Annotated in this window: 54 protein-coding genes, 1 pseudogene and 1 riboswitch (2 of these 56 cut by a window edge); of the genes and pseudogenes, 15 read left to right on the forward strand and 40 right to left on the reverse strand. The window is 40.3% G+C overall.

Annotated features, from left to right (window positions below):
- From ACNQGS_RS04100 to ACNQGS_RS04115, 4 genes are all read right to left on the reverse strand, one after another.
- Positions 1-723, reverse strand: the 5' portion of a protein-coding gene (locus ACNQGS_RS04100) for an MFS transporter (protein ID WP_491486250.1). It extends 495 nt beyond the left edge of the window; 723 of the gene's 1,218 nt are visible here — the first part of the coding sequence; the start codon lies at positions 721-723; its stop codon lies off the left edge, out of view.
- Positions 724-871: 148 nt separating this feature from the next.
- Positions 872-2,710 (reverse strand): PAS domain S-box protein, encoded by a 1,839-nt coding sequence (locus ACNQGS_RS04105; protein WP_491486251.1) that lies wholly within the window; start codon positions 2,708-2,710, stop codon positions 872-874.
- 113 nt (positions 2,711-2,823) lie between these two features.
- Positions 2,824-3,513, reverse strand: a complete 690-nt coding sequence (locus tag ACNQGS_RS04110; RefSeq protein WP_491486252.1) for a Na-translocating system protein MpsC family protein — start codon at positions 3,511-3,513, stop codon at positions 2,824-2,826.
- 164 nt (positions 3,514-3,677) lie between these two features.
- Complete coding sequence (locus ACNQGS_RS04115; RefSeq protein WP_491486253.1) at positions 3,678-3,821, reverse strand: hypothetical protein; 144 nt, start codon at positions 3,819-3,821, stop codon at positions 3,678-3,680.
- A 93-nt stretch (positions 3,822-3,914) separates the two neighbouring features.
- Here ACNQGS_RS04115 and ACNQGS_RS04120 point away from each other — a divergent pair, with 93 nt between their 5' ends.
- The gene (locus ACNQGS_RS04120; RefSeq protein ID WP_464494106.1) at positions 3,915-4,091 is read left to right on the forward strand and encodes a hypothetical protein; all 177 of its coding nucleotides are present in this window, start codon (positions 3,915-3,917) and stop codon (positions 4,089-4,091) included.
- Between the two features lie 57 nt (positions 4,092-4,148).
- Here the strand turns inward: ACNQGS_RS04120 and ACNQGS_RS04125 are convergent, their stop codons facing one another.
- Complete coding sequence (locus tag ACNQGS_RS04125; RefSeq protein ID WP_491486254.1) at positions 4,149-5,975, reverse strand: APC family permease; 1,827 nt, start codon at positions 5,973-5,975, stop codon at positions 4,149-4,151.
- Between the two features lie 128 nt (positions 5,976-6,103).
- Positions 6,104-6,246: riboswitch (cyclic di-AMP (ydaO/yuaA leader) on the reverse strand.
- Between the two features lie 124 nt (positions 6,247-6,370).
- Here ACNQGS_RS04125 and ACNQGS_RS04130 point away from each other — a divergent pair.
- A complete protein-coding gene (locus tag ACNQGS_RS04130; RefSeq protein ID WP_464494104.1) occupies positions 6,371-6,505 on the forward strand; it encodes a hypothetical protein in 135 nt (44 codons plus the stop codon).
- Positions 6,506-6,595: 90 nt separating this feature from the next.
- Here ACNQGS_RS04130 and ACNQGS_RS04135 read toward each other — a convergent pair whose 3' ends face one another.
- Positions 6,596-7,573, reverse strand: a complete 978-nt coding sequence (locus tag ACNQGS_RS04135) for an aldo/keto reductase (RefSeq protein ID WP_491486255.1) — start codon at positions 7,571-7,573, stop codon at positions 6,596-6,598.
- A gap of 117 nt (positions 7,574-7,690) precedes the next feature.
- Here ACNQGS_RS04135 and ACNQGS_RS04140 point away from each other — a divergent pair, with 117 nt between their 5' ends.
- A complete protein-coding gene (locus tag ACNQGS_RS04140; protein WP_491486256.1) occupies positions 7,691-8,464 on the forward strand; it encodes an arylamine N-acetyltransferase family protein in 774 nt (257 codons plus the stop codon).
- A 214-nt stretch (positions 8,465-8,678) separates the two neighbouring features.
- A pseudogene (locus ACNQGS_RS04145) lies at positions 8,679-9,905 on the forward strand (MFS transporter).
- 24 nt (positions 9,906-9,929) lie between these two features.
- Here ACNQGS_RS04145 and ACNQGS_RS04150 read toward each other — a convergent pair.
- The 4 genes from ACNQGS_RS04150 to ACNQGS_RS04165 form a co-directional block, all read right to left on the reverse strand.
- Positions 9,930-10,766 (reverse strand): hypothetical protein, encoded by an 837-nt coding sequence (locus ACNQGS_RS04150; RefSeq protein WP_491486257.1) that lies wholly within the window; start codon positions 10,764-10,766, stop codon positions 9,930-9,932.
- A 120-nt stretch (positions 10,767-10,886) separates the two neighbouring features.
- Positions 10,887-12,101, reverse strand: a complete 1,215-nt coding sequence (locus ACNQGS_RS04155) for an AAA family ATPase (protein WP_491486258.1) — start codon at positions 12,099-12,101, stop codon at positions 10,887-10,889.
- Complete coding sequence (locus tag ACNQGS_RS04160) at positions 12,102-12,977, reverse strand: tetratricopeptide repeat protein (RefSeq protein ID WP_491486259.1); 876 nt, start codon at positions 12,975-12,977, stop codon at positions 12,102-12,104.
- Between the two features lie 6 nt (positions 12,978-12,983).
- Positions 12,984-13,457, reverse strand: coding sequence for a hypothetical protein (locus ACNQGS_RS04165; protein ID WP_423802244.1), 474 nt, complete (start codon positions 13,455-13,457; stop codon positions 12,984-12,986).
- Positions 13,458-13,638: 181 nt separating this feature from the next.
- Between ACNQGS_RS04165 and ACNQGS_RS04170 the strand changes: the two genes are divergently transcribed.
- Positions 13,639-15,333 (forward strand): hypothetical protein, encoded by a 1,695-nt coding sequence (locus ACNQGS_RS04170; protein ID WP_491486260.1) that lies wholly within the window; start codon positions 13,639-13,641, stop codon positions 15,331-15,333.
- Positions 15,334-15,409: 76 nt separating this feature from the next.
- Here ACNQGS_RS04170 and ACNQGS_RS04175 read toward each other — a convergent pair whose 3' ends face one another.
- The 3 genes from ACNQGS_RS04175 to ACNQGS_RS04185 form a co-directional block, all read right to left on the reverse strand.
- Positions 15,410-15,871, reverse strand: coding sequence for a hypothetical protein (locus tag ACNQGS_RS04175; protein WP_491486334.1), 462 nt, complete (start codon positions 15,869-15,871; stop codon positions 15,410-15,412).
- Positions 15,872-16,017: 146 nt separating this feature from the next.
- Positions 16,018-17,328, reverse strand: a complete 1,311-nt coding sequence (locus ACNQGS_RS04180; protein WP_491486261.1) for a hemolysin family protein — start codon at positions 17,326-17,328, stop codon at positions 16,018-16,020.
- A gap of 58 nt (positions 17,329-17,386) precedes the next feature.
- Positions 17,387-17,800 carry a MerR family transcriptional regulator gene (locus ACNQGS_RS04185; protein ID WP_491486262.1) on the reverse strand — a complete coding sequence of 138 codons (414 nt, stop codon included), beginning with the start codon at positions 17,798-17,800 and terminating at the stop codon, positions 17,387-17,389.
- A gap of 180 nt (positions 17,801-17,980) precedes the next feature.
- Here ACNQGS_RS04185 and ACNQGS_RS04190 point away from each other — a divergent pair, with 180 nt between their 5' ends.
- Positions 17,981-18,775: an EcsC family protein gene (locus ACNQGS_RS04190; RefSeq protein WP_491486335.1), complete on the forward strand. Its 795-nt coding sequence runs from the start codon at positions 17,981-17,983 to the stop codon at positions 18,773-18,775.
- A 75-nt stretch (positions 18,776-18,850) separates the two neighbouring features.
- The gene (locus ACNQGS_RS04195; RefSeq protein ID WP_213140186.1) at positions 18,851-19,234 is read left to right on the forward strand and encodes a VOC family protein; all 384 of its coding nucleotides are present in this window, start codon (positions 18,851-18,853) and stop codon (positions 19,232-19,234) included.
- A gap of 67 nt (positions 19,235-19,301) precedes the next feature.
- Here ACNQGS_RS04195 and ACNQGS_RS04200 read toward each other — a convergent pair whose 3' ends face one another.
- Positions 19,302-20,417, reverse strand: a complete 1,116-nt coding sequence (locus tag ACNQGS_RS04200; protein WP_491486263.1) for a UDP-N-acetylmuramoyl-tripeptide--D-alanyl-D-alanine ligase — start codon at positions 20,415-20,417, stop codon at positions 19,302-19,304.
- A gap of 210 nt (positions 20,418-20,627) precedes the next feature.
- On the opposite strand from ACNQGS_RS04200, the gene ACNQGS_RS04205 reads away from it, so the two are divergent.
- Positions 20,628-22,004, forward strand: a complete 1,377-nt coding sequence (locus tag ACNQGS_RS04205) for a YheC/YheD family endospore coat-associated protein (protein WP_491486264.1) — start codon at positions 20,628-20,630, stop codon at positions 22,002-22,004.
- 167 nt (positions 22,005-22,171) lie between these two features.
- On the opposite strand, the gene ACNQGS_RS04210 is transcribed toward ACNQGS_RS04205, so the two are convergent.
- Positions 22,172-23,083 carry a DMT family transporter gene (locus ACNQGS_RS04210; RefSeq protein WP_491486265.1) on the reverse strand — a complete coding sequence of 304 codons (912 nt, stop codon included), beginning with the start codon at positions 23,081-23,083 and terminating at the stop codon, positions 22,172-22,174.
- Between the two features lie 223 nt (positions 23,084-23,306).
- Between ACNQGS_RS04210 and ACNQGS_RS04215 the strand changes: the two genes are divergently transcribed.
- A complete protein-coding gene (locus ACNQGS_RS04215) occupies positions 23,307-23,930 on the forward strand; it encodes a TetR/AcrR family transcriptional regulator (RefSeq protein ID WP_423802237.1) in 624 nt (207 codons plus the stop codon).
- Positions 23,931-23,964: 34 nt separating this feature from the next.
- Positions 23,965-25,476 (forward strand): DHA2 family efflux MFS transporter permease subunit, encoded by a 1,512-nt coding sequence (locus ACNQGS_RS04220; RefSeq protein WP_464494093.1) that lies wholly within the window; start codon positions 23,965-23,967, stop codon positions 25,474-25,476.
- A gap of 53 nt (positions 25,477-25,529) precedes the next feature.
- On the opposite strand, the gene yeiL is transcribed toward ACNQGS_RS04220, so the two are convergent.
- Positions 25,530-26,201, reverse strand: coding sequence for a transcriptional regulator YeiL (yeiL, locus tag ACNQGS_RS04225; RefSeq protein WP_491486266.1), 672 nt, complete (start codon positions 26,199-26,201; stop codon positions 25,530-25,532).
- Positions 26,202-26,280: 79 nt separating this feature from the next.
- Here yeiL and ACNQGS_RS04230 point away from each other — a divergent pair, with 79 nt between their 5' ends.
- Positions 26,281-27,429, forward strand: coding sequence for an MFS transporter (locus ACNQGS_RS04230; RefSeq protein WP_491486267.1), 1,149 nt, complete (start codon positions 26,281-26,283; stop codon positions 27,427-27,429).
- A gap of 59 nt (positions 27,430-27,488) precedes the next feature.
- Here ACNQGS_RS04230 and hprK read toward each other — a convergent pair whose 3' ends face one another.
- The 7 genes from hprK to ACNQGS_RS04265 form a co-directional block, all read right to left on the reverse strand.
- Positions 27,489-28,424: an HPr(Ser) kinase/phosphatase gene (gene hprK, locus ACNQGS_RS04235; RefSeq protein WP_491486268.1), complete on the reverse strand. Its 936-nt coding sequence runs from the start codon at positions 28,422-28,424 to the stop codon at positions 27,489-27,491.
- Between the two features lie 168 nt (positions 28,425-28,592).
- On the reverse strand, positions 28,593-29,237 hold the full coding sequence (locus tag ACNQGS_RS04240; RefSeq protein ID WP_491486336.1) for a response regulator: 645 nt from the start codon (positions 29,235-29,237) through the stop codon (positions 28,593-28,595).
- 9 nt (positions 29,238-29,246) lie between these two features.
- On the reverse strand, positions 29,247-30,386 hold the full coding sequence (locus ACNQGS_RS04245) for a sensor histidine kinase (RefSeq protein WP_491486269.1): 1,140 nt from the start codon (positions 30,384-30,386) through the stop codon (positions 29,247-29,249).
- A gap of 160 nt (positions 30,387-30,546) precedes the next feature.
- A complete protein-coding gene (locus tag ACNQGS_RS04250) occupies positions 30,547-32,106 on the reverse strand; it encodes a malate:quinone oxidoreductase (RefSeq protein ID WP_491486270.1) in 1,560 nt (519 codons plus the stop codon).
- 331 nt (positions 32,107-32,437) lie between these two features.
- A complete protein-coding gene (locus ACNQGS_RS04255) occupies positions 32,438-33,784 on the reverse strand; it encodes a TrkH family potassium uptake protein (RefSeq protein ID WP_491486271.1) in 1,347 nt (448 codons plus the stop codon).
- Between the two features lie 123 nt (positions 33,785-33,907).
- Positions 33,908-34,567, reverse strand: coding sequence for a response regulator transcription factor (locus ACNQGS_RS04260; protein ID WP_491486272.1), 660 nt, complete (start codon positions 34,565-34,567; stop codon positions 33,908-33,910).
- Positions 34,548-36,701 carry an ATP-binding protein gene (locus tag ACNQGS_RS04265; RefSeq protein ID WP_491486273.1) on the reverse strand — a complete coding sequence of 718 codons (2,154 nt, stop codon included), beginning with the start codon at positions 36,699-36,701 and terminating at the stop codon, positions 34,548-34,550. The genes ACNQGS_RS04260 and ACNQGS_RS04265 overlap by 20 nt, the downstream gene beginning before the upstream one ends.
- A 199-nt stretch (positions 36,702-36,900) precedes the next feature.
- Between ACNQGS_RS04265 and ACNQGS_RS04270 the strand changes: the two genes are divergently transcribed.
- Positions 36,901-37,464 carry a hypothetical protein gene (locus ACNQGS_RS04270; protein WP_464494086.1) on the forward strand — a complete coding sequence of 188 codons (564 nt, stop codon included), beginning with the start codon at positions 36,901-36,903 and terminating at the stop codon, positions 37,462-37,464.
- A gap of 208 nt (positions 37,465-37,672) precedes the next feature.
- Here the strand turns inward: ACNQGS_RS04270 and pepF are convergent, their stop codons facing one another.
- Complete coding sequence (gene pepF, locus ACNQGS_RS04275; RefSeq protein WP_491486274.1) at positions 37,673-39,463, reverse strand: oligoendopeptidase F; 1,791 nt, start codon at positions 39,461-39,463, stop codon at positions 37,673-37,675.
- Between the two features lie 92 nt (positions 39,464-39,555).
- On the opposite strand from pepF, the gene ACNQGS_RS04280 reads away from it, so the two are divergent.
- Positions 39,556-40,476: an MBL fold metallo-hydrolase gene (locus ACNQGS_RS04280; protein ID WP_491486275.1), complete on the forward strand. Its 921-nt coding sequence runs from the start codon at positions 39,556-39,558 to the stop codon at positions 40,474-40,476.
- Positions 40,477-40,588: 112 nt separating this feature from the next.
- Here ACNQGS_RS04280 and ACNQGS_RS04285 read toward each other — a convergent pair whose 3' ends face one another.
- Positions 40,589-41,158 (reverse strand): DUF421 domain-containing protein, encoded by a 570-nt coding sequence (locus tag ACNQGS_RS04285; RefSeq protein ID WP_491486276.1) that lies wholly within the window; start codon positions 41,156-41,158, stop codon positions 40,589-40,591.
- Positions 41,159-41,259: 101 nt separating this feature from the next.
- Between ACNQGS_RS04285 and ACNQGS_RS04290 the strand changes: the two genes are divergently transcribed.
- A complete protein-coding gene (locus ACNQGS_RS04290) occupies positions 41,260-42,078 on the forward strand; it encodes a GDSL-type esterase/lipase family protein (protein WP_491486277.1) in 819 nt (272 codons plus the stop codon).
- Between the two features lie 33 nt (positions 42,079-42,111).
- On the opposite strand, the gene ACNQGS_RS04295 is transcribed toward ACNQGS_RS04290, so the two are convergent.
- The 7 genes from ACNQGS_RS04295 to uraD all read right to left on the reverse strand — a co-directional run bounded on the left by ACNQGS_RS04295 (position 42,112) and on the right by uraD (position 46,799).
- The gene (locus ACNQGS_RS04295; protein WP_464572853.1) at positions 42,112-42,252 is read right to left on the reverse strand and encodes a hypothetical protein; all 141 of its coding nucleotides are present in this window, start codon (positions 42,250-42,252) and stop codon (positions 42,112-42,114) included.
- A gap of 77 nt (positions 42,253-42,329) precedes the next feature.
- The gene (locus ACNQGS_RS04300) at positions 42,330-42,506 is read right to left on the reverse strand and encodes a Fur-regulated basic protein FbpA (protein WP_423802222.1); all 177 of its coding nucleotides are present in this window, start codon (positions 42,504-42,506) and stop codon (positions 42,330-42,332) included.
- Between the two features lie 244 nt (positions 42,507-42,750).
- Positions 42,751-44,118 (reverse strand): MFS transporter, encoded by a 1,368-nt coding sequence (locus ACNQGS_RS04305; protein WP_491486278.1) that lies wholly within the window; start codon positions 44,116-44,118, stop codon positions 42,751-42,753.
- Between the two features lie 175 nt (positions 44,119-44,293).
- Complete coding sequence (gene tpx / locus ACNQGS_RS04310; protein WP_423802220.1) at positions 44,294-44,815, reverse strand: thiol peroxidase; 522 nt, start codon at positions 44,813-44,815, stop codon at positions 44,294-44,296.
- 43 nt (positions 44,816-44,858) lie between these two features.
- Entirely contained in the window at positions 44,859-45,212 is a 354-nt protein-coding gene (gene uraH, locus ACNQGS_RS04315; RefSeq protein ID WP_491486279.1) for a hydroxyisourate hydrolase, read from the reverse strand.
- Positions 45,209-46,180: a factor-independent urate hydroxylase gene (pucL, locus tag ACNQGS_RS04320; protein ID WP_213140208.1), complete on the reverse strand. Its 972-nt coding sequence runs from the start codon at positions 46,178-46,180 to the stop codon at positions 45,209-45,211. The genes uraH and pucL overlap by 4 nt, the downstream gene beginning before the upstream one ends.
- A gap of 118 nt (positions 46,181-46,298) precedes the next feature.
- The gene (gene uraD / locus ACNQGS_RS04325) at positions 46,299-46,799 is read right to left on the reverse strand and encodes a 2-oxo-4-hydroxy-4-carboxy-5-ureidoimidazoline decarboxylase (RefSeq protein ID WP_491486280.1); all 501 of its coding nucleotides are present in this window, start codon (positions 46,797-46,799) and stop codon (positions 46,299-46,301) included.
- Between the two features lie 275 nt (positions 46,800-47,074).
- On the opposite strand from uraD, the gene ACNQGS_RS04330 reads away from it, so the two are divergent.
- Positions 47,075-47,815: a PucR family transcriptional regulator gene (locus ACNQGS_RS04330; RefSeq protein WP_491486281.1), complete on the forward strand. Its 741-nt coding sequence runs from the start codon at positions 47,075-47,077 to the stop codon at positions 47,813-47,815.
- Positions 47,816-47,847: 32 nt separating this feature from the next.
- On the opposite strand, the gene ACNQGS_RS04335 is transcribed toward ACNQGS_RS04330, so the two are convergent.
- The 8 genes from ACNQGS_RS04335 to ACNQGS_RS04370 all read right to left on the reverse strand — a co-directional run.
- A complete protein-coding gene (locus tag ACNQGS_RS04335; protein ID WP_491486282.1) occupies positions 47,848-49,071 on the reverse strand; it encodes a PucR family transcriptional regulator in 1,224 nt (407 codons plus the stop codon).
- Positions 49,072-49,101: 30 nt separating this feature from the next.
- Positions 49,102-50,433, reverse strand: a complete 1,332-nt coding sequence (locus tag ACNQGS_RS04340) for a nucleobase:cation symporter-2 family protein (RefSeq protein WP_423802214.1) — start codon at positions 50,431-50,433, stop codon at positions 49,102-49,104.
- Positions 50,434-50,597: 164 nt separating this feature from the next.
- Positions 50,598-51,959 carry an allantoinase gene (locus tag ACNQGS_RS04345; RefSeq protein WP_491486283.1) on the reverse strand — a complete coding sequence of 454 codons (1,362 nt, stop codon included), beginning with the start codon at positions 51,957-51,959 and terminating at the stop codon, positions 50,598-50,600.
- A 205-nt stretch (positions 51,960-52,164) separates the two neighbouring features.
- The gene (locus ACNQGS_RS04350; RefSeq protein ID WP_491486284.1) at positions 52,165-53,076 is read right to left on the reverse strand and encodes a sugar phosphate isomerase/epimerase family protein; all 912 of its coding nucleotides are present in this window, start codon (positions 53,074-53,076) and stop codon (positions 52,165-52,167) included.
- Between the two features lie 87 nt (positions 53,077-53,163).
- Positions 53,164-54,894, reverse strand: a complete 1,731-nt coding sequence (locus tag ACNQGS_RS04355; protein ID WP_491486285.1) for a thiamine pyrophosphate-binding protein — start codon at positions 54,892-54,894, stop codon at positions 53,164-53,166.
- A 1-nt stretch (position 54,895) separates the two neighbouring features.
- Complete coding sequence (locus tag ACNQGS_RS04360) at positions 54,896-56,347, reverse strand: four-carbon acid sugar kinase family protein (RefSeq protein ID WP_491486286.1); 1,452 nt, start codon at positions 56,345-56,347, stop codon at positions 54,896-54,898.
- A 21-nt stretch (positions 56,348-56,368) separates the two neighbouring features.
- A complete protein-coding gene (locus ACNQGS_RS04365; RefSeq protein WP_491486287.1) occupies positions 56,369-57,316 on the reverse strand; it encodes a transketolase family protein in 948 nt (315 codons plus the stop codon).
- Positions 57,317-57,671 carry the final stretch of a transketolase gene (locus ACNQGS_RS04370; RefSeq protein WP_464494071.1) on the reverse strand. 470 nt of this gene lie beyond the right edge of the window, so the window shows 355 of its 825 coding nt (coding positions 471-825); its start codon lies beyond the right edge, outside the window; its stop codon occupies positions 57,317-57,319. It abuts the gene before it with no gap.

The following is a 57,671-nucleotide window of genomic DNA, read 5'->3' on the forward strand; positions in this document are numbered from 1 at the left end:
CCCGCCCAACTTTACAACATATAAAGGAAGCACCGGTTCGATTGTCATAATGGAACAACTTGTTACAACTGTTAAAATGAGCACAAGAAATAACGGCCGGTTGGTCATCGCTGTCTTAAAATCATTTCTAACAGAGCCCCCGCGCTCTTTGTTAGGCTTGAAATTTTCTTCTTTTACCCAAAAAATAATCAGCAGCGTGGCGAGGAATACAAATACTCCACCACTGGCAAAGGCAAGCCGGTTACCAACAAGATGTGCAATACCCCCTCCTAATAGTGGACCAAGGATGCCCCCTGATGCCGATGCTGAGGAGATCATGGACAAGGCATACCCAACTTTTTCATTCGGAGTATTGGTTCCAATCAAAGCAATTGCACCTGGAATAAACCCACTGAGTAACCCCTGTAAAATCCTTAATGCTAAGATTTGATATGGATTGGTGACAAATGCCATTAACGTATAAATAACAAAAAGGGCAATACCAGCCCTTATAATCATTGGTTTTCTTCCATATTTATCGGCCACACGCCCCCAAAACGGTGAAGCGAAAGCACCAGCAAAGAAAGCAGCACTAAAGAGCACACCTGACCACATTTCAGCGTGATCATGCACCCCTAATTGCAACAGAAATATCGGTAAAAAAGGAATTACCATGGAAAAACTGGCTGATGTAAAGAACACGCCAACCCAAAGCACCCATAAATTTCGTTTCCACATTAGCACGTTTTCCATCTCCTAAATTGTACTTTTTTCCAAAAATTTTAATTTAATACTGTCATAATATCATATACTAAAATTATTTTCACTCCCGAAATATCCGATTGTTGAAATATAAAGATCCCAAGTATTTTTACTTGGGATACTTTTATCGTTATTGTAACGGAAGAATGACCTCAATAATGGTGCCCTTCTTGTCACTCCAAAAATGAACGGTGCCGTGATGGTTTTCAATGATTTGTTTTGAAATCATAATTCCGAGCCCTGTGCCATTTTCTTTGGTCGTAAAGAATGGTTCGCCAATTCGTTTCAAAATGTGCGGCGGAATGCCGTCACCCGTATCCTTAAAGAAAATCTTCACCTTGTTCTCACCGAGTGCTTTCATTTCAATAATGCAGCTGCCACCATTCGGCATTGCTTCAATAGCATTTTTTAAAAAGTTGATAAAGACCTGCTTTAACTGATTTATATCGCCATTGATTGTGATTGGTCCATCAGTATTAACCACTTCAATCTTCACATTATTCATAATTGCTTGGGTATCGATTAATGTTTTAATATCTTCAATCAAGGCTGGCAAATAGACGGATTCGAACTTAACATCCTGCGGTTTGGCTAGGACTAGCAATTCACTGAGGATTAATTCAATTCGATCTATTTCCGATTCGATGATTCCAAAATAGGTTTGTTCCTCCATTTTCCTTTCCATTAACTGCAAAAACCCTTTAATAGCTGTCAGTGGATTTCGGACCTCGTGGGCAATGCCTGCAGCCAATTGCCCAGCAATGGTTAATTTTTCAGAGTTAAGCAAAAGCTCCTGCGTCTTTTTACGTTCAGTAATATCCCGAATAATCACATGTTGGGCATAATGATTATTGAAAAATGTTGGAATTCCTTTTATTTCAGCATCAAAAACTGACCCATCGCCGCGGATTACTTTGTAATCCCGAAAATCGACCGTTTTACCATTAGAAACGGTTTGAAAGCACTCCTTTACCTCTTGATGGTAATCAGGGTGAATAAAATAAAGAAGGTTTTTCGAAAGAATCTCTTCTGCATTGTTAGCACCAAGTAAATCAATACCTGTCTCATTTACAAAAATGATATTCTTATCCCGGACAATGAGGACAGCATCCGGGGAATGTTCAACTAATTCGCGGAATGCCTTTTTACGGCTCCACAACTCTTCTTCTGCTTTAATTCTTTCAGTAATGTCCCTAATAACTGAGACAACCTCGACTATCGTTTGTGTGTCCGGGTCAATAATCGGTTTACTGAGTGCCTCCACCCATACCAGCGTTCCATCTTTTCTACGAATCCGATACTTCCCGCGAATGCTTTCTGCACCTAAATAGGATAATTTCCGATCGGCATAAGCCTTTTCCCAATCTTCCTCGTGAATGATGGTAGTAAGACTGTTTCCAATTAATTCCTCGGCCTTATAACCGGATATCGTTTCGCAGGATGGAGAAATATAAATGATTTTCCCCAATAAGTTAGTACAGAGGATTGTATCAAGAACATTTTCCGTCAATACGCGGTGAAACTCTTCTATTTTCCGAACTTCTGTCTTTTTTTGTTTTAATAGAGTAATATCTTTTATGACAGCTATCACCCCAACGATTTGGTTATCGACACTGATTGGTATGTTTGTAATATTGACATCATGGATGGCACCGCTTTTGTTGTTCAACTGGCAGTCGAAGTTTTCCAACTGACCCAATGATGTCTTATGAAAATGATGGAAAACGTTGTCTAAGCTATCAAGCGGAAAAAAAGTCTGCAGTTTCATGGTTAGCACTTCTTTAGCAGTATACCCACAAAGCATCTCAAATGTCGGGTTAACCCTCACTATATTCCCTGCAGTATCTAATAATAGAAGCGCATTTTGGCTGCGTTCAAACAGCATTTCGTAATCAGCAAAACGTTCCCCTATGTATTTTTTTAATAGCTGGTTCTTTTCATTCTTAATATTTTCAACAGGACTGTTCATCTTTCTCTATCAGTTCCTTTCCTACTTTATACCTATACAAAAAAGCCAAGATAGGATCATGTCCCATCTTGGCTTGTGTCTAGCTCAACATAATTGTCTAACTCACTTCCGCCCTATGATGTTGGTGATAAGATTAGTACGATGGCACTTTTATCTAACTGAAAATCCCAATCCACAAAAATGTCTGTCACTTTTGTTTGAAGAATGCCTTCGAAATTACCTTTATTATGTAATAATCTTTTTTCAAGATTCCTTTTTGCAAGCCTTAATGTTTCAGAATGGCCTAACCGGATTAACTCTCTTTCAATTGGAACAAGAATGCCCTTGCGAATCACAACCAATGTTCGATTGTTTATGAGGTAGGAATCTATCTCCTCCGGCTCTTTTTCAGCCTGAATGCTGATAGCCTTGATTTCTTCATGAATAGAATTTTTTCCATTGTATTCCTCATTATGACCAACTTTGACCGGGTCTGACCCTTTACAGATAAACATCCCGCTTTTATTATGCAAACCCCAGTCATAATAAAACTCTTTGATTTCCATTCCGGTTAAAATTTTCATATATGCTTTAAACTCCGGAATAAGAGTTTCCATTAAAATATCCCTAGTACTTTGGACCAGCTGTTTATGCTTTTGTTCCAACAAAACATTTTCAGTCGGCGAAATAAAATTTCGCAAATACACTGTTATAAAAGCATGATTGACCGAAACATAGACAGATTCAGGTCCCTTTCCAAAGGCTTCCCGGAGTGCTCTGCCAATATAGCTTGAAAGTTCCATTTGAAGCTGTTTGCTTTCCAAAGAAAACCATCCTCTAAATTGAGATAAAAGCATTTTTTCTTTTATCCCCAATATATTGTATATTTTTCTGCTAAAATTTTCAACGAATTTCTACTATTTGCCATTGACATATAGTAAAAGCATTTAAAAATACATATAAGTATTATCTTATATAAATAAAAAAATTATTCATTTTTATACTGAACGGCAGTCCGTTTGTATCGGCATCCGTTGCGAACAAGCGCATCTGTTGTCGTTATTTTAGAGATGTTCAATAATAGTCGCCAATCTTGAATGATTCTGCCGATATTTGGTGATAAGTTTTTCACGTTGCCTGCAGGAAAAAAACAGTCTTTTCTAAAATTTAATTAAAAAGACGAAAATCATTGTCTAACGAAATTAGTTGAAAGGTGGTTTTATACATGGATTTAACCCTACAACAAATCGTCGAAGGCTTGCCGAAGTCCCTTTTAAACGCTACTGACAGAGATTTGGAAGGTTTCCAAAAGATTATAGAAGAAGCAATTAAGTTAAGAGATGGCCACAGAAATCTGCAAAAAATGATAAAGAACTTCTCTACCTCTACCATTCGCACCTAAAACATTTGAATGCACAAAAAAAGGAAGGTGCCAGATTACACCTTCCTTTTGTCCTATTTACTTTTTTAAATGATATGGAACTGTCGTGACAATCACGTTTCTGCGATACAGTAAAAAGGATCGGATTAGCAGGCTGGATTGATTATGAAGAATGTTTTCCCAACTGTGCTTCGGCATAAATTGCGGAATGACGACAGTAACACGGAAATTGGCCTCGCTTGCTTTATGTTCAACAGTATCAACAAACTTCGTTAATGGATTAATGATACTCCTGTAATGAGAATGCAGCGTCACAAGGCGGATATCCGGGTGCCATTTCTTCCATTTCTCTTCGAATTTATGCTCGTCCTCTCTTTCAAACGCGACATAAACAGCAATAATTTGATCAGGCTTCAGCGATTTTGCATAATTGATCGAATTTTCGACCACATGGGTAATACCCGCCACAGGGACGACAATGACATTCCCTTCAATCGGAACAGCGGGCTCGCAATCGGAAATTCTAAGCTGGTCCCCGACTGCTTCATAATGTTTTTTAATCCTGTGGAACAGAAGGATAATCAATGGCAAAAAGATTAATATTGGCCAAACCCGTGAAAATTTTGTAACGAAAAAGATGAGTGTTACTGTAAAACTGATTAGGGCCCCGGTGGTATTAATAACAAACTTTAATCCCCAGCCATTTGGTTTTTCGCGAAGCCATTTGACCATCATACCTGTTTGTGACAAGGTAAACGGTATAAACACCCCGACGGCGTAAAGCGGAATAAGATGCTCTGTCTCCGCTTGAAAGGCAAGGATTAAGATCATAGACGCCGCACCAAGAATAATGATTCCATTCGAATACCCTAATCGGTCTCCTCTAACCAGGAACATTCTAGGGATGAATTTATCTTTTGCCAAATTGACCGACAATAGTGGAAACGCAGAATACCCCGTGTTTGCGGCCAAAATCAAGATCAAGGCTGTAGTTCCCTGTATAAAGTAGTACATGAAATTCCGCCCAAAGGTGTGTTCAGCTATTTGTGAAACAACGGTTACCTCTGCTCTAGGCACGATGCCGTAATAATAAGCCAAAAAGACAATTCCCGAAAATAGAGCCGCAAGCAGAATTCCCATTGCCATTAAAGTTTTGGCGGCGTTTTTGGGTGCCGGATCTTTAAAGTTTGGAATAGCATTCGAAATCGCTTCAACACCTGTTAAGGCAGAGCTTCCGGAAGCAAATGCCCTTAATAAAATAAACAAACTGATCCCAGCCACTGGCGTCCCTATTGGAGTATGTAAGGCAGGCGAAATTTGGCCAGTCATGATTTTATATAAACCTACACCTACTAAAATAAACAAAGCTAGGACAAAAAGGTATACAGGATAGGCTAAAATGGACGCAGACTCTGTTACTCCCCTTAAATTTAAAAGGGTAATGAATAGAACAAATAGAATCGCAATCCCCACATTATCGCCATGCAAATTAGGAAACGCTGAAGTGATGGCATCAGTTCCGGCGGATACACTGACAGCAACCGTTAAAATATAATCCACTAACAGAGAGCCTCCGGCCACCAGCCCGGAATTCACTCCCAAATTACTCTTCGACACCACATAGGCTCCGCCGCCGTGCGGATAAGCAAAGATGATTTGCCGATAAGACAAGATAAGTGCAGTTAACAGGATCAATACGCCGACGGCGATCGGAATGGAATACCAGAATGCGGTCGCTCCAACTGTCACCAGGACAATCAAAATCTGCTCAGGACCATAAGCCACTGACGACAACGCATCCGAAGAAAGAATTGCCAATGCTTTTGTTTTATTAATTTTTTGTTCTCCTAGTTCATGTGATTTCAAAGGCCTCCCTATCAAGAACCTTTTTACAGAAGAAAACATTCATGTCACCGCCAAATTTCATAAGTTGTAAGTAAGTTTCCCTATTTTTCGCAAAATAAAAAGTGCCTCCAAGTCATTACGAATAGACCTGTAGACACATCATTTCTTTTGCATCACAAGCTCCGCCTTCCTACTCAATATAACGCTTGCGAGGTTAGCTGTCGGGTTCGGGCCTTTGAGTAGCCCTGCCTGAAAGGATTCACCCCTAGGATTATTTACTAATCCAGAACAATGGTTCCCCCGCACCTATCGGTTTCAGCGATTTAGAAAATTGAAACTGTGAATATCATACTCCCGTGTTCGCTTGTTGTAAATGATTTTTTTTATAGATAAACGGTTATGTTAAGTAACGGGACAAGCGATTATTCCATAAAATAGTCAAAAGGAGGATTTTCATGCGTAACGAAAAAAATCCTATTATATCTGATGAATTTTTAAACGAGCTAGTGAAAGACATTAACGAGGAATTTGGGTGGGACACGGTTGAACAAAATGTCGAACGTTATGACCATGAAACACATAAAAATTGAGATGTCTAATAAGAGTGAAAACAGACTACGATGTAAAAAATCGTAGTCTGTTTATTTAACAGAAGGTAGTTATAATATTATGAGTTACTATTAGAAGCCGCGAACCGGATGAGGGACATAAGGTTCTTCCAAATAGGCCACTTCTTCCGGGGTGAGTTTAATCGAGATTGCTGCAACTGCATCTTCAAGATGAGGCATTTTCGTGACCCCAATAATAGGTGCTGTAACAGGCGCTTTTTGCAGCACCCACGCAAGTGCAATTTGTGCACGGGGAACCTCCCGTTTTGCGGCTAATTCCGCTACACGTTCGACGATTTTACGGTCCGCCTCAATTGCAGATGTGTAAAGTGTTTTTCCAAATTCATCTGTCTGGGATCGGGAAGTCGTTTCTACCCAATCGCGGGTCAGCTTCCCTCTTGCCAGCGGACTCCAAGGAATTACACCGATTTTCTCTTCCCGGCAGAGCGGCAGCATTTCGCGTTCTTCTTCACGATAAAGAAGGTTTAAGTGGTTCTGCATGGAAACGAACTTCGTCCATCCGTTGCGCTTAGCAATATTTTGTGCTTTCATAAATTGCCACGCATACATAGATGAAGCGCCTATATATCTGGCCTTACCGGCCTTCACCACATCATGCAGCGCTTCCATTGTCTCTTCAATAGGCGTCTTGTAGTCCCAGCGGTGTATCTGATACAGGTCGACATAATCAGTCCCTAGGCGCTTTAGGCTGTTATCGATTTCCGCCATAATAGCTTTTCTGGAGAGCCCTCCACCATTCGGGCCTTTATGCATGCGCATGTACACTTTGGTTGCAATGACAATCTCATCCCGGTTTGCAAACTCCTTCAGGGCGCGGCCGACAATTTCCTCACTTGTTCCGTCTGAATAGGCGTTTGCCGTGTCAAAAAAGTTGATGCCATCATCAAGTGCCTTTTTAATAATCGGGCGGCTTAGTTCTTCGTTAAGCACCCACTGGTGAGTTCCTCGCTCAGGAACACCGAAACTCATGCAGCCAAGACATAACCGGGAAACATCTAACCCTGTATTACCAAGCTTAACGTAATCCATCTTGTATGTACCTTCTTTCAATTTGGTTTCAACTTAACTATAATATATTTTGGGTAATTTTTACATAATGCATTTCCCGCATTTTTAATTGATTATAAATTTTAGGAGGATTTACGAATGGGTGAATTAAATCTATTATTCCGCAAAAGAATTGGGTACCCGCAAGACGAAACTGTTACCTTTGAAAAAATAGACACCATCCTTGAAAAAACAGCAAAATCCATTCCCTTTGAAAATTTGTGCATCATCGCTAATAAAACTGCCGAAATTTCAAAAGAAAATCTAAAAAACAGAATCCTATTAAAAAATGAAGGCGGACTTTGTTATGACCTTAACACCATTCTCTACTATTTTTTAATTGAAAATAATTTTAATATATCCTTGGTTCGGGGTGTAGTATACAATCATATTGCCAAGGAATGGAGTTCTACCGGAAGAACTCATGTGGCGATTGTCATCACCCACAACGAGTACCGATACCTCATCGACACAGGTTTCGGGGGGAACCTGCCATTGAAGCCCGTCCCATTAAGCGGGGAAATCGTAACATCGCAAAATGGAGAATTCCGCATCGAGCAAGCCAACACAGAGCATGGAAATTACATTTTGCATATGAAACTAAAGCATAAAGACCAAGATTGGAAGATGGGCTATGCTTTTGACACCAGGAAATCCGTAGGTGAATCTGATTTAAATGAGGTGCAGAAAATCATCATCGAGCACCCCGAATCCTCTTTTAATAAAAAGCCATTAATCACCAGGTTCACCGACAGGGGTAACTTAATCCTTACTGACACTTCGTTAACCGAGTGGACGGATGGAAAAATGGTCAAAAAGGATATTGACCCAGAGCAGTTCAAATTGATTGCCAAAGAACAATTTGGAATTTGAGACTAAAATAAAAAGGCATGGTTCGTGATTGGCCACGCCTTCTTATTTTGACCTTTAGATGATAATTCCACCATACCTCCGTTCACCAATTTCATGCATATCAACAATTAGAATTTATGTAAAAAGAAGAGTATGATAATAATATCTAACTATAAGAGGGACTCAGATGTAATGCTAGCATCTAGTTAAAACAAAATAAAGGAGCCTTCAAAAAATGAGTTACATTCAACGTGGGACACGCACCTTTAAAATGGTAAACCTAGCATTATTTGCAGGCGGTTTTAGTACCTTTGCCATTCTTTGGGGAACACAGCCCCTCCTGCCAGATTTTGCACAGGAATTTCATATTTCTCCGGCGGTTTCCAGTTTAAGCTTGTCTTCCACTACGATTGCCTTATCTCTCAGTCTTTTAATAGCCGGTTCTTTATCGGAGGTATTTGGACGTAAATCCATCATGACGATTGCATTATTTACCTCGTCCATCCTATCCATTTTAACCGCTTTTACACCAAATTTTCATTTACTGATTTTAAGTCGGATCTTGCAAGGCATTGCGCTTGCTGGCCTGCCGGCAGTAGCGATGGCCTATTTAGGCGAGGAAATCGAAGGCAAAAGCTTAGGAATGGCAATGGGGTTATATATCAGCGGGAATTCCATTGGCGGAATGGCAGGAAGGATTATCAGCGGCATTTTAACCGATTATTTCAGCTGGCATGTCGCCTTAATTGGCGTTGGCATTATTAGTTTACTGGCAAGCTTTGTTTTCTGGCTGATTTTGCCTAAATCTACACATTTCACACCGCAAAAATTAGCCATTAAAAAACTGGCAACTTCATAGTTCAGCCAATTTAAAGAACCGGGTCTCATTTATCAATTTATCATTGGATTTTTATTAATGGGCAGCTTTGTCTCTTTATACAACTATATTGGCTTTGAGCTCATTAAGCCTCCTTATTCATTAAGTCAAACGCTGGTTGGATTTATTTTCATCGTGTATTTAGTAGGAACCTTTAGCTCCACTTGGATGGGTATGCTGGCCGACCATCATGGAAAAAAGAAAATTTTACAGCTGTCTTTGGTCATCTTATTAATTGGTGCCTGCATCACGCTAAATACCCATTTATGGATCAAAATCTTGGGAATCACCATCTTTACCTACGGCTTTTTCGCCGGCCATTCGATTGCCAGCGGCTGGGTAAGCAAGGCCGCAACTCATGATAAGGCACAAGCCGCATCATTATACTTATTTTTCTATTATGCTGGTTCGAGCATTGGAGGAACAGCAAGTGGAACAATGTACAGCCAATTCGGATGGCACGGGGTTGTCTACATGATTGCGATTCTTGCCATTGTTTCAATTGGAATATCGATTCGTTTAGGGATGATAACCAACAGAAAATTAAAATTATCTTCCATTAAAGGATTAAAGCATAGCAGTTAAAAAACAACAACGTCACAGCTATTTTCATCGATTGGCCAACCGTATATTCACTTGGTAAAGCAGATAGCTAATTACCCATGTTAAAAGAGAAAAAGTTAAGGCAATGCTGGAAAAAGCAAGCACATAGGCATTATACTCCGCCAGCTTAGTAACAGCCCGGTACGTATCAAAACCAAAGATTCCGGCCGTCAGATTCCATAGGACAAGAAGGAAAAATATCATCCCAAGTCCTCTGGCGGAGCCTTTAATGTCTGCCCAGCTTAAAGCTATATGCGAAGAAATACAAATGGCCAGCACAAAATAAACCCAAAATAACGGGTTCAGCAAATTTTCTAAGGTAAATAAATTCTTACTAAAAACGACTACGACTTCCCATACGGTCAATAGTAATGGCAAATCAACTTTTTCAAAGGTGATATGCTGTGCAATAAAAGAATCAAGTGTTGCAAAAGATTGTGGAACTAGCAAATACATTCCTAATAGCAACGACCCAATGCCGCTAAAAATTGGCCCCAACCCTATAAAAAAATTCCCCGCCTGCTGATACATACTGTTCGGGTTATATTGGTGGCGCACGAAACCAAGCGTGCCATCAGGGCTATTAAGCTGAAGCAGCTTCACCTGTGTCACCTTATGCCCCCATAAAAAGCACTGCAGCAGATGCCCAATTTCATGAATAGGAACACCAATCCACGCCGTAGCAAGCACCCCTTTTGCTCCAAATGCCCGATATAAAAATGAATTAGAATAACGTTCAAGCACGCCTAAAATCAAGCCTACCAGGATGATGACACCGAAAAGATACGCTAGTTCAAGCAAACTTATCAGCAAAATATTGAAAAAGGATGTGAGGATGCTCATATCATAGCTCCTTTAAAATTCATTATTCAATATCCATTTTATACCTATTTGAATTCATTTAAAAACACAATAAAGCTTGGGCTATTCCAAAGCTTTATTGTGTATATCAATGCACGTAATCTATAAATTCTCCTTAATAAAAGCTGCAGCATCACTGTAAATGCCGCCTTGGTTTGCGTACTTGATGTAATTTTTAATTGTTGTTAACCACTCAATCGTTGTCGGCTTCGTGACCTTGATGGCATCGAGTAAATCTTCCATTGTAATTAGACGTTCGCTGCCGCCATCCATAATCTCCGATAACACATTTTCTGCCGCCATCTCGACAACATTCTCAATATCCGCACCTGAATAGAGCGGGGTTTGATCTGCAAGGACGTCATAAACCATCCCATTTTCAACCGGCCTGCCGCGAAGTTTTAATTCAAAAATGATCTTTCTGGCATCCTTGTCCGGTGGAGGAACAAAGACGAGCTTGTCAAATCTGCCTGGGCGCTTAAACGCATCATCCACGTCCCACGGCATATTGGTAGCCCCGATAATGAGTAATTTATCATTCGTCGATTCAACACTCTGGAGCTCATTCAGCATCGTATCCACTAGTGGACGCATCACATCGGAACGGGATTTTGAACGGCTGAAGCCAAGCGCATCCAATTCATCGAAGAACAACACAGCAGGAGCATTCCCTCGTGCCGTTTCGAAGGCATTATGCAAATTCTGCTCACTTACTCCAACAAATGGATCGAGAATTTCTGAGATGTGGATCGGATAAAAATTTGCCCGACATTCCCCGGCTGTTGCTTTGGCAATAAACGTCTTTCCGCATCCCGGCGGTCCATACAACAAAATACCTCCGCCAGCCTTCTTACGAAATTTCGCAAAAAGACCAGGATTCATGAACGGTTTGATAATTTTCATCTCGATGGTTTTCTTTAAATCGCCAAGACCGCCAACTTCATCAAATGTTACTCTTTTTGGAATTCGATTCTCAATAGAAATGACATTGCTCTGTTTTATTCCCTCAATGACTTTAAAGCCTTTATTATTTTCTTGTGAATGAAAAGGAGTGAGCACTTCGTTATCTATATCTGCAGGCATGACTCTTGGTTTAACCGTTTCAATTGTGACTAAACTAGGATTCTCAAAATCTCTTAGAGCAGAAAGAACCATCTCTGTAAGGGTCGGATCATCACTCTTTACAGCGAATGAAAAAGAGTGCAGCGCTTCCGAAAGCTGACTGCTTTTTAAATATTCCTCCCCGAGCAAATACCAGACCTGACAATTGTCCGCGTCCCTTTCCAAAATCGACTGGTAAATCTCTATTTTATTCATCTAAAGCCTACCTTTCACAAACCATTTATATAATAAAAGTGCAGTCCACGAATAAATGGCATACAGAACATAGATTATAGCAATGATGATTAGCGGGATGTAAAGCTCCATCCAATTTAACAATAACGCAATCACCATAAAGGTAATCCAGACCACAGCCGGCCCGCCAATTTTATCAACAAAACGCTGGGGAGCAAATAAAGGGTGAGTTAATGAGTCATATTCCCCAAGCAAAGCTAGAATATTTTGGTCAGCAGGATTCAGCAGAAATGCTTGCCGATAACATTCTTTCGCCTCCTTGACTTCTCCTTTTAAGGCATGGTACATGGCAATGTTGGTCAGGTTTTGAACCTCATCTGTTGAAGTCTCAAGTACATTCCGGATGTATTCTTGCTGCTTTTTAGAATCCGCTTTTGCAAAATAAAATTGTAAGATAAGCTGATTCACTCTATCACTGAAAGGTTCCAATTCCCTGGCTTGTTCCAGGAGAGCATGTGCTTTTTTATCATGGCCTGCTTGAAGCATCAAATAACCGTAGGAAACAATCAACTCACCATTAAGCGGATCAATTTTAAGCGCAGCCAAAAAGGCTTCTTCTGCATCTTTATACATCCCTACATGCTGATAGGTCGATCCGATGAAGTGGTATCCGATTACTTCGCTATACCCAAATTGCATTGCTTCACGACAGAGTTTCCTAGCTTCTTCAAAGTCTTCACGAGACATCTCTACCACTGCCATTTGAAACAGAGCAGTGGCGTTTTTAGGGTCTTGTCTTAGCTGGTTTTCTATGATTGGAGCCGCCGCTTCATACCTTCCTAAATGAAAATAATGCTCGATGACAGCAGCATCATTTTCTTTTATCTGAATTGTCATAGATCATCACTCCACCCTACCAGTCAGGATAAAGGCCGTAACCATGATAGCCAACTGAATGATGCAGCCAAGAATAATCCAGAGAAGCGCCTGCTTAAATAAAGGCTTAATTTCGCCATTTGTAACTAAATGCTGCTGAAATGGCTTGTTCAACATATATTTGTATAGTAGAAACAAAAGAATAGAAAGAATTTGCATAGAATAACGAGGCATTCTGTTTCCTTCAGTAAAAGCGCCATCGGCATACATGTAAAAAATAACACCTTGTGCAATCAGAACAAGAATACTAGCGACCAGCAGCATATTAGTTTTTGCCTTGGGTACATTCAGCCACTTGGCGTTCCTAATGCCAAGCACCATCATGGGAATTGGGCCGCCTAAAAAGGCAACGAGAAAAAAGCGGTTGATATCATACGATTTAGTTTGGTTCCAGCCATCGTTTAGCGAAGGCTGAAAAAGGTCATAATTCGGTTTAGACATAGACTCCCCCTGAAAAATTTCTATATAATTCTAATACTATAATCCCAAAAATCAAAAAACTGTCAATAGTTTCTTATAGAAAATAACACCTGCCATTTATCCTTCATTTTTACAATTGCCGTATGTATAGAAATGGAATAAAATGAATGAAAGAGTAAAATTTTACTAGATTATAGGGCTGGTGAGGAATTTGTACGAATTCAAGCTGCGCAATATTCTGAGACAAGTGAAAAGCCAAAATCCGCAGAAACGCTATGAAGCCCTTGGGCAGCTATTTGAATATAAACAGCAGGAAGGGCTAGAGGTACAGATTGATCTTTTGAAAAATATGATCAAAACGGCGGCATCCAAATTTCCCGAGCGCGTCGACCATTGGGATAACCCTTCCTATTTCCTCATCGATTTCGTTTGTGATTTTTCCAGACCGGAAGTTGCCGAGGGACTTATCAGGCATTTTGATAGTTTTGACATTCAGGCGAAAGAACGGGCAATTGACTTCTTAATACTAACGGAAGACGAAGAGATTTTTTCTTTTTTGGAAGAAAAAATTGTCCAATTAATCAAGACAAATGATTTTATTATCCCTTACCGGCAATTGGCGCCCTATCCCACATTGCTAAAAGGGATTCTTGATGCCTCGCTGGACATGCTTGAATCCCAGCGTTTTAAATTTTCAACCTATGACATGCTGCTGTCGTTGAATGCCTCTGGTTATGAAAAGGGATATCAAAAAGAAGTAGTTCTGCCCATTTTGTTAGAAGACTACGTGACAGAAAAACAGGAATATTTAAAATTTGATCCGGATTATACCACAAAATATGTGTATACTGCCTGGAAGGATAGTTATTTCATTGTTCGAAATCGTATGAGGCTGTTCTTAAATTTGATGGAATATTATTTTACTCCTGAGGTGGAAATAGAACTTCAACAGGCTTTAAAATTCCGTGACCCATTTTTGAAAACAGAAGCGCTACTTTTATGCATTGTTAAAAACCTTCCTTACGATGACAGCATCTTAAAGGATTGCGCTACACATATCGAGACGGCAGAAATGGTCTACTGGGAATTGAAGGATCGGAATAAGGAGCAACTGTACCCTATTCATGAGGGCAAGCAGCCTCATTTGGCCAAGACCCGGCTTTTTACCACCATTATCAAATTGCCGGAGGAAGACAATGGGATTGTCCATTATCCGGACGACATCCAGGTTCAAGATAAAATGGAGATGGAAAATTACTATGGCCAGCCGGTGCGGTACTATTTAATAAGCTTTAAGGAGCATGACCGTGTGTATGTGGGTTGGGTAGGTGCGTATGCCCTTGAAGATGGGGAAGATACCGCCGTCCTTTGGAACGATTCCTATACGGATTATGTGGAATTTGATTCAGCCCCGATCGAAAAGCACAAGCAAGACTTTTTCAAGGAACGGGCCGAAGAAAAGCAGAATTATGATAATAGTGTATACTTCCAAAGTTCTCCTAAGCTTAGCAGAGGTGCATGGTTCTTTATCGCCTTGGCAATTGTGCATTGGATACGCGAGATATTATCCGGATTTGCGGAAAACTCCCTTCTTATTTCGATTCTCTTCACCGTGGTTGGCGGCGCGCTGTGTTATTTGGAATTCTATAAGAATAAAAAGAGAAAAGTATTGATTATCGGCCAGCAGCTGGTAAAACAGGATGGTGCCAAGCAACAAAGCATTGGCATTCAGGAAATCAAAAAGGTTGAGTATGACAAGAAAAACGTGCTCGTCTACAATAAGAAAAATGAACTTGCCTTCAAATTCCCGATTAGATGGGTCCACTATGAATTGTTCTATATGTACATGAAGGAGCACTCGGGGCATTTGAAGAACCGCCCGTTTATACAGGGGTAGCTCGCTCGCCTGTAACGGGCATCTAATAACGCTTTAGGTTTTCCTCAAGCGTTTACGATTTAAATACTCAAAAAGCTCAGTATTCGGGTTTGGGATATCTTTTTATTTTCTCGATTAAATACTGTACTCCATACAATAGGTAAGCTTTGTAGTGCAGATAAATAAAAAATTGTAAATGATTTATATGGTTTAGACGGATGATTTTCAACTTTTTCAATACGTCAATGAATAAAAAAGCAAACAGTCCGTCCGCAATTGCATTAAGGAGGATAAACTTTTTAAAGTTTCCATACGAATACTTTAATAGCCACAAAGACAGAGGCATATAAGGTCCTACACTAAAGGGAAGTTCGTCCCTTATGAATGATTTTGGCTTTTGGTAAAACCACCACCATTTCCGCTTGTGTCCATACAGATGATTGATGATTTCAAAAATAACAATAAAAATCCCGGCCCAAGAAAAACGTTTTAAACTTTGCTTCCCAAAAAACAGCAAGGTTAGCCATGGAACGATAATGATAGAAAGGTTAAACACCATATGCCTCTTTTTATACAAGAGTCTTTTCACCTCACCCAAATTATTTCAGTTCTTTTATCGTATCCAAAATTGCTAAAAAAAACGCCAATTAAACCAAAAAAAGGATTCCCTTGTGCCTTTCAGACACCGATGGGAATCCCTATATATTATGCAGGCGTAGCCTGCGGTTCTAATTTTTCAATTTCCAACGTTTTAATATGGTAGCCGTCGACTTCGAGGACTTTAAATGCAAAGTCTCCGTATTGTATTTTGTCCCCTTCGCTAACGTCAATTTTTTCGGATAGAATCCAGCCTCCGATGGTATCCATTTCTGAATCATCGAGGTCGAGTCCGAATAAATCGTTAACTTCTTCAATCAGCACTTTACCATCCACGATGGTTTTGGTTTCGTTGATGTGATTGATTTCAGGCATTTCGTCAGCGTCAAATTCGTCGCGGATTTCACCGACGATTTCTTCCAAAATGTCCTCAACAGTCACCAATCCTGCTGTACCGCCATATTCGTCCATTAATATCGCCATATGAATCCGTTCTTTTTGCATTTTCACCAAAAGCTTGTCAATATCAATGGATTCAAACACCTGAATGGCAGGACGAACATATTGGTCAATCGTTATGTCCAACTGATTACCAGAAATAAAGTCCGTTAAGACTTCCTTCATATTCACCATACCGACGATGTTGTCTTTCTCCCCATCGATCACCGGGTATCTCGTGTAATTCTCATTCTTCATAATTTCGAGACATTCGGCTACAGTTTGCGATTTGTCAAATGCTGCAATTTCGGTCCTTGGTACCATGATTTCTTTGGCAATCCGATTATTAAATTCAAAAATGTTGTTAACATAATGATATTCCGATTGATTAATTTCCCCGCTTTTAAAGCTTTCAGAAATGATGATTTGCAGTTCTTCTTCGGAGTGTGCCTGCTCATGTTCCGAGGAAAGCTTCAATCCAAAGAGTCCTGTTATAAATCGTGCCGAGCCGTTTAACGCTTTTACAAACGGATAGGCAATTCTATAGAAAAGAATCATCGGCCTTGCCAATATTAATGTAACTTTCTCAGCTTTTTGAATGGCTAATGTTTTCGGTGCCAGCTCCCCGACAACCACGTGGATAAACGTGACCAATGTAAAGGCAATTACAAATGAAGCAATAGTTGTCACTGATTCAGGCAGACTCAAGCTTACGAACAGCGGATGTAAAATATGTTCCACTGTCGGTTCACCTAACCAACCTAACCCTAAGGCTGTAACGGTTATCCCTAATTGACATGCAGATAAATATTCATCTAGATTTGAAATAATTTTTCTTGCGGCAATGGCACTTTTATTTCCCTCGGCCACAAGCTGGTCAATCCGCGTGCTGCGGACTTTCACAATAGCAAATTCGTAAGCTACGAAAAATGCAGTAAATGCTATTAAAATAGCAATTACAAATAAATTAATAATGGTCAATAGAATCCCTGCTTACGAAAGGTAAGCTAGGAATACACCTCCTGTTTTTTTAAAAAAATTAGTTTAATAATAATAATAAGGTTTGCGCCAACGTGACACCCTGGGGTGACAGCCTATTGACAACCATTTCTTTTTCGTGTTCGTTTAATTTTTGCAGAAACGGTTCGATGATTTTTATTTCCTCTTTCAGATGCTGCATAATGTTGGCAATCTGATCCACGTGTTTTTCCACTTTTTCTTTGTCAATGCCGCAGTCCGCTTTCATCAGTTCAATGAAGGACTTGATTTCTTCAAGCGGCATATTCAAATTTTTGTAATGCTCCACTAAGTTTAAGACTTGAACGCTCTCTTCTCCGTACAATCGATAATTTGAATTTGCCCGCACAGGGTTCAGTAAGCCTATTTGGGTATAGTAATCGATTGTTCGTTTGGAGAGGTTCATAACTGCTGCTAGTTCACCAATTCGATACAACTTCCCAACTTACTCACCCCTTCCAATTTTATATTTACTATACCACATTTTGAACTATACAGTCAACGTGATGGTTTTTAAACAAATGTTTTTGGACAAATTGGTTGAAACTACTCTTATAGTTGAAACGTAAAACATTTAAGAAATTAATCGATTTGGAGTTGATTTATTTTGACAGCAATGGACTCAGCTGATTTTTTAAAAAGTGAATTACGGAAGATTGAAAAATGGGAAAAAGATCAAAAGGGCCTATGGTTTTGGGAGAAAATCGGCCGCCTGCCGTTTGTTTTGCTTGATAAACTTACCCCTAAATCAATTCAGGAAAAGCTTGGCACAGCCATTGATGAATTGGGAGGCTACATACAAACGGGCGGACAATACTTGATTAATGAGGATGGTATTTTAAAAAAGTTTGACCGTGAAGTGGTAAGTTTTAATCAAGTACAAGAGATGCCAATCAGCAAAATGGATGCAGTAGCCGAACAAATTCGAAATTCGCGAACCAATCTGGCTACTGTTCAAGGTGCCACAACCGGGATTGGCGGAATATTTACACTTGCTATCGATATTCCCTTACTAATCGGTATGTCCCTAAAGGTACTACAGGAAGTCGCTTTGTGCTATGGATATGACCCAAGGGAGAAATCGGAGCGAATCTTCATTGTGAAATGCTTGCAGTTTGCTTCCTCTGATATTGTTGGGAAAAAAGCCATTCTAGATGATCTCGCGGCATTTGAGGAGAAGAAGCAGAACGCCCAAATTTTTTCGCAATTGCAGGGCTGGCGTGAGGTTGTTATGACCTATCGGGACAACTTTGGCTGGAAAAAGCTGTTTCAAATGATTCCGATTGCCGGGATTATTTTTGGGGCATTTGTTAATAAATCACTTATTGGGGATGTTGCGGAAACTGGGATTATGCTGTATCGAAAACGGAGAATATTGGAAAGAATGCATCAGTTGGAACAAGCTCATTAAGAATTTAAAAAAGTTCCCCCCTCTCCTTCGTGTCAAAATTTGGTATAATAAAATCAAATTGATAGGAGTGAATTTATGATTAATATTTTAGGTCAAGTTATGGTTTATGTTAACAATCAGGATGAAGCCGTAAAATTTTGGACAGAAAAGGTTGGATTTACGGTTATTTCAGAGGAAGATAACGGTCAAGGCATGCGTTGGATTGAAGTCGCCCCGACCAATCAGACTGAGACAAGCATCATTCTGCACAATAAAGAATTCGTATCTAAAATGGCACCTGAGTTAAATCTTGGCACTCCCTCTTTAATGTTTTTCACAAAAAATCTTGAACAATTACATAGCGACTTATCAAACAAAAACGTTACAGTTGGAGAAATTGTTAATATGCCTAATGGTAAGGTGTTTAATTTTGCAGACAGTGAAAATAACTACTTTGCCGTGATGGAAAGAAACAAGTAAGAATTGAGGGATATTCTCCTGGTAAAGAGAAATAGCATGGATCTGATTCCATGCTTTTTCTTTTGAATTATTTAAAATAGTCTCTTAAAAACATAGCTGTTTCAATCATTTTTACTCTCAGGGCATTCTCCATTCCAAAATACCCTTTAATCAGAACAGTTGTTTTTTCTTTTATTTGGGCAACAAGCGTTTGATGCAATTCATCGATAGAATGAAAATGTTTCACATTTTCATCGGCTATACCGGATTGATTTGCAGCCTCTCCTATTATTTTTGTTCCTTCCCCTACCGTATAAAGGTAATCAATTTTACAGCTAGCTGCATAACTTCCTATATCTCTATAGGCTTGTTCTTCATGAATGCCTAAGTCAAACATGCAGCCCAAAATAGCAATTTTTGTATCCTTACCAATATTGGATAAGACATTAATGGCTTCTTTCATAGCATCAGGTTTTGCATTAAAAGTATCATTAATGATGGTTATTTCATTTTTTAAATGATAGATTGTTAAGCGGCCAAACGTTTGATAAAAGTTTTCTAATCCAAGACGTATATCATTTATGGACAATCCTAATCGATGGGAAACTGCTATAGCAAATAAAGCATTATACACATTATGTTTACCGAAAATCGGAATATAAAATGGGCAGTCCATACCATCCATTTCAACCCGAAAATTCATTCCATTCTCAGTGTAATAAATTTCCCTCGCCTGATAGTTGGCTTTGTTTTGAATGCCTATAGAAAGAATTTCGCCCCGAAAATCCCCTTTATCCAACAATTTTGAATTCAGATCGTCCTCGTTTAAAAATAAAATCCCATCTGATTTCATTCCTTTAATCAATTCTGACTTCGCGGCTATTACACCAAATTCCTGGTCCTCAAAATTTCCAATATGGGCTATTCCGACATTGGTGATGATTCCGATATTGGGTTGAATAAGTTTGCAATGCTCCGTAATATTCCCAGCATGTGTCATCCCGTATTCTAAAACCAGCGCCTCATAAGTAGGATCAATTTGCTTCACATACTGAGATGTAAACCAAACGTCATTGCCATTTTCATATGACTTAAAAACCTTCCAGCGCCTCTGTATAATAGATGACACCATTTCTTTAGTAGTTGTTTTCCCTGAACTTCCTGTAATGGCTATAATCGGTTTTTCTATACCAATATTATCCACTTTCAATCACCCGCTTTTCACATGAGGATTAATGTATAAAACTCCTTTTCAAAAATGGAGCTTTCAATTAACAGGTTATGAAAAAAGAAATAAAATTGTTATACGAAAATAGAAATCACCCCAAAAACCACACCTATTTTTGGTACAACCCCATGCGAAATTATTCCAAACATAATATACTACTATAAAACAATTTGAAAAGGTGATGAAGTGTCACAGAATAATATTGTTCATATTCATTTTCTTGAGGAGAACCCAAACAGGGAACTATTAATCTCTCGGAAGTTGTGGAAGGAATTTGGTTTAAACAGGCGTAATTATTATATTCAGTTTGGTCATCGGATTATCGTAGCAAAAGTTATCCCTATTGACGGCAACGAATCAGAAATTTATTTGTCCTCAATATTAATAAAAGAGTTAATGATCCCTTTCCCCTGCCAGTTAAGGGCTCATTTTGATAATGGCACACTGCGGATAGGCTCATTAGTAGGAATATTAATGGCAGATAGCTCTCACATTCAATTTTTTGAATATCTACTGTCGACGCTGAAGAATGAACCAATATCCATTTTTCTCTTTACTCCTCAGGTAATCAATTGGTCGAAAAAAAACGTCACAGGTACATTTCTCGAGACGACAACAGATGGTTCAAAAAAATGGCTGGAATGCCAAGTTCCTTTCCCTAACGTGGTCTACAACCGAATCTATGGGAGGGAAAATGAACAAAATGAGATTTTTAGCGTCTTCAAGAAGAATATCAATCTTTATACTAGCGCTAAAATGTTTAATTCTTCTTTTTTTAATAAAGACATGGTTTACCAACAACTCAATTCCCATCCTGAGATTATGAAACATATCCCTGATACATGTTTAGCCCCGTCCGTTTCAGACATACAGGACTTTTTAAACAGGTACCAAGTAATTTTTCTTAAACCAGTAACAGGAAGTTTTGGATATGGTATTTTCAAGGTATGTTACCAAAATGGGACAGGCTTTCTATGCCAATACCGTGAAGATTCACAAGAAGTGTTTCGGGTTTATAAGAGTTTAGACGACCTCGCTGATCATCACTTTAAGGATGGATTATTATCCACCTATCTTTTGCAGCAAGGTATCGATCTAGCTTGCGTCGACGAACAAACCTTTGACTTTAGAATCCATCTTAATAAAGACGGTTATAACAAATGGCAGCCAACCGCAATGGTTCCCTTTTTGACGAATAAAAATCAAGTAACCACACAATCCGGAAAGTATACCTCAAGAGACGTTCTTAAAGAAGTATTTCGTGAGCGGAGTATCGAATTAACGAATCAAGTGAAAGATGCAGCAATCTATGCGGTCACAGCAATGGAATCTTCCCTAAATCAACTAATTGGAGAGGTTGGCATTGATATCGGTATTGATAAGAATGGTCATATTTGGATCTTTGAAATTAATTCGAAGCCTAGCCACATGATAACGATTAGCGAAAGTCTTATGAATGAGTATCAGCATTCCACCCGCTGCCTAAGTGAATTTTTCCAATACTTGGCGGGCTACCGAATGAAACACGGGGACGGTTCTGCTGCATCACCTGATGCAAATTAAACGGAGTATAGATAAATTTATATTCTGGAAACCCTTTAAAAGCCCCATAGCTTGACAAGTTGACGTCAAAAGCCGCCATAATGGCGGCTTTCTTTTGAATTGAAAAAACTCCTTCGATATTTCAAATAAAAAAAGGATCTTTGGTTTTACAGAACCGCTTCCCTTCATTAGTTTGCATGCTGCATTCCTATATCTGCAGCCGTTTTACGTGAGACTTTGTGGTTAATTAGGTAAATGCTTAACAGAATTAATACCATGCCGCCAAATAAGCTAGCTGTAAACGGCTCGTTTAACATAAATGTTCCGATGACCACGCTGATCATTGGTACAAGGAACGTGAAGGAACCAACCTTGCTGGCTTCACCTGCACTCATTAATTTCAAGTAGGCAGCTGTTGCTAAGGTTACACCGAAGATACCCGCATATAGCAGGCTCCAAACAAATGAAGCGTTCCAGTGAATGGCGTGCAGGTTTTCGGTGTATGCTCCATAACCAAACATTAGCAAACCACCGATGATATTTTGGATGGCTACAAGCCATAGGTTATGCACAAGTGCACTAGTTTTTTTGACATAGACAGTACCGATGGCCCAGCCCATTCCGGTAATGAGTGCAAGAATAATTCCAATTGCAGAAATTTTTCCCGACATCCCTTCAAGACTTACCACGACCACGCCAAGAAATCCAATGACCATCCCTAGAATCTTCTTTGCTGATAAGGATTCCTTCAGCCACATCCAAGCTAGCAAAACCACAAGCACGGGCTGCAGATACACAATAACGCTAAATAAGCCGGAAGGAAGATACTGCAAGCCAATCATCTGGATACCGTTGAACATAAGGATATTAAAAAATGTTGAAATAAGATAAATAGACCACGTTTTTTTCCATTGAATTTTTCGCCATTGCGGGATTAAAATTAACGCCAAAAAAACCCCGCCAATCACTCCACGCAGTCCGGCAAAAAGCATCGGCGGCGAATAATTGAGAGACACTTTGTAGACCGGCCACATTGTTCCCCAAATTAGAACAACAAAAGCAATGCCAAGGGCCGTCTTTGTTCTGGACAATTGCTCCATTTTTTAAAAGTACCTCCCCTAAACAATGTATTAATGATGTAAATTATTTCACATTTTCCATTCTATCACCTTTTTCAGAATATTGTTTGAATTGTGCTTTTCGATTTACTAAATAAATATGACACAGTGTCATTTTTGGTGTTGACTTATGACAATGTGTCACATATAATACTTCTTATCAAGAATTGTGACACATTGTCATACCTCAGACAGGAGAATATTGATGCCTAAACAAACGTTTTTTCATTTACCTAAAGATAAACAAGACACTTTAATTCAATCTGCCAGGAAAGAATTCTCTAGGGTCCCATTACACGAAGCATCCATTGCCAACATTATCAAAGATGCTGGAATACCTAGAGGAAGCTTTTACCAATATTTTGAGGACAAAGAGGATCTGTTTTATTACTTGTTAAGCCGGCTCTCACAAATAAATTATGAGAGATTTGTTTCAACCCTAAAGACTTATGACGGTGATTTATTTAATACGTTTATTGACTCATTTCAATTAATGATCAAATACCTTAGAAATCCGGAGCACCAAAATCTTTTTAAAAATGCTTTTTTAAATATGAACTATAAAATGCAAAATACTTTGGCCAATAACATTTATGAAGAGGATCAGAAAAAACGATATTTAGATATGGTTAACTTAATTAACATAAGTAATTTAAGCATTAAGGATGAACAAGAGCTGCATCACGTTATAAAAATAATAAACGCAGTCACATTCCATAACCTCGTGCAAATGTTTGTTAAGGATTTATCGGATGAAGAAACTTTTCAAAATTATATTAGCCAGCTTGACTTGCTAAAACGCGGGTTATATAAAGTAGAACACCAATGAACTCCCTTAAAGGGATAAAAAGGAGAAAACATATATGGATTCAACATTACAACAAAAGAAAACACCCTATTTAATGCTTGCGATTTTATTTGTCGGAGCATTTGTTTCCTTTTTAAATAATTCACTTTTAAATGTAGCGCTGCCATCAATGATGACAGATTTAAATATTAAAGATTATTCCACTATCCAGTGGCTTGCAACAGGATATATGCTAGTTAGCGGCGTTTTAATTCCTGCCTCAGCATTTTTGTTAACACGCTTTTCGAATCGTCGTTTATTTATAACATCTCTCGCCATTTTCACACTAGGTACTGCATTAGCAGCCTATGCTCCAAACTTTAGTGTATTACTTACCGGGCGATTGGTTCAAGCAGCAGGTTCTTCCGTAATGGGGCCATTATTAATGAATGTGATGCTAATCAGCTTCCCACGGGAAAAACGCGGAACAGCAATGGGAGTATTCGGATTAGTTATGATTACAGCTCCTGCAATTGGGCCGACTTTATCTGGTTATATTGTAGAAAATTATGACTGGCGTTTACTGTTCGAAATGATTTTGCCCTTAGCTGTCATTAGTTTAGTATTAGCCATTTGGAAGCTTGAGAATGTAATGGAACAAAATAAAAATGCCAAACTGGATTATTTCTCAGTTGTATTATCTTCTATCGGCTTTGGCGGTTTGTTATATGGTTTCAGTTCTGCAAGCTCAGACGGCTGGACAGATACAATCGTCTTAACCACTTTAATCGTTGGCGCTATTGCCTTAATTGCCTTTATCGTCCGTCAATTAAAAATGGCTGAACCATTACTGGATTTACGTGTCTACAAATATCCCATGTTTGCACTTGGCTCAGTTATCGCGATTGTCAATGCAGTAGCGATGTTCTCCGGGATGATTTTAACACCGGCATATGTACAAAATGTCCGTGGCATTTCCCCGCTTGATTCAGGATTAATGATGCTCCCTGGTGCGATTGTGATGGGGATAATGTCGCCGATAACAGGGAAATTATTCGATAAATTTGGTCCTCGCATTCTTGGTGTAACAGGACTTGTCGTTACAGCCATTTCAACTTATATGCTGGCAAACCTGCAAATAGACTCAAGCCACGCCTATATAATACTTGTTTACACTCTCCGTATGTTTGGGATGTCAATGGTAATGATGCCAATTATGACAAACGGACTTAACCAATTGCCAACGCGCTTGAATCCGCACGGTACAGCTGTAAATAACACCGCACAGCAGGTGTCAGGTTCAATTGGTACAGCGGTTCTTGTTACCATTATGAATTCCGTTACTAAAACAGAAGCTCAAAGCCTAGTGGCTGGCGTAGATCCAACAACCTTTACCGCTGCTTCAAAAGCGCTATTAACACAGAAAGCTCTATTAGCAGGCATTCAATATTCATTCTATGTAGCACTTGGCATAAATATTGTCGCCCTAATTCTAGCCTTATTCGTTAAACGAGTCGATACAAGCAAAGAGTCGGTAAGACAATTAGACCAGCAAAAAAATAATCCTACCAAAGCGGTAGCACATTAATGGTTTTTGGGGGGACGGTTCTTCATTTGATGCACAAGAACCGTCCCCATGCTTCATTCTGCTCTCAACATTCCTGCCAATTCTTCCAAGGCGCTCAGCTGTTGAATGCGGTAGTGGCGCCCCTCCTTTTTTAAATAGCCTTTTTCGCAAAATTGCCCGAGCACGTGCAGCAGGTGGCGGTATGAAACTCCTAAAAAGTCACATACCGAAACATGTTTTTCCTTATATATTCTTTCATCAGCTGTTTGCAAAATAAATTCGGCAAGCCGGTTTTCAAGCGGGAACGCGAGGCTTTGCGAATATTTTGCGGCCATTTTTGTTGCTTTGGCACTTAATAACTTTGTCAATTCACGCAAGAACACCACATCTTCTAGCAGCTGTGTGCGGAAGCGATGAAAAGGAAGGGCAAAGCAAACCGTCTTTGTAGTGGCTTGAATCCCTTTTGTATAGTACACATCGTTTAATAATTCCATTTCTCCTACATATTCGTTCTCATTGATAAAGTTAATTAACGAAACTTTCCCATTTAGATGCGTTAAATAAATCTTCGCTTTGCCTTCAATGACATAATATAAAAAATCCGGTCGCATTCCCTCTTGAATAATCCACTCATCTCGTTTATATTCACGCACCTCTACAAACTCGTCAATTGGAAAAGAAAATAAATGGGCAATGGAGTGTTCTTCCAAGTATCGTTTCCTTTTTTCATTATTATAAATTTCCATAATTCACCTCAGAATATGAGATATCTCATATTATTGTACGGTTCCACATGATATCATGCAAATCATGAGGTGAAACAAATTGAACACACAACGTTGGATGAGCAGTCAGTTTTTTACTTTTTATTTAACTTGGGGCGTCTTCCTTCCCTATTGGACGGGTTGGATGATTCATACAAAAGGAATTTCGATTTCACAAGCCAGTTTAATTATGAGTTTAGGTTTGGTTGTTCGGGGCATTTCCACATTAATGGCGTATCCATATTTTTCGAGGAAGTTCAGCAGTAAAACTTTATTAAATGGGATGGCAATTGGGACATTGGTTTCCATTCTGTGTTATATTCCTTCGAATTCCTTTGCCAGCATACTACTGGTAACGCTGCTAATAAACTTTTTTTACCCTACATTGATGCCTGCTCTGGATACCGCGGCTGGCATCCTAGTACAGAGTAAGCAATTAAAACATTATGGAAAGAGTCGTTCATGGGGGTCTATAGGGTTTGTCGTTGCTGGCATGGTCTTAACAGTCTTTACAGGAGCACTTGGGGATATAGTCATTTTATGGGCGCTCTTAATCGGTACTATGGTTTTCGTTGGGCTAGGCCTTATGCCAGCACCGTTGGTTTTATCTGAAAAACCACAACCGAACCAAACAAAAAAAGCAAGAATGCTGAACTTATTTCGCATCAAACACTTTGGTTTGGTGCTTGTGATTGTGATCTTACTGCAGGCTGCCCATGCAACTTATTACACCTATGGATATATTTTTTTACAAGAAATACATCCACCTAAATATTTAATCGGCGTAATCCTGAACATTGCCGTGATCGCAGAAATCATTTTCTTCTTAATTGCCGATCGGTATTTCCAGCGATTTTCTGCAGGGTCTTTACTAGCACTTTCAGCTTTAGGTTCAACTGTACGTTGGATATTAGTATTTATTTTTCCAAATGTGTTGGTCTTCTCTATTTCGCAAGTTTTGCATTCTCTTTCGTTCGCCATGGGTCATTACGCCTTTATGAAATACTTGATCAAAAATATACCGCACCAGCAGATACCGAATGCACAAGGTATGTATTCAGCACTTGCGTTAAGTTGGAGCACAGCGGTATTCACTATATTCGGCGGCTATCTATATGAAATCGAGCCGCGATTCGCCTTTATCGGCATGATTGTTTGTTCCATCCCATCGATGGTGCTTGCACTTGTATATCGGAAACTTGAAAAATAAGGAGGGTTCTTGTGCATCCTATGATGCACAAAAACCCTCCCTTGGTATTTCCTTTGCATTTACTCAATACTAGAATTCGTAATATCAGCCTCTATCCTGCTCAGGAACTCTTCTGCAGCGCTGTAACCTTGCTGCTTCAAATACCAGTTATTTGCAGCTGCTTCGATTAACCCTGCTACATCACGTCCTGGCTGGAGTTGGATTTCAATGGAAGGAATCTTAACACCCATATAGTCTGTAGCGTGAACTTCTTGATCCAAATCGTTATACAAGGCATCTTTTTCCCATCTGGTCAAATTAATATCCAGCGCGATTCGTGTCTCGTCCTGAAAAGCCTTGCGTCCATATAACCGAACTACATTTAGCAGCCCAATACTGCGAAGAGCCAAAAACTCCTTGGTTTTCTCATCATGAGTACCCAGAATGGTTTGATGACTAAGCTTTTTTAGAACAACAATATCATCCGCTACCAGCCGATGTCCCCGGCGAATTAAGGTGTGTGCTGTCTCGCTTTTTCCGACCCCCGAATTTCCGCGAATTAAGACCCCAATACCGGATACATTCATACAAACTCCATGCACAGCAATTTCTGGTGCTAATTCTTTCACTAAATACGCATCCAATTTGGGAATAAACTCTGATGTAATCTCAGTCTTATTTGTCAACAACAAGGGGATGCCCTGTTCAACACAATGTTGATTCAAATAGGTAAGTCCTTCTTCACCACAAGTTACGATAAAGCATGGCGGATGATAATGGACAATATTTCCGATTCGAATTTTACGTTCCTCTTTACTTAACCTATGTAAATAAGTAACTTCCTTTTTTCCTAAAATTTGAACTCGCTCTGTTGGAAAAAAGTCAAAATGGCCAACAAATTCCAAGCCCGGACGATGCACCCGTGATTGCGTTATCACATTCTGAAGCTTACTTTCACCAGCAAGCACCTTCAATGAAAACTTCTCTACCAAGTTTTCAACTGTTATTTTCTTCACTTCTAAACTCCCCTCAATTAGTCTTTATATAATTGCATTATACTTAGATTAATGGAATCATCATCATTATCAAAATAAATTGTTGTTTCTAGCAATCCTTGACCATGTAGAATACTCCCACGGTATTTCTGGTAAAGGACGAAGAAACATAAAACCCGTCCCCATGCATCACTTTTCCTTTAAATAAATAATCAACTCGGAACGGCTTTTGAGTTCTAGCTTATCTAGAATGCGGGAAACATAGTTTTTAACTGTTCCTTCTGATAAAAATAATGTCGCGCTGATGGTCTTATTGCTTTTTCCTTGCATAATTTGTTCCACGACTTCTATTTCTCTTGGTGTAAGTATTTTGGACAAGTCTTTCTTTTCCGCGGTAGGTGCCTGCTGAGATTCAGGAACATTCCGGAGGACGCTGATTAGTTTACTTGTTACATCTGAGTGAAGTAGCATCGTTCCTTCGTGTGCGGCCTTTATTGCCTTAATAATCTCTTTTAGGTCGGAGTCCTTTAGAATAAAACCGTCTGCCCCATTCTTCAGTCCGTTAAAAATATACTCATCTTCATTAAAGGTGGTTAAGATGATTACTTTCACATTTGGATATTTTTCCTTAACTGCTTTTGTAGCCTCGATACCATTCATGACAGGCATTCTAATGTCCATTAGTATCACATTAGGCGTCATTCTTTCCAATAATGCAATAAGTTCTTCCCCATTCGTTGCTTCCCCGATGATTCGAATCTCTTCATTTAAACTAAGCAACATTTTTAAACCATCCCGGACAATTCCTTGGTCATCTACAATTATCACGTCAATCACTTTTCATCACTCCACATTTGTCACAAATGGAATTTCTGCTTCCACCGCAAAACCGTGTCCCTTGGCCGACACAAACTGAATACTCCCTCTCAATAAATGGATTCGTTCCTCCATTCCCCGCAGGCCGTGGGATTTTTTTATATCGGTACACCCTTCCCCGTCGTCCTCTACTTTCACCAGCGCCTTTTTTTCATTTACAAAAATATCAATATGAAACGTATGGGCATTCCCATGCTTAATCCCGTTCGTAATAGCTTCCCTCACGGTTTCAAAAATTCCATTTTGAATGTCGCGGCTTGCGAACTCAACGGTGTCATCGAAAAATAATTCAAATTGCAATCTGCCGGCGGTTTGCAAGCTATCTATTAAATCCTCAATAGAGTCGCGCAGTTTAACCTTAACTTTCCATGCTTGATTATCCTTTAAAACGTCAACTGCTTTACGAAGGTTCGTTATCGATGTTTGCGAAATGACTAAGGCTTTCTTCATGACATCCTTTGATTTTTCTGGGTTTGAATCCATCATATTATCGGCAAATTCCAGGTGCATTTTTAAGGCGATCAGAGCATGGCCAATGGAATCGTGGAGCTCCTGGGCAATTCTAGTCCGCTCTTTTATAATCGTGATTTCCTTCAGTTTGGCATTTGCCTCCATTAATTCAGCATTGAGCAGATTTCCCTTCTCCCTTTCCCTGCTGTTGCTCCGAACAAGGTAGATTAGGGCCATCAAAGCTAAGTAAGGGATTAATGCTTGTTGGATTCCTGCCTTAAGAGCAAACATACCGATTACAAACATGAAAATATGAAGAATGACCAGACCAATTTGTATAGTCGGCCGATAAATAAAAATTTCAACGATTGGAAAAATAAAATAAATATTTAGCGGTATGTTATCAAATTGAATCACATATAAACCGATTGCTATAATACTTACCGACATCGATATATAGTAGATTATACGATTTTTTTCATATAGTTGGTAATAATTTCTGAAAATATCATTTAAATGCAAAATAACTAATCCTATAATGAAAGCCGCCTTTATAGGAATCGAAGAAGGAGACTGCCCCATAATATCAATCGAAGCCATAATGATCAGGATGATTCGAAAAATCATCATGACCGAGGGGGTTTTATGTTTTTCCATGACATAACATCACATCCATCAATTAGTTTCTATTTTAATTGCATTATACTATTCTGCTAAAAAACTGAATAGCTATCAAAAGTCATACAAAAATGAAAAATGGGGACGGTTCTTCTGCATCTGATGCAGAAGAACCGTCCCCATGAAACTTCCCATAAACTTAAACTGATACAGGTTCCTTTTCTACACTACGTTTCTCTTTCGATAAATCCTTCTTATTGTTTACAGGTGCGCGTCCTTTACTTAGGCCAAGTGCAAACGCTGTTGAAGCATGAATTTCGTCGAAAAGCTTTGGGTTTTCCACTAGTGAAATGCCATAAGATGGTATCATTTCTTTTATTTTTGGTTCCCACGCTTCGCGGTGCTGAGGGAAACATTTTTTTATGATCTCGAGCATGACGGAAACAGCTGTTGATGCACCTGGTGAAGCACCGAGCAATGCTGCGACTGAGCCATCTGCTGCAGTAACCACTTCAGTACCAAATTGAAGCGTTCCTTTACCGCCCGCTTCTGTATCTTTAATAACTTGTACACGTTGTCCGGCTACCACGATATCCCAATCTTCGCTTTTTGCATTTGGAATAAATTCGCGCAGCTCTTCGATACGCTGTTCCTTCGATAACATTAGTTGTTGGATCAAGTATTTTGTTAATGGAATGTTTTTGGCACCTGCCGCCAACATTGTAATGACATTATTTGGTTTGACAGAACCTAATAAGTCCATATTTGAACCAGTTTTCAAAAATTTGGGTGAAAAACCCGCAAATGGTCCAAACAATAATGATTTTTTGTTATCGATAAATCGTGTGTCAAGATGCGGCACTGACATTGGAGGAGCACCAACCGCAGCCTTGCCGTATACTTTTGCATGATGCTTGTTTACAACTTCAGGATTGTTACATACTAAGAATAGTCCACTTACAGGGAATCCTCCAACATGCTTACTTTCAGGAATACCGGTTTTTTGCAGTAGAGGCAAGGAGCCTCCGCCACCGCCAATAAAGATAAATTTTGCAGTATGGCGTTCAATTTCACCGGTTTCCATATTCCACACTTTTAATTCCCATAGGCCATCCTCGGTACGTTTAATATCATCAACTTGATGTTTGTATTTGATTTCAACGTTTTGGTTCTTTAAGTGTTCGGTCAACATGCGTGTTAAAGCACCAAAGTTAACATCCGTACCAGAGTCAATTTTTGTAGCCGCTATTGGTTCCTTCGAAGTCCGGCCTTCCATAATAAGCGGAATCCATTCTTGCAATTTTTTTGGCTCATCGGAATATTCCATCCCTTGGAACAATGGATTGTTTGAGAGTGCTTCAAAACGTTTTTTCAAGAACTCTACATTATTTTCCCCTTGTACCATACTCATATGTGGCAGCGGCATAATAAAATCGTGCGGATTGCGAATCAGATCACTGTTAACAAGATAAGACCAAAACTGTCGTGAAACCTGAAACTGTTCATTAATTTTGATAGCTTTGTTGATATCTATTGATCCGTCTGGTTTTTCTACAGTGTAGTTCAACTCGCACAGTGCAGAATGTCCAGTTCCTGCATTATTCCATTCGTTTGAGCTTTCCTCGCCTGCTTTTTCAAGCTTTTCAAAAACTGTAATTTTCCAGTCCGGTACTAATTCCTTCAAGAGTGTCCCTAAAGTGGCACTCATGATTCCGGCACCAATTAAGATAACGTCTGTTTCAGTTTGTCTGCTACTCATTTTTCCCATCCCTTATATGGTATGATTTGCAGAAAGGATGCTGGCGCCCCTGCTTAAAGCAAACAGCAAGCTAAGGCGCTACTTGTTACACACCTTTTCTGGATCAATTAATTCCTTTATATAGTGTATCACTAATATCGATAGATTTAAATATTTATTACTATAATAATAGTTAGTAAGCTATTTAAAAGCTGGTAAAAGTGAGAAGACCAACCACAATGCCCTGTTTTTATCAATCCATTTGGCAATCGCTTACACTTTTGTAAAAATACTTTTTACGATGAATAATTATAAACCGCACCGTTTACCTATACACGGGACTATATTTCAATTATCCTATTAATATCTTTTCTTCAGCATATCTAAGTCTTGCTTCTTGGCGCTTCGACATGAGTGCGAATGCCATGGTTAATGGCCCAAGGCGACCGATGAACATCATTAAGGTGATTAAAAGTTTTCCATAAGGCGATAAATCCCCTGTGATACCTGTTGACAATCCGACTGTTCCGAATGCCGAAATGGTTTCAAAAAGCAGCTTATTCATCGGCATATCCTCGGTGTAGGTCAGCAAAAAGAAAATCGTGAAGACAAAAATGATGGCTGACACCCCAATGGATAAGGATTTATTGACCAAGCTCCAGGAAATTCTTCTTTTAAAAATATTAACATCGCTTCGATTCGTCAACACTGTCCAAAAGGCAAATATGATAATGGCAAAGGTCGTAACCTTAATTCCCCCACCGGTAGAGCCAGAAGAAGCGCCGATAAACATCAATGCCATCGTAAAAACTTGTGAGGACAGCGTCATATGTCCAATATCAATGGTATTAAAGCCGGCTGTTCTTGGTACGACGCCTTGAAAATAGGAGGCCCAGAATTTATCGTTCCAGCTTAGGTTTCCAATCGTTGCGGGGTTATGAAATTCAGAGATTAATATAATGATTGTTCCCACAACATTAAGGATTAATGTCACAAGCAGTGCCACTTTGGAATGAAGGGACAGCTTACGTAAAGATTTTTTCTGCCAGACATCCAAAATGACGGTGAAACCAATTCCGCCGATGATAAATAATGAAGTGATGGCTAAATTGACGGTCGGATCCCCGACCCATTTACTGAGATTGTCTGGTTCCAGGCCAAAACCGGCATTGTTAAAAGCGGATATCGAATGAAAAAATCCGTAATATAAGGCTTTGGTCCACGGCATCTCAAATGACCAGCGGATCGCTAAAATAAGCGCCCCTGTTATCTCTACAATTAAAGTTATCATGATGATTTTGGAGACAAGTTTTACCACACCTGAAAGTGTAAATAGGTTTAGCGAATCTTGAAGCAGCAATCTTTCTTTCAAGCCAATTTTCTTTCCGAGGATGATGAACATGAATATGCCGATCGTCATAAATCCCCAACCGCCAATCTGAACTAAGAAAAGCATTACCAGCTGGCCGAAAATGGTAAAGGTTGTTCCTGTATCCACAACCGCCAGGCCAGTTACGCAGACGGCAGACGTTGCCTCGAATAAGGCATCAACAAAATGGAGGCCCCTTCCCTCCTCATAAGTCGATATGGGCAGCATTAATAAAAGTGTACCTAGTAAAATAAGTACCGCAAATCCGATCACCAGAATTTGAGCAGGATGCAGCTGGATAAACTTCCCTTTTTTCTTGATTAACTCCACAAATACTCCCCTTTGTTTGGTTAGATATAAAATGTGTAAATATGGTTAAATTTATGAATCATATCTTACTCTCGGGAGTAGGATTTGTAAACAAGTATTTCTTTTCCCGCGTGTTGTTTCCTTTCATGATTCCATTTCAGATTCTTCCCAACTTCGCGAGGTTTTAAAAATTTTCTTAGCCTCATGCCGGTCGGCGGCCTGCAATTTATTAAGGATATTCGTAACATGATTTGCTACAGTTTTCACACTTAAATGGAGCCTAGCAGCAATATGTGCATTTGTTTTTTCCTCGACAATCAACTCCAATATTTCCTTTTCACGGGCAGTTAGGTCGGCCAATACAGGATTTACCGATTCAATCTCTTCTGTTTTTGAAAAATATTGCATCATCCGTGCGGCAATGTCCGCGCTGAACACGGCACCACCATTTCCAACCATGCGGATGGAATGAAGGAGTTCCATTTCTCCAGCATCCTTTAACACATACCCGCTTGCACCCATTTTCATTGCCGTAAAAACAGATTTATCATTTTTCAGCATCGTGACAATTAGAATTTTTATTTTCGGAAATTTTTCCTTTATGATTTGAGTGGCTTCAATTCCATTTAGTCCTGGCATACGGATATCCATGACAATGACATCCGGTTGGTGTGAGGATGCCATTTCTACAGCTTCCTCTCCTGTGGCAGCCTCGCCAACCACTTCTAAGTCATCCGTTGTTTGAATCAAATTTCGAACTCCTCCGCGAAACAACGGATGGTCATCAGCTAAAACTATCCTCATCCCTCATCACTCCTGTCGAAAAAGGCAGCACTGCCCTTACTCGTGCTCCACCCGTTTCTAGAGATTCCATTTCACATTTCCCGCCAAGCTCCAATGCTCGCTCTCTTATCGATGTTAAACCAATTCCTCCGTTTTGGGATGGCCTCAGCTTATCAGGAAACCCAACACCATTATCCGTAACCTCAAGTTCTAGTGTATTTTCGACAATTGTTAAACGAACTGTACATTTGGTCGCATTCGCGTGACGGATTACATTGACTAGTGCTTCCGTTATAATCCGGTACGCTGCCACCTCAACAGCTGCGGGCAATACAGGCAAACTTTCCGGGGCTTCCAAGAAAATTTCAATGGAACTAACTTCCGATGTGGCAGACACTTCTCCCGACGTTTTCCTGATTTCGTCCACCCTCGCCTGAATTGAACCCAGCAGTCCGAATTCATCGAGTGTCGGTGGGCGTAACCCATGGACCATCGTACGAATTTCATCTACAGTTGAACGAATTACTTGACGCAGCCCCTCCATTAACTCCAAGGCTTTCGCTGGATTTCTTTCAATATATTGCTCGGCTGCCGCGACGTTAAAAGCTAATGACATGAGCCGGGGGGCAAGGTCATCATGAAGGTTGCGGCGAATATGGAGCCGTTCCTCTTCACGGGCCAGCACCAATCTTTCCCGTGACTGCTGCAGGTCATTTGCCAGTAATTTCATTCCCAAAGTCATTTTCACATTTTGAAGAACGGGACCAGCTTGGCGGAGAAGAACCTCAATAAGTTTATTGTCCTCACCAGTAAATACCTCATTTAACGACCTGCTTGATAAATGAAGTGTCCCTAGCTCTTCTCCTCCATGAATAATTGGTAATGTGTGGATATCAAACTTTACTTTTCCCGATGCTGCAGCGAGTGTCTCTTTTCCGTTAATATTAACGAAAATCCCGGCGAAGGGCAGGCGAAGGGCATCCCGTATTGTAACCGTCACAACGTTTAGCATCTCTTCAGGAGCAATGGGTTTGATCAAATGATCGCCAAGTTCTTTCAGAACCGTATACGGATCATCATGCCTTCCCTTCATCAGCCTGTTCACAATACCCTGTAATCTTTCTTTTAATGGCGCAAAAAGAATTGCCACAATGGCGGTTGCCACTATGGAAATGATGAAGTTATTATCTGTCTTAAATATGCTGCTAAAATAGAAAACTAAAAATGAGTATAGAAGAATAATAGTCAGCGACAAGGTGCCATAAACAATCGTACGGTTCACAACCGGGTCGATATCCCACAGGCGATGACGGAGAATTGCGAATGCTAATGTTAATGGTATGATGGCAACAACGCTATATAATAATGCACTTAAATAGAGGTAGGATACTGGATTTTCGCCGAAAATCGGATAGACAAAAAATCCGCTTATGATAATTGACCCCAGAAATGAGAGCGAAAATCCATAGACCACCCATTTGGTTTGCTGCCGCTCGACCTGGCTGGATATTTTTTTATATTGATAGATTTGTGAAAAAATCGTTACAGAAATCATGAATCCATAATAAAGTAGTCTCGCCGTGCTCGACCAATTTAATAAATCAACAGCCGTGCCTGGAAATATCAAACTAATGAACTGGATGATACAAAAAGGAGTAAACAGAACAAGCGGCCAGCGGTGAATAAAACGTCCGTTTGGAAATATTAAGAAGAATAAGACTAGAGCCATTCTACCTACAGCCCCGATGATTTCCGGAAACTGGTCTACCAATTCGCGGCCATCTGATGCAAGGTATACCAATGATGTGTAGGTTGACCCATATGTGACCAATGCCAATACTGCCAAAAGCCCCATCATATCCCGCCTGCTTTTAATAAAAATGATGATAGCTGCAGTGAAATATAGGAAGGCGAACGTGGATTCAATGATGACAAATAAAGCAGCATAACTGTCAGGATTTAAATGGGAATTGCTCAACGCTGCAATCGTTGTAGGGGGCGCAGGTGCCAAGGAACTGCAGGACTTGAGGATACATTCGTTTCGTAGGGCGTCATAATAACCAGGAATGGATTGAATGAAAAATACTAAGGTCAATATAGAAAAAACAATCACCAAGACTTGAAACAAGAAAAATTTCTTACTTACTCCATTCATCCAGGAATGATCCCCACCTTTTGTACCTAAGATATAGGAAAATTATAACAAGATGACCAACTTCTGTATAGATTTGGTTTTTCCTATTTATTCCCATAAAAACTTCCCGATTGAAATGGGAATCCCCCTCCCTTCAAATTAGGAATTCCCCTTTGATACGATTAATTCGTAAACAACAATACAAAGGGAGTTGGAAAACATGACGTTAGAAAAAATTGTTAAGGTTCTTGGGTTTATTGCTTTCTTAGGGGGAATCGCTAGAATGGGGATGACGCCGTCAGGTTTGATTTGGGGGTCAGACAGCACACCTGAACTAATCTTCGCTTTTGCCGCAAGTATATTAATGGCAATCTCGTCTATGGCTTTGTTTATGTCCCAGTCACGGCAGACAGGGGTTTTCGGTTTCATCTCCGGTCTTATTCTTTCTGCAGGAAACTTAATGCTATCGGCGACATTCTATGGTTTGTTCGCTTACGGCGATTATCCGAAAGACGGCTTGTTCGTCAATCTTGCGAATAGTCTCTCCTACGGAGGGCTGCTGCTTGCCACGGTCATCCTGATGATTGTTACCTTTCGCGCAAAAGTGTTCCCTCGCTGGTACGCAATTGTGTTCTTGCTGATGCTTGTCTGTCTTGGCCTTCCGTTCCTCGGTGATTTCTTCGCCTTCTTCTGGGGATTGACATATGTACTGATGGGTTACTCCATCTTCACTGGAAAAGGAATCAACGTTGTTACTGTTAAAAAAGAGGAAATTGCCTCATAAAATTATGATTTTATCTTTAAAGTAATATATCAGCGGATTTTTTAAAGATATCAGCGAATTCTTTGCACATATCAGCGAATTTTTCATTATATCGGCGAATTTCCAATTTTATCAGCGAATTTTCCAAATATATCGGCGAATCGCAAATTATTATGATTAAAAAAGCTCCAACGCCTAAATCTCTGGCTTTGGAGCTTTTTCAATTAACCTATAAAGCTGCAAATTCACTAATCAACTGCTCAAACCGTTTCAAAGCATTGTCAATCGGTTCCGGTTTAGATAAATCTACACCAGTTTTCTTTAACAACTCGAGCGGATAATCGGAGCTGCCGCTCTTCAAAAATTCAAGGTAAGCATTGACGGCCGATTCGTCCCCGCTTAATAGCAGTTCAGCAATATGAATGGCAGAAGCAAAGCCGGTTGCGTATTTGTACACATAGAAAGGTCGGTAAAAATGCGGGATCCGTGACCAGCCGAATTTCACTTCCTCATCAAACACCACTTCGTCCCCGTTATATTGCCTAAATAAAGATTCGTAAATTTCACTAAATACATTAGCGTTTAAAGGTTTTCCGCTTTCAGCATATTCATGGGTGATTTTTTCAAATTCGGCGAACATGACCTGTGTAAAGAAAGTTCCTCTAAATTGGTCAATAAAGTGATTGAGCAAGTATTTCCGTATCTCATGATTTGTTTCTTTTTCTAACAAATAATGAATCAATAGTACTTCGTTCACCGTCGAAGCCACTTCGGCTACAAAAATGCTGTAGCCGGCGGAGATTCTAGGCTGATGCTTGCTGGAATACCAGGAATGCATGGCGTGACCGAATTCGTGAATCATGGTGAACATACTATCCAAATCATCATGTTGGTTTAACAGCACAAATGGATGAACGCTGTAGACACCAAGGTTGTAAGCACCAGAACGCTTACCCGGTGTTTCCCGGACATCGATGTAGCGGGCATCTTTAAAGGTTTTCAGTGTATTAACGTAATCTTCGCCCAGGGGTGTCAAAGCTTTTAAAATCGTTTCATACGCTTCTTCATAGGTAATCTCTAATTTCACACCAGGAACCAGAGGAACGTTCAGATCGTACTGGCGCAACTCTTCCAAGCCAAGCAGTTTTTTTCGAATAGAGCCATATTGATGCAACGGTCCAATGTTGGCTTTTGTCGCAGTAATCAGATTTTCATAGACCTCTTTTGGGACCATATCCCCGAACAAACCTTTTTCTAAAGCGGATGGGTAGTTCCGCAAGCGGGCCAACGTCGCATTTGTTTTAACGTTTGCAGACAAAGTCGAAGCAATCGAATTTTTCAATTGCAAATACGGCTGATAATAAGCCTTGTACGCTTCCCTCCGTTTGTCTCGATCCTCATCTTCAATTAACTTTGAGTACATGCCACGCGTAAGTTCGACTTTCATTCCTTCATCATTCGTCACCTCGCCGAATTTGATATCGGCGTTGTTGATCATACTGTAGGTGTAGCTTGGTGCAGAAAGGGCCTCGCCTAAGTTGGATAAGATCTCTTCTTTTTCCTTGGTCAAAACATGTGCTTTATATCGGAAAGCTTCAAAAAGGTCCTGTTCAAAATATTTTAACCGCGGTTCTTGTTCAATATATTCTCTTAATGTGCTTTCCTCTAAACTCAATAAAAATGGCATAAAAAATGATGAAGCTGCGCTTATTTTTACGGAAAGCTGCTTGGCACGGTCAACGAGCGATTGCGCCAAAGCATCTCGGGTGTCTACATCGGCCTGGAGCATGCCGTATACATAGACAAGATTTAATTTACTGGAAACTTCCTCTTTTTCGGATAGATAATCATAAAGCGACTCTCCATTGTGAATCGCACCGTCATATTTCTTCAATTCAGCAGTCTTTTTTTCAATCCAGAGATAATCATTTTCCCAGTCTTTAAGATTTTTATAAAGGTCCTCGAAATTCCATTTTTCTTTTTCCGGCACCTCAACCCTTGTCTTATAGGAAATAGTCATGTGAATCCCCCTCGCAATTGTAAGTTACTTAATTTTACCATTTAATTGAATGCTGTTATAATCAAAACAAAAAAATTTCCACGGGTGAGCCTATGAGAAAAAGATACTCGAATCTCGATGATGTTAAAAACAACAAGTCATTTAAAGATATGATGAAGTGGAACAAAGAAAGACGAAGCAAGGTAAAGGATTTAACAATTAACATCCCACAATGCCAGGATAAACAGATTGAAAAAATTAAAGAAAACCGGAGCCGAACTTCTTATACCTGGATTGGCCACTCCACCTTTTTGATTCAAATGAATGGGATTAATATATTAACCGATCCAGTTTGGGCAAAGCGGATGGGCTTTCAAAAAAGATTAACGGAACCCGGTATATCACTCGAGGATCTTCCTGAAATTGATGTAATCGTTATTTCTCATGGCCATTACGATCATTTGGATTTTCCAACCATCAAAAAGTTAAAGGGAAACGCTCAATTTTTTGTTCCAATTGGTTTAAAGCCGCTTTTTACCCGGAAAGGGTATCAAAAGGTCAGCGAACTGGGTTGGTGGGAAAGTGCCGAATTTGAAGGAATTCAGATTCATTTTGTCCCTGCCCAGCACTGGACAAGAAGGTCGCTGACAGATATGAATACGTCCCATTGGGGCGGGTTTATTTTTCAAACTCAAAAAGAAACGCTGTATTTTGTCGGCGATACGGGATATTTTGCTGGGTTTAAGCAAATCGCCGAGCGGTTTGACAACATTGATACCGTGTTTATGCCAATTGGTGCTTATGAGCCGGAATGGTTCATGAAGGTTTCGCATATTTCGCCGGAAGATAGTGTTAAAGCCTTCTTAGAATTAAACGCGAAAGAATTTGTCCCAATGCATTATGGAGCCTACCGCCTAGCCGACGACACGGGACCCGAAGCCCTCGAAAGGCTTTATCGTGAATGGGAAAAGCAACAACTGCAGAATAAACTGTTAAAGGTTTTGACAATCGGTGAAACAGTGATGAAAAAATAATAATATCTTAAAAAAAAGGTACAGCACTTGATACTGTGATGTACCTTCCTTTAATTAATTTTTTTTTTATTGTTTTATAAATCACTGTTTAATCATATGTAAGGTTTCCTGTTCATTTATTATTTTCCACGACCTTGTCGAAAATATTTTCACTTTTCGTAGAGAACTCAGTTTGGCCTTTCCCCATTATTTTTATTAATGCTTCCTGTGTCAGAGGTTGTGCATGTGGCATTAGTTCAAATCCGAATTCACCATCCGTTTCAATCGTTCCGATTTTTACATCAGAAATATAAGAAATTCCTTTTTGTCGCATCCGCATTTCTAATTGCCCTTGGGTAATACGAAGTTTTTTTAAACTTTCCATTATGATTTTTCCATCAATAATGACCAAGGTCGCTTCGCCAATTGCATAACGTTCAATAAAACTCGATTTCATCTGCAGCTTTTGAAAAATAAATAAAAATATACCGAAGAAAATTAGAATAATGATTACCTGATAAAATTTATTTTCCTTAATAGCATGCCCCATGGTGGTCCCGGTTGCCAAAATGACAACCGACTCCAAATTGGTCATTCTCGCAACCGATTTTTTCCCGACAAATCTTAATATAACGATACTTGTAATTAATAAAATGGTTGCCTCATAAATGAAGTAGAATTTCAACAGTACCACACCAAACATAGCTTATTTACGGTTATTTTATCCCAAGTTCATTGGAAATCATCCACTAATTTCTTCCTCAAATTTGCCTGTTATAATAGGAGAATTAAGGAGTGGTTCCAATGAAGTTCATTAAACACCTTGTTATTTTTGTCTTAGTCATAGGCCTTGGCTTATCAGCCTGGATTTATTATCCCAAATATCAAATTCACAAAATAAAAAAGCAGTCTGTTGAAATTAGTGCAACTGTCCATAAAATCTCCTATCTTGATTATTTTCGAAACATGAAAAAAGATGAAATTAATCACCTGGCAATTGGCGACTCTGTCATTCGCGGTGTAGGTGCGGGACAAAATGAAGATCTTGTCAATCAATTTTCGAACAAGCTAGGCAGCCAGATTCAGAAGAACATTCAATTTCAAAATGAAGGTATTAACGGGATTACGAGCGGCGAGTTAAAGGAATTGGTTCTCGAAGGCCGGTTTGATGAAGAAATGAAGAAAGCCGACATCATTACCATCAATGTCGGCGGAAATGATGTACTGAGGGCTTCTAAGGATCAGAACCTGCAAAATGTATTTCAATCGTTTGGTGAGCTACAAACCTCTTTTACAAAAAACTTAACTGACATTGCTTCAAGAATAAAATCGGTGAATCCGGATGCCACCATTATATTTTTGGAATTATATAATCCGTTATCACCGTCGGACAAACTGTATTCTCTTGCAGATCAATTGCTGCCAAAATGGAATCTTAAGTTATATGAGACTGCCAATCAGTATTCGCCATCCCTAGTAATTGAAACCACCAAGGTAATAAACGGGGAGAGACCGGAAAATTTATCACCTGATGGTGTGCATCCTAATTCGAACGGTTATTCTGCTATATCAGAGCTAATGATTGATCAATTTAAGCATCAGTACCGAAAAGATACAGTATAAAAAACGAAGGAGCCGTATTGGCTCCTTCGTTTTTTATTGTCCATCTGCACCGTTTTGCGTCACTCTACGGACATGGTCATCTTCAAAATTATTGGCTCTCGCTTGCTTGACTTTATCGTCAAGCAATTTCTTTTGATCAACCTGCGGCGAGGGTGACTGCTTTTTCTTTGCCATCTAATATACCTCCATTTGGTTGTAATGTGCACCCTCTTATTTTGCAATTTATTATAAAAATCATTCTCGCCCGGCCTTTATGTACCGGTTTTCCCGAAGTATTCTTTTTCAATATCCTCGAATTCTTTTTCTAATTCACTTATGGACCATTCATATAGATGTTTTTCATTGATTTTAAAGATACCTAATTTAATTAGCTCTTCAATTAGAAATTGTCTTTTTTCCTGAACAGTTTCGTTAAGAAGATGTTCCATTAAAAGCTCCCCCAATCTCTAAGCTAATAACAATTTCACTCACCTTCCACTGCCATTATAAAAAGTCCAATTCATGGAATTTGTCGAAAAAGCAGATTTTTACCGATTTGTTATCGTTATTTAATAAACTAGTGTGATAGTCACGAATATTTTTAATGAAATTGTAAAAAATTAGGCGTTAAAAAATGCTTTTTTATGAATACAATAAAGCCAGAATAAATAAATTTATTCCGGCGCTTTAGAATTATTCATTTTTCCGCCTTTGCAGTTCAGCCAATATGGCCGGGTATTCTTTGTCAATTCTAAAAAACAGCATAAGGATAATCTGGATCACAGCTAATGCCAGCGGTATTTGAATATTAACTGCTTTGATCATTTCAATAGCCAAAGCTGGCTGCTCGGCAGCCCCGCCTACATATCCGCCAATCCCAAGCAGCCATCCGACTACTGCAAGACCAAGCCCTGTACCAAACTTCATTCCAAAGCTAGCAGCACTATTGACCAGTCCTTCTGTCCGTAAACCAGTTTTGTACTCGCCGGATTCAACGGTGTCGTTGACCATCGCCAAAAGCAACCCAAGTGTTGGCATGACTCCCAAGCCCGCTAACGCTGTCCCAACTAAAAAAACAGGTAAATTACTAGGGTCCGCCCATTTTATTATTTGGCCCACAATCGCTACCAGTGAACCAATTATGGCCACGTTCCTTTTCCCGAACCTGGCCACTAAAGGGCCGATGAAAAATAACCCCAGAATCATTGGTGCCGTTAACGTAAGGCCAATGATAGGAAATTTATTGATATCACCTATAACCCACTGCGCGTAGTATAGCCCTGCGCCTTGTACCAGACAGATGGTGGTGTAAAAGGTGACGCAAAAAAGCGTAATGATAATCCAGTATTTATTTCGTAAGATGGCCTTAAAGCCAGCTGAAAAGGAAATTTTGTCTTGTTGTGATGTTGAAGATTCAACTCTTTCTTTGACAAATCGGAAGGTCATGTAAAGGGCAATAATTGATAACAATCCATAGAAACCGGCAAGTCCTGTCCATCCGATGGAAGCCGTCAACGGTTGGGTAAAGGTCATGACAATTAAGGTTCCAATCATGGTGAAAATCGTAGAAAAAATGTTTGATAAGGAACGGCTATGCTGATGCTGTGTCATGACGCCGAGCAATGTTTTGTACGGGATGGAAGCAGCGGTGTATAGGAGGATGAACAAAATGTATGTGATGTAGGCATAAATGATTTTGCCTGTATGATCGAGATCTGGGACTGAAAATAACAATACAATTGAGACACCGAGTGGAACAGACATCCAAAGCAACCATGGCCTGGCTTTTCCATGTTTAGATCTCGTCATATCAACTATGGAACCCATTCCGATATCGGTAATTCCATCAAACAATCTTGCAATCAGCATCAAGGTTCCGACAATCGCACCAGCAATACCGACTACATCCGTGTAATAAAAGGTTAAAAATAAACTAATCAGTGTATTGACAGAGAACATCCCAAAACTTCCGACTCCATATGCCCACATTTCTTTTTTTCTTGGTTTCTCTAAATCGTGCTTTTGTTCAATCCACGGCCCCTCAATAATTGTTTGCCTCAACAAAATCCCTCACTTCAAATTGGAATTGTTTAATGAGATAAGTTATCGAATGTATGCGCTTACATAATATGAGACAAACCGGGGGATTAGACTATGTTCATTGTAAAACTTTTTAAATGGAGACCAACAAAAAAAGCAACGGAATAATCCATTGCTTTTTTGGGGTCCCATATTTTTATTTTGCCGCTGCCTTTGCCGCTTCCAAGGCAGCTTCATAATTCGGATGGTTGGTCACTTCGGAAAGATACTCTACATACGTAACAATGTTTTCAGCATTTACTACGAAAACAGCACGGCTGTTTAAACGAAGTTCCTTTATATACGTTCCATAAGCTGTACTGAATGACATTTCAAAATGGTCAGACAATGTCTGGACGCCGCTGATACCGGCAGCCCCGCACCATCTGCTTTGGGCAAACGGAAGGTCCGCGCTGATGGTCAGTACCACAACATTGTCGCCCAATTCAGACGCCGCTTCATTAAAACGCCTCGTCTGCTGGTCGCAAACTCCCGTATCAAGTGAAGGTACCACACTGATCAGCCGGACTTTTCCATTTGAATCAGCAAGAGTAACGGGCGAGCGATCATTTGCCAAAACCGTAAAGTCAGGTGCTTGATCACCTACTTTAATTTCTGGGCCAAGCAAAGTTACAGGATTACCCGCCAATGTTGCCGTTCGCGTCTGTTCTTGAATCATATCTTGTTCTCCCCCTTTAACACACTACACATCGATCTATAAATCAGCTGCCACGATAAGTGCTATAGCCGCCCGGTGCCACTAACAGTGGAACATGATAATGGGAATTCGTGTCAGCAATTCCAAACCTAATCGGAACTTTATCTAAAAAAGGCGTTTCACCAACTCCCACACTATGTTCCCGAAAGTAATCCGCTACATAAAAGACTAATTCATATTCCCCTGATTCTACCTGTCCTTCAGCAAGTAACGGGGCATCCACCCTGCCATCGCTGTTTGTTGAAACTGTCTTTATAAGTGACCGCTCAGGTCCTAACCGCCAAAGTTCTATTTTTAAATTTTTTGCTGGAAAGCCCTTGGATATATCAAGGACATGTGTGGTTAATTTTCCACTCATGCTTCTACACTTTCTGTCGGAGATTCTAAGCCTTCATTTACAAGATCTTGGCGGTTAACGACAAATCCCTGGAAGCCGTATGGAGGTCTTGGTTCTGTGAACACCGCACCCTCTGAATCCGGAATCTCCACAATTGTTTCCCACGTACGGTTATTTGATAAAAATTGAACTTCAGCAAGCTGTGGGAAACGCTGTAATACACGGCAGCCGACTCGATAAATTAAATCTTGGATTGATAAGGTTTCAGCTTCATGGAAGACAGATGCCGCAATATCACGGACTTGTTCAGCAGGTACATAAACAGCAGGATTATCAGAAACAGCATCCTCTTTATCATTATAGCGGTAGAAAATATCAAGATAGATATAAAGCGGACGGTCCTTAGCTTCTGGAAGAGTTGTGTACTCATCTTGGATGAAGCCATAGAAGGAGCTGCCGGTTACCTTAATTAAGTGAAGATTTTTAATGCCGCTCTCTTGCTTCACAAGCTGATTACCTTGTTCTGTACGCGCAACTTTGACAGTTGTTGTAATTAATTCATTTCTGGAGTGACGATAAACTAACGGGCTGGCCTCCAGTCCATTTTGTCCTGCCACTTGGACTGTTTCAAAAGGAACTTCATCTGCGGTAATTTCTACGGATGTTATATGTGGATACGTATTAAGGAAGCGATTACAAACAAATTTTAAAAATCCTTCAAAGGTTGGTCCATGATACTGCGCTGCTTGACGAAGAATGAAATTTTTCATGGAATCCGTAGCAACGACACAGCTGTTATCGGCTTTTGTGAAAGAGTGAAGGAAGTCTCCCTCAAGGGCAATTTTGGCATTCATTCCAAAAATAACATTGTTGCGGCCAGTAAAATTGGACTCCGGAATTGTCTTGATTCCTTCTAGCGGGGTTTGATACGTGCGGAAAACAAAAACATCACCTTTACCATAATAGCAAACTCTTTCTTGTGAACTCATTTAAATTCCTCCCTAAAATTTTATTATTTTAACCCTGAAACACCATCGCCGAAGTGCTGCTCCCGCGTTTCAAGATATAGGAACCAAAAATGATACAAACTTTAAGCCGTCAAGTCTTTTACTTGATGATAAAATCCTCTAGGCGGAAGAAGGCGATTTTATAAATCTGGGTGAGTGCTTCCTGCAGTTCCTCTGCCGGATCATTATTCACCCGTTCCTTCATATTGCCTCGAATCGTGTCTTTCGTTTGTCCTTTTACTGCCATGATGAAGGGGAATTGAAATTTTGATGTGTATTCATTGTTGAGGGATAAAAATTCTTCATGTTCTTCTTTGGTGAGCTGATCTAGGCCAGCACTTGCCTGTTCCTTGACTGAGGCGTCGGCCATTTGAACCCTTGCCGCGAGATCTGGATGCGCCCTTAACAAGGCGAGCTTTTCTTCCATTTTTGATTCCTTTACCGTTTCCACCATCGCTTGATGAAGATCACCGACAGACTGGAATGGACGGTTCAACCAGGCCCGTTCTGCGACCCATGGTGAATGTTCAAACACCCAGCCAAGAACTTCTGTGAACGCCGGCTGATCTAAACTATTAAGCGTTTCCAGCTTCATAGTCATTCTGCTTCCTTCCTTTCTTCTCTATAACCCTTCCAAAAAGACTGGTGTAAATTACTCTCACACCTTGCTATTGGATTAACTTTATTTTACCTTCGATAATGGGGGAGGTCATTAGCCATAAGTGACAAATATCACGCTAATGGAGTGTGCTTTGTGCACACTGAATTATAAACGATCTACCCCAACCAATTAAAATAAACGAATTGTGCACAATGCACATTATAAAGTAAACTACTATTAAACAACTAAAAAAGGAGGGAACGTTTCCATTGAAGTTGACTTTAGCAGAAGCATTAACAATTCCACTACTTCAGCAATGTGAAATGATAGCTGGTAACCAAGGGCTTGGCCGGACCATTATGTCAGTAAATAGTTTTGATGCACCAGATGTGATGAGATGGTTAAAGACTGGGGACTTAGTATTAACAACGGGATATATTTTTTTAAATAATGAACAAGCGTTAACTAATTTAGTGTATGATTTGGCAGAAAGAAATTGTGCCGGATTAGGGATAAAAACTGCTCACTTTCCAAACTCCCTGCCTCAAGATATGATCCTGGCCGCGAACAAAATGGCATTTCCTATTTTTAGAATCCCTAACGAATTATCAATTGCCGACCTAATCCAAACCATATTGCGTGAATTACTAACACAACAAACGAAAACTGGAACAAACCTTCAAAAGTTAGCCGTTAATGATAGTCATGATTTTTCAACCTATTCCGTGCTTCAGCATATTCCAAAAGAAATTCTTAAAGAATACTATTCTGCCTTTTTATCACCATTAATTTCTCACGATCAAGAAAATCATACGGATTTTTTAAATACCCTCGAAGTCTATCTTAATTGCGGCGCAAAGACAACCGAGGCCGCACAAACAATCGGCGTTCATCGAAACACCATCCACCAGCGAATCAGCAAAATAAAAGAACTTCTCGGTAGTGACCTTGATAATGGTAAAACAAATTTCAGGTTACAATTAGCTATAAAGATGTTTCATTTAAATAAATATTAAAAAGGGCCCAACTAGGGCCCTTTAATTAAATATTAATAATGAGTTGACCTTATCTGTGATTCCGAATAACCAGGCAACATTCCCAGCAATCTAGCAATTCGCATCGCCAGTAGCAGGCGAAATTGAACCTGATTATCTGTTAAATCCAATCCCAATAATTCCTCAATCCGTACAATCCTGAATTTTACGGTGTTTCTGTGGACAAAAAGGCGATTAGCCGTGTCTAAAAGTTTCCCGCCGCATTCCAAATAGGCTTCTAAAGTAAACAGCATATTGGATCCGTTTTCCTGATCATACTCTAAAAGAGATTCCAGGATACTTTGAAAATAATTTTTCAAGGCATGTTCCGGTAATAGCTGCAGTAATCCCTCTGGTGCATAGTTCCTATATTCAAAAACGGTATCCTTTACTTCCTTTGAAAGTTTTTTCCCTAAGGAAATGGCCTCCACTGCCTCCTTATAGCTTCGTCCAACCGTCCCCAGCCCGGCACAAGGTAAACCAACCCCTATCTGGACCTGCTGTTTAGGAAATTTTATATGTATTTGATTTGCCAAGAAATTGGCTGATTTTCTCGCAAGATTCGCTAACTCATGTGCCTTATTCGCCGTTACCGATACCAGCACCGCAAATCCCTGTGGAAGAGGAATACTGATTAATCTAGCATTTGCCTTCTTCTCCGCCGCACTGACTAGTTGGGAAAAAACAGAGTGAATCATTTTCTGTTCCTCACAGATTAAATATAAAAGGACAAAGTGGTTATCATGCCTTATGTTAAGCACATCAGCAATCGAACGGACCTTCTCTTCTTCCGTTTTTTCTCCCGTCAGCAATATTTTAAAATCCTCATCCTTATCACATGATTGCCGTTGTTCATCTTGAAGAATCTCTTTTGTAATGGATAAAAGAGAATCAGACAAGACATTTTCATAGGGGAGCTCGATCAAAGGCAGACCTAAGCGATCTGCCTCTTCAAGCATACAAGCAGGAATTTCCGTCAAATAACGTTTTACTTTAATGGCCAAGCCCGCGCAGTTACGTTTGGCCAGGTCATTGAGCAATTTTATTTGAGTCGCTTGATGATCTTTAAAGACATAACCGGTTGTCAGGAGCAAATCACCCTGTTTTAACCAAGAGGTATCTGGCTCATCCATGATACTGACAGAACGAATGTTGCGGTTTAACCCACGGACCCCTGCCACTACACGACATCCGGGAATCAGCCTTGTCTTTAAAATATCAGATACCGTAAATGCCATTGCTCAACGCCTCCATTCAAAAGAATAGTTTTAATGGGACTCCTCTGCAGCAGCCAATTCTGCATTTTCAATCCCATGACCGGCATGACTTGCCTTCGATGATGTACCATTTAAAATCATATTCAAGACAACCAGGACAAGTGAACCCATTACTACCCCGTTCCCTAACAGTAAGCGGGCAGTACTAGGTAAATCCACGAAAGCACCAGGGACCCCTTTAATCGCTAAGCCAATTCCTACTCCTACAGCAACAATGAGTTGATTAGCTGGAGAAGCCAAATCTTCCTTCGCAATTATTTTCAGGGCCGCGGAAATCAACATCCCAAACATTGGAACCATGGCCCCTCCAAGCACAGCTGGAGGAATCATCGTTGTTAAAGCACCGACCTTTGGCACAAGCCCCAGCACAATCAGGATACCGCCAGCGGCAGTCAATACCCTTAAATTGGTTACCTTTGTCAAAAGAACAAGACCGACGTTTTGCGAGAAGGTCGAATGGTTAAAGGAATTGAGGAATCCGCTGATAAATCCTCCAAGACCTTCAGCACGTAATCCCCGTTTAATATCATCTGATTTAATGTCTCTTCCTGTGATATCACCAAGGGCGAAAAATACACCAATACTTTCAATTGCAATAATAAAGGTGATAATGGTCATCGTAATGATGGATGAAGTATCGAATGTTGGTACACCGAAATAAAATGGCTGAGGCACATTAAACCATTTTGCTTCTAAAAAGACGTTAAAATTAACCATTCCGAAAAAGCTTGCTACAATCGTACCGATTACCATCGCTAAAAGAATGGAGATAACTTTAATAAAACCCTTAAACATGGTGTTGAATAATAAAAAGCATAATAACGTAAAAAGTGCTATCAGCAAGTGCTTCGGATCACCAAACGTTTTAGAGCCTGCCCCGCCTGCAGCATTGTTCATCGCTACTGGCATCAACGAAATGCCGATGATTAGAATAACCGAACCAGATACGATTGGAGGGAAAAACCTTACCAGTCTCCCAATGAACGGGGCACACAAGGCCACGAGCAGTCCTGCTACAATAACTGCCCCAAAAACCCCCGTTATCCCATGAATTTTCCCTATCGCAATGGCCGGTTCAACATTAATGAAGGAAACCGCCATAAGAGCCGGCAATTTGATCCCGATATGCTTTCCGCCCATAACCTGGAGCAATGTTGCAAGACCACATGCCAATAAGTCAAAGGAAATTAGATATACCAGTTGTGCCTGCGTCAGACCTAATGCACCAGCCACAATAATTGGTACTGCCACTGCGCCGCCATACATAACGGCAATATGCTGGAATCCTAATGCCAGCGTTTTCCCTGTTCCTAATCTTTCCATCTATATTCCTCCCAAATTCCAAAAAGTTAATTGGTAGTGAAGCCGCTTCTGTTCATTCATGAAGAGTTAGAGTGGTCTTAGTAAAAAATACCTATTCTGAATATGGGTAATATTCAGATAATTTTCTTCATACAGGGATGAATGTGTCTATATAGAAGCTAGTTCTATTGTGGGATGGTTTCAGTGTTTTCTTGTGGCAATATTTCTCCATTTCGATACACAATGGATCCTTTTACGATGGTGATTCTATTTTTCCCCCTAAACGTTTTTCCAATATAGGGAGAATGGGCATGGCGGTAAAAAAGGTCATCTCCTTTCAACGTAAAGGATTCATTTAAACTAATCAATGCCAAATCGGCATCGCTTCCCTCGGCTACTGCCCCTTTTTGCGGGTAGAGGCCAAATCGTTTCGCAGGGTTGGTGGACATGGAGGCTGCAATCTTTTGCAAGGATATGTTTCTTTTCCAATATCCTTCTTCCAATAGAACGGATAAACTAGTCTGTGCACCGCTTATTCCCCCCCATGCTGCAAACATATTGCCGTCTTTCGAACTCTTCATTTCCGGCGGGGCAGGAGAATGGTCAGAGCCAATTACATCAATCTCACCGTTCGCAAGCGCTTTCCATAATGCCTCTACTTCATCTGAGCTCCTTAATGGCGGTGCGCATTTTGCGATTGGTCCCAGCCTCGCGAAATCATCACTAGTTAGTGATAAATAATGCGGGCATGTTTCAACTGTTACATCAATTCCCTTTTTCTTCGCTTCTGTTATTAATTCAACGACTTTACTGCTGCTTGCATGAACAATGTGGACCTTGCATCCGGTCAATTCTGCATAGGATAACAGCCTTCTGACAGCCTCCATTTCCGATATAATCGGACGGGATTCGCAGTAATCCAGGGCCGAAAGCTTTCCTTCTTTTATCTTACCTGCAGCTAGTAACTCCGTCATAACAGTGCTTTCTGCATGGACAGCCAAGATTGATCCAAGTCTTGCGATTTCACCCATTCCTGCCATTATCGTGGCATCATCCGAATGATGAAATTCGTCAATTCCGCTTGGTGACATAAAGGCTTTAAATCCAATTACACCGGATTGAATCAGTTCCTCGAGCAATTGTACATTTTCCGGAACCAGGCCTCCCCAGAGCCGGAAATCTGTGACAGATTTCTTAATCGCTTGCTCCTGCTTTAGTCGGAAACCGTAAGCATCAATCGTTGGAGGGTTGCTGTTCAATGGCATATCAAAATATGTTGTCACGCCTCCCGCCGCAAGACTTTTACTTCCGGTCAAGATGCCCTCCCAGTCCGTTCTTCCAGGTTCATTAAAATGGACATGAGTGTCGATTAATCCAGGAAAAATGTGAAGACCGAACGCATCTATTTCCTCTTTAGCTTTCCCTTCTATCGGAATATCTCTTGTTATTTTAATTATTTTTCCATTCTTGATCCCAATTTCACCTGTAAAACTTTCTTCAGGACCAACAACCATTCCATTACGGATAATTAGATCATATAATAGCATAATAGACTAATAACCCTTCCTCTCTAAACCAAGGTCCGCATAGTGAAAACGCTGCCATTAATATTAATTCTTTGTTAAACCATTAATTCCTCCCGTCTTTTAATATAAATTTAGAAAAGTTCTTATTAAAGAACTTTTCTATTTCATCCTCTCCCGAAAATGTATGAATACGGGAGAGGAATCATTCCTAATAAAATAGATGGATTTAGAGCCGTGCCCATGCTTGGATTAAGGTTCGTTTCGACTGTGCAATAATCGCATCGGAATCCTCATTTCCAACCGGTTTTACCTCAAATGCGACCACATTTCTAGACCCTTCCCCGATGTAACCTATTTCTAATAGCATTCTTAAATATTCCGTTAATTCCTCGACGTCATTCTCACTTCCCGGGTAGCCGAATCGAGGATGTTGGTCACCATAGGCAGGATCATTTTTATCCTTAATATAGCAATTGCCGATATGAGCGTGATTAATATAATCACGGGCAATGGTTAAGGCATCCTTTGAGGTTTCCCGCTGCATCGGAAGATGGCTCAAATCCAGCATTAAGCCAAAGCTTGGGTCTACTTTTCTTACTTCCTTCGCAATTTCAACCGCCAAATGATTTGGTCCAATTAGGCATTTTTTATCGGTTTCATCATCAAAGGTTTCTAATGAGAGTACTAGATTACCCTTCTGTCTAGCATACTGGGATAATTCAATTATCGATTCAGTAAGCAATTGGAGGGCTCTATCCATATCCTTATCTGGTTTAGGACCGCTTAAGAATCCTAATTTCGAAGCATTCAACTCATAGGCTTGATCAATCCCGGCCTTGACAAGATCAATTGCCGCTTTCCGTTTTTCCGGGTCAAACGAGTTCAAATCGCCTTTATTGCTAAGCAGTATCGGCTGGGCACCAAAACCAACGGCCAGCCGCCCGGATTTCAATAGGGAAGCAACCTTTTGTCTTTCTGCAGAATCATTGACCCTTGTTACTTCAATACCTGAAAAAAAGTCATCCGTGACGATTTTCCGAACTGTGTCTGAAATTTCCCCCTCACCCTTCATGGCTTCCGGATAGGCCATAAAGTGAACAATACCAACCTGCATAAAATGTTGAAGATCTGTTTTCATATGCAATACCGGAATAAATCCGGAACTTCCCCCTTCCACAAAGGAAAAAAGAGACCGCTGCTCCTTTTTCCTTTTTTTATAGATTGATTATTTGTTAGAATATTCAAAGCCAGTTAAACTACCGTTATTAGAGAACCCGCAAACTGCCGTTGGGTCGACAACCACTTCAATCAGGTATGGTTTGCCGCTGTCCACCGCTCGCTGCAATGCTGGTTTAATGTCATCATAGTGGGTAACAAGTTCCCCGCGGACGCCCATTCCGGCAGCGGTTTTCACAAAATCAATACCGCGCTCTTCATTGTCGCAAAGTTCATTTTTGTAAACCAGGTCTGTAGAGATATCACGCTCATCATAAAACCAATTTTGTTGCTGGCGAATCAATCCAAGTAATGAATTATTCATAACGAAAACGATTACCGGAATTTCATGCTTAGCGGCAGTGGCAAGATCCTGCAGGGACATTCCAAGACTTCCGTCGCCAAGAATATTGACACTTTGACGCTCCGGGAAGGCAAGCTTCGCTGCCATAGCAGCCCCTAATCCCCAGCCCATCGTACCTGCGCCGCCTGTTAATAAATAGCTGCGTGGAACATAAGTTTCAAACAACTGACAGGACCAAATTTGGCTGATTCCGCAGTCATGAGATGCAAAAGCATCACGGTCTAAGAATTCGCGAAGCTCTTTCAGGGCGCGTTCCGGACGAATCGGAAGTGTATCATAATCTTGTTTACGAGCATACTTCTTTCTTTCCTCGGTTAAATCAAGCTTCTTAATGCCTGGTTCAACCGCTGCCGCGATGCCCACATCCAAAGATTTATAAACCTCAGATAAGCCCGCCATGAAGGATTTCACATCGGAAACGATTCCAAGCTCCGTCTGTACGGTTTTGCCAAGTTCTTTAGGATCCAGGTTAATGTGGATAATTTTTGCATCGCGCTTAAAAACATCCACTGTGCCGGTGCTGCGGTCTGCAAAACGGCCGCCCAGATTAATGATCAGATCCGAATTTAAGATGGTCATATTTCCGTATGGTGTATCTAGCATTGTACCCATTCTTCCGGCAAACAGCGGATGATCGTTCGGGAAAGTATCCATTCCCATTCCAGTTGTAACCACAGGGATTTGCAATGTTTCTGCCAGTTCCTTTAGCTCTTCCGTGGCATTTGCAAGGTTTACTCCGCCTCCGGAAATAAGAACAGGTTTTTTGGCATCCTTTAATAGGTTTAGAACTTCATAGAGTTCCTCCTTAGATGCAGAAGGCAGTACCTCTGGCTCATCCACAAACTCATCCCAATCCACTTCAAGTTCAACCTTTTGCGTATTGATAGGAAGGTCAATTAAGACCGGACCCTTTCTTCCGGTTGTTGCAGTGGTCCATGCTTCATGAATCATTTTTGCTGCGTCTTTGCCGTCTGTTAATTGGTAGACTGCTTTACAGACCGGCTTCGCCATTTCGCAAATTGGCGCTTCCTGGAACTGCATTGTTCCAATAAGTGTAGATTTTTGCTGTCCTGTAAATGCAATCATTGGGATGGAATCCATCCATGCTCCATATAGTCCAGTCAGGAAGTTTGTTCCCCCAGGACCAGAAGTGGCCGCACATACACCAACCTTGCCAGTTGCCCGAGAATAGCCGTCTGCCATAAACGCTGCTGTTTGCTCGTGACGGACAACATAAGATTTTATGTTTGTCTTCTCACGAATCGCATCATACAATGGAAGAATTGCAGCCCCTGGTACACCATATAATTGATCCACGCCTTTTCGAACTAGATAAGCTGCAATTGCTTCAGCAGCGGTCATTTTTTGTTTTGCCATGTTAATCCCCCAGTTCACTGTCTATTTTTTTAAATATTTCCGTAATCGTATTTTTCTGACCTACATTCCCTGGAAACACAATATAAGTTGTATTTTTAATTTTCGCTTCTTCTCCTGTGAGTAAAACAGGAACCCCTGCAGCCGCCTGGCCGAGTATTTTAGCCTTCTTAATTCCTAAACCGCTCGTAGCAATATCACTGGAGGTGATCCCCCCTTTTGCCATAATGAATTTTGGTTTTACTGTTAAGGAGTGGACTAATTCTACTAGAGCTTGGGAGATGATCTGACTATACTGTAAATTCTCCTCCTTGCTTACCGCTTTGATAACAGTTCTGCTTGTGTAAAGTACTGTATTGTCACCATTTTTAATGGAGGCTTCTAGTAATTTGGCGGCCCTTTCAATTTCTCCTTGTCTTTGGTTCTTTTCTAAAATCATTTCCACATTCAATTCAATTGGTCTTATATGAACCTCCGAAACTAAGTCGGAAAGCTGCTCTGTGGTCAATTTAGTATGGGAGCCTACTACCAGTAATCCGCCAAAATTCTTACCGTCAGATCCTCGAGCCATTTCCTTTGCTTCAAGATATGGTTTATGGGAAAACCCACCTAATGACTTTACTAAGGAGGCGGCGGTCCTAAACAGGAAGTGCTTCCCTCCTTCAATGGCCTTTAACAGCGCCAGAGAAACGACATCCAAATCCTGATAATTGATAGCGTTCACCACAATTGGCACATTGCCGGAAGCTTTATCTAAAATTGAAAAAACTTGATCGACACCGCCGCAGCGAATATCTTCAATGGAAATGGATAATACCTGGTCCGAAGTAAACTGTCCTTCCGATTTCTCCTGTACATAATCCGGCAGATAAGCGGTTGAGTAGCCAAATACTGCATCCTTGGCGAATTCTGTATTGTTCACCGGAACCAGATTTTGATTGACCAAAAGATAATGAGTATTATCGACTGTATATCGATTCCCTTCGAAAAAGGCTGGTATGATAAGGTGCCCATCAATGTTCCAGTCCAGCTTTTCGGTCAGTGCTTTTTCCAAAACGGAAATTTCTAATGGATAATGGCCGCGTAAAGTTGAGTCGCTCCGGCTGATGATCGTGAAGGATACATTCAATTCCTTAGACACCACCGCTAAGTTTTCAATAATTTCTGTATTGATTCTGGCGGCTTTTTCAGGCTCATAGCTTCTTGTATTCGTTAAAATATAGAGAACTTGTGTATCCTCCTCGAGACCTTTACGAATCCAGCGTTTATCCCAATCTGTGATAACGGAAACATCATGGACTGTCTGGACTCCTGTTGGGTCATCATCTAGAACAATTAGCTTATGATTTAATTCTTTCAGCTTGGAAAAGATGGTCTTCCTTAACGGGGTGTCCCCCTGTAAGGTGGAAGAATTGCTGATTATTTCTTGAAAAATCATATCGGTTTTGGTTGTCAAGGCCGACGCCACCTCCTAGGTCTATTTGATTAATGCTGAATCGACCAGTTTTTCCGCAGTTGCAGTAATGCGCGCTGCTCTTAGTTCGAAGAAATCCAAAAGCTCATGCATTTTACCGGATACTCCGAAGCGGTCCTGTGTGCCAATCCGTTTTAATGGCACTGGGCAATGTTCGGAAAGGACCTCCGCCACAGCGCTTCCTAATCCGCCGATTATGGAATGCTCTTCTATTGTTACGACCCTCTTTGTCTTAGCAGCAGAGGTCGCAATCGCTTCAACATCTATTGGTTTAATCGTGTGGATGTGCAGGACATCTGCTTGAATCCCTTTTTTGCCAAGCGCTTCGGCTGCCTTAAAAGTTTCATCAAGCATGATTCCTGTACTGATTAAAGTGACATCGTTCCCGTCACGGTATTTCATTGCTTTTCCGATTTGGAAACGGTCTTCTTTTTTCGTGACAATTGGAACAGGCAGCTTCCCAACCCGTAAGTAAACCGGACCTTCATGGTAATATGCTGCTTCTACCGCCTTTTCCATTTCCAGGGAATCAGCTGGAACAATCACCGTCATTCTTGGTAAGGACCGCATAAGCGAAATATCTTCAAGCGGCAGGTGTGTCGCTCCTTCCTGTGCAGCCGATGTTCCAGCATTATGGCCGACAATTTTCACATTATTGTTCGAGTAGCATACTGAAATCCGCATTTGGTCATAGGCACGGCCTGTTAAAAAGTTGGCGTAAGCATTGGCAAAGGGGATTTTCCCACCAATGGCCAATCCAGCTGCCGTCCCGACTAAGTCGCATTCAGATATCCCGACATTAAAGAATCGGTTTGGAAATTGATCCTTGAAAAAATTTGTCATATTGGATTTAGCACAGTCTGCATCAAGTACAACCAAATCTTCATGTTGATGTCCAAGTCTTATTAATGCTTCGCTAAAGCCTTCGCGTGGTGCTTTTTGTATTGCCATTTAAACCAACTCCTTTAGTGCCAATTCTAGTTCCTCATCATTTGGAGCTAACCCGTGCCACTTGTGGGTATTCTCCATAAATGAGATTCCTTTTCCCTTCACCGTGTGCGCCAGAATGGCCGTCGGCTTTCCTTTCACCGTCTTCGCCTGTTCGAACGCTGAATGGACGTCTTCAAGGTTATGACCGTCAATTTCGATCACATGCCAGCCGAATGCTTCCCACTTGGCTTTGAAATCCTTCATGCCTTTTATGTTTTCTACGTAATCATCCAGCTGGATTTTGTTCCAGTCGATAATCGCGCAAACATTATCCAAATTAAAGTGGGCTGTTGTCATTGCTGCTTCCCAAACTTGC

The organism is Neobacillus sp. PVCKKU3, assembly GCF_058323225.1.

Bases quoted from the DNA above. Each gene is read 5' to 3' on its own strand.
- ACNQGS_RS04290 (WP_491486277.1), top strand. From the start codon at position 41,260: ATGAAGTTCATTAAACACCTTGTTATTTTTGTCTTAGTCATAGGCCTT.
- ACNQGS_RS04335 (WP_491486282.1), bottom strand. From the start codon at position 49,071: ATGGCATTTACGGTATCTGATATTTTAAAGACAAGGCTGATTCCCGGA.
- pucL (WP_213140208.1), bottom strand. From the start codon at position 46,180: ATGAGTTCACAAGAAAGAGTTTGCTATTATGGTAAAGGTGATGTTTTT.
- ACNQGS_RS04270 (WP_464494086.1), top strand. From the start codon at position 36,901: ATGACGTTAGAAAAAATTGTTAAGGTTCTTGGGTTTATTGCTTTCTTA.
- ACNQGS_RS04195 (WP_213140186.1), top strand. From the start codon at position 18,851: ATGATTAATATTTTAGGTCAAGTTATGGTTTATGTTAACAATCAGGAT.
- ACNQGS_RS04365 (WP_491486287.1), bottom strand. From the start codon at position 57,316: ATGGCAATACAAAAAGCACCACGCGAAGGCTTTAGCGAAGCATTAATA.
- ACNQGS_RS04215 (WP_423802237.1), top strand. From the start codon at position 23,307: ATGCCTAAACAAACGTTTTTTCATTTACCTAAAGATAAACAAGACACT.
- ACNQGS_RS04190 (WP_491486335.1), top strand. From the start codon at position 17,981: ATGGACTCAGCTGATTTTTTAAAAAGTGAATTACGGAAGATTGAAAAA.
- pepF (WP_491486274.1), bottom strand. From the start codon at position 39,463: ATGACTATTTCCTATAAGACAAGGGTTGAGGTGCCGGAAAAAGAAAAA.
- ACNQGS_RS04245 (WP_491486269.1), bottom strand. From the start codon at position 30,386: ATGGAAAAACATAAAACCCCCTCGGTCATGATGATTTTTCGAATCATC.
- ACNQGS_RS04105 (WP_491486251.1), bottom strand. From the start codon at position 2,710: ATGAACAGTCCTGTTGAAAATATTAAGAATGAAAAGAACCAGCTATTA.
- ACNQGS_RS04140 (WP_491486256.1), top strand. From the start codon at position 7,691: ATGGGTGAATTAAATCTATTATTCCGCAAAAGAATTGGGTACCCGCAA.
- ACNQGS_RS04265 (WP_491486273.1), bottom strand. From the start codon at position 36,701: ATGAATGGAGTAAGTAAGAAATTTTTCTTGTTTCAAGTCTTGGTGATT.
- tpx (WP_423802220.1), bottom strand. From the start codon at position 44,815: ATGATTCAAGAACAGACGCGAACGGCAACATTGGCGGGTAATCCTGTA.
- ACNQGS_RS04300 (WP_423802222.1), bottom strand. From the start codon at position 42,506: ATGGAACATCTTCTTAACGAAACTGTTCAGGAAAAAAGACAATTTCTA.
- ACNQGS_RS04295 (WP_464572853.1), bottom strand. From the start codon at position 42,252: ATGGCAAAGAAAAAGCAGTCACCCTCGCCGCAGGTTGATCAAAAGAAA.
- uraD (WP_491486280.1), bottom strand. From the start codon at position 46,799: ATGACTATGAAGCTGGAAACGCTTAATAGTTTAGATCAGCCGGCGTTC.
- ACNQGS_RS04285 (WP_491486276.1), bottom strand. From the start codon at position 41,158: ATGTTTGGTGTGGTACTGTTGAAATTCTACTTCATTTATGAGGCAACC.
- ACNQGS_RS04340 (WP_423802214.1), bottom strand. From the start codon at position 50,433: ATGGAAAGATTAGGAACAGGGAAAACGCTGGCATTAGGATTCCAGCAT.
- ACNQGS_RS04165 (WP_423802244.1), bottom strand. From the start codon at position 13,457: ATGTCTAAACCGAATTATGACCTTTTTCAGCCTTCGCTAAACGATGGC.
- ACNQGS_RS04175 (WP_491486334.1), bottom strand. From the start codon at position 15,871: ATGGTGTTTAACCTTTCTATCATTATCGTTCCATGGCTAACCTTGCTG.
- ACNQGS_RS04130 (WP_464494104.1), top strand. From the start codon at position 6,371: ATGCGTAACGAAAAAAATCCTATTATATCTGATGAATTTTTAAACGAG.
- ACNQGS_RS04210 (WP_491486265.1), bottom strand. From the start codon at position 23,083: ATGGAGCAATTGTCCAGAACAAAGACGGCCCTTGGCATTGCTTTTGTT.
- ACNQGS_RS04345 (WP_491486283.1), bottom strand. From the start codon at position 51,959: ATGCTATTATATGATCTAATTATCCGTAATGGAATGGTTGTTGGTCCT.
- ACNQGS_RS04125 (WP_491486254.1), bottom strand. From the start codon at position 5,975: ATGTTTTCTTCTGTAAAAAGGTTCTTGATAGGGAGGCCTTTGAAATCA.
- ACNQGS_RS04355 (WP_491486285.1), bottom strand. From the start codon at position 54,894: ATGGCAAAACAAAAAATGACCGCTGCTGAAGCAATTGCAGCTTATCTA.
- ACNQGS_RS04135 (WP_491486255.1), bottom strand. From the start codon at position 7,573: ATGGATTACGTTAAGCTTGGTAATACAGGGTTAGATGTTTCCCGGTTA.
- ACNQGS_RS04250 (WP_491486270.1), bottom strand. From the start codon at position 32,106: ATGAGTAGCAGACAAACTGAAACAGACGTTATCTTAATTGGTGCCGGA.
- ACNQGS_RS04155 (WP_491486258.1), bottom strand. From the start codon at position 12,101: ATGAATAAAATAGAGATTTACCAGTCGATTTTGGAAAGGGACGCGGAC.
- uraH (WP_491486279.1), bottom strand. From the start codon at position 45,212: ATGAGTGGAAAATTAACCACACATGTCCTTGATATATCCAAGGGCTTT.
- ACNQGS_RS04260 (WP_491486272.1), bottom strand. From the start codon at position 34,567: ATGAGGATAGTTTTAGCTGATGACCATCCGTTGTTTCGCGGAGGAGTT.
- ACNQGS_RS04350 (WP_491486284.1), bottom strand. From the start codon at position 53,076: ATGAAAACAGATCTTCAACATTTTATGCAGGTTGGTATTGTTCACTTT.
- ACNQGS_RS04280 (WP_491486275.1), top strand. From the start codon at position 39,556: ATGAGAAAAAGATACTCGAATCTCGATGATGTTAAAAACAACAAGTCA.
- yeiL (WP_491486266.1), bottom strand. From the start codon at position 26,201: ATGGAAATTTATAATAATGAAAAAAGGAAACGATACTTGGAAGAACAC.
- ACNQGS_RS04160 (WP_491486259.1), bottom strand. From the start codon at position 12,977: ATGACAATTCAGATAAAAGAAAATGATGCTGCTGTCATCGAGCATTAT.
- ACNQGS_RS04120 (WP_464494106.1), top strand. From the start codon at position 3,915: ATGGATTTAACCCTACAACAAATCGTCGAAGGCTTGCCGAAGTCCCTT.
- ACNQGS_RS04220 (WP_464494093.1), top strand. From the start codon at position 23,965: ATGGATTCAACATTACAACAAAAGAAAACACCCTATTTAATGCTTGCG.
- ACNQGS_RS04150 (WP_491486257.1), bottom strand. From the start codon at position 10,766: ATGAGCATCCTCACATCCTTTTTCAATATTTTGCTGATAAGTTTGCTT.